The organism is Methylobacterium sp. ARG-1, assembly GCF_001262595.1.
GTDB lineage: Bacteria > Pseudomonadota > Alphaproteobacteria > Rhizobiales > Beijerinckiaceae > Methylobacterium > Methylobacterium brachiatum.
Genome location: NZ_LHCD01000004.1, coordinates 1 through 55,715 on the forward strand (window position 1 = coordinate 1; position 55,715 = coordinate 55,715).

The following is a 55,715-nucleotide window of genomic DNA, read 5'->3' on the forward strand; positions in this document are numbered from 1 at the left end:
TGTTGGCTGCACCCGCTAGTGGAGTGCCAAGCCAGGTTTGCGCGTTGCGGTGGCGGGCTGGAGGGTGAAGGGACGGCCCGCCTCGAGGTGATCGAGACGCGGGCCCTCGAGAGGGAAAAGCGGGAACGTACAGGTCACCTGGGTCCCGGCCCCGGGCGCGGTCTCCAGATGGACCCGCCCGCCATGGAGTTCGACGAAGGACCGCACGATCGAGAGGCCGAGCCCGACCCCGCGATGGCGGGTGCCAAGGGTGTGGCTCTCGAAGCGGTTGAAGACCGAATCGGCGATCTCGGGCGGCATGCCGCGGCCGTGGTCGCGCACGCTGAGGATCAGGTCGTGGGCCTCACGCCGCGCCCGAACCTCGACGCGCTGCCCGGCATCTGAGAAGCCGACGGCGTTGGACAGCAGGTTGAACAGGATCTGGCGGACGCGCTTCCCGTCCGCGTGGACGCTGCCGATGTCCTCCGGCACGTCCAGCGCCAGGGTGATGTGGGATTCGGCCAGCCGGTCCTCGATCCCCCGCACGGCGGCCTCGATCGTGGACTGGACGTCGACCTCCTCGCGCTGAAGCTCCAGGGAGCCGGCATCGATCGAGGCGAGGTCGAGGATGTCGTTGATGATCACGAGCAGCGCAGCCGAGGAGCGCATGATGTGGTCGGAATATTCGCGCTGCCGGTCGTTGAGCGCGCCCACCGTCTCGTCACCGAGCAGTTGGGTGAAGCCGATGATGTTGGTGAGCGGCGAGCGCAGCTCGTAGGAGACATGGTGCACGAAGGTGTCGCGTAGCTGCGCCGCCTTCTCCAGGGCGTCGTTCTTCTCGGTGAGCGCCCGCTCGACATTCACGCTCGCGGTGACGTCGATCAGGGTGAGCAGGGTCGCGCCCTCGGGCAGCGGCTGCGCGGCGCAATCGAGGACGGTGCCGTCCACCACCTCCAGACGGCAGGACCGGGCGGTGCGCGATTCGAGGCCGACCACCGCGTCGCGGATGTCGAGCCACGGCTCCTCGGCGGGTGCCAGGGACCGGCAGGATTCGATGACGGCATCGACGTGCGGCCGCTCCTCCACGGTCGCCGGATCGAGCCGCCAGACGGTGCAGAACGCCCGGTTGGCGAGCGTCATGCGCCCGTCCGCCCCGAACACCGCCACCGGCTCGGCGAGGGTGTCGAGCGTCTCCGCCTGGAGACGGCGCAGGGCGTTGTAGCGGGATTCCGCGTTCAGGCTGTCGGAGACGTCGTCGAACAGATAGGTCAGGCCGCCCTGCGGGTTCGGGTCGGCGACAACCCGGAGCGTCCGCCCGTCGGGCAGGTACCACCAGCTCTGGTTGGCTTCGGCGGCCCGATAGGCGGCCAGCACCCCCTGCTTCCAGCCGCGGAAATCGGCATGCTCCTCGAGCTTCCGCTCGGCCCGGAGGTGGTCGAGGATCTCGCCGTCGGAGGGGCGGCTGTCCAGGAACGCCTGATCGAGGTCCCAGAGCTGTCGGTAGGCGGCGTTGTGGAAGATCAGCCGTTGCGACACGTCGAACATCGCCACCGCGGTGGGCAATTGGTCGAGGGTGCGGACGTTGGCGTTCATCTGGCGCTGCAGATCGGCGCGGACGCTCTCCAGCTCCGAGACATCGATGGCGATGCCGACGCGGCCGCTGTCCAGGGTGGTCTCGAAGACGTCGAGCATGCGCCGGCTGCCGGCCATCACCGCCGAGAGCCGCGGGACGCTGCGGGACAGGCCGGCAGCCCGCGCCGCCTCGTCCCGGGCGATGGCCTCGCGGGCCGGACGGTCGAATAGCTCGATGCTGCGATCCAACGTGGTCTCGCGGCTCTCCGCCTCCACGGCCGCCACGTAGGCGGCGTTGACCCAGCTCAGGCCGCCCTCGCGGTTGCGGCGCCAGACCGGCTGCGGGATTGCGTCGAGCAGGCCGGCCAGCGCGGACAGGCCGCGGCGGGTCTCGTCCAGGGTGGCGCGCAGATCGGCAATCTCGCAGCGCTCCTGGCTGGTCTCACGCAGGCGCAGGAGCGCCCGGCCGGCCACGGCCTGCCCGTGCGCGTCGATGCTGCGGCCGGTCTGGGTGCGCAGGCTCAGCGTGAAGCTCGTACCCCGGGCCCGCAGGGTCTCGACCGCGGCCTCGACGGCGGTGGCATCCGAGGCGACCAGCCAGGTGCCGAAGGCGAGGACCCGGCGAGCATAGCCCGAGGTCGGACGCTCGCCGTAGATCGCCAGGCTGATATCGCCCTCGACCACGGGCTCGCTGCGGCGGTCCCAGGTGACGATGATCTGGCGCTCGGCGTTGAGCAGCATCTCGGCGCGGTCGTGCGCGCCGCGCAGCACGTCGAGGGCGCCGGCGAGCTCGCGCTCCCGGCGGGTCCATCGACTGCGCTCGTAGAGGTGGAGCAGCGAGAGAATCACCGCGAAGGCCACGAGGCCGCCGAAGATCGCTAGGGCGGCGACGCCGTGCATCTCACGCGGCGCGTGCGCGGTCGCGGTCTCGGGCAGTTCGGCGAGCGCAGCGCTCGCCGCCGTCAATGTGAGCGCACCCACGCAGATTCGAACGTGCGCGGCACGACCGACACCCATGATAGCCCTGCCCCCACCCCTGGCGATCCGAATGCGCGTGCAACCGCGCGGCGCAGAACGCACCGTCCCCGCAGGCGATTCTCCCGAACCGTTGCGGACCCACCGATCTAAGATTCGCCCGCACCTTAACGTGCTGCGGAATCCACCCGGAAGGGGAACGAAGCGTGGCTATACGCCGACGGCTCACAATCATCCGTTAACGACACTTAGAAGACACAGTGTGTCGGGCCCGGAATGGGTTGACAAACGAAAGGGCCCGACGCAGCGCGCCGGGCCCTTTTTGGTTGGTGATCGCAGCGGCAAAAGCCGTGCCGGCTACCGTCCCGTCGGTCGGGAATTCAACTCCCGGTTCGACCGGCGTCGAACCGGGAGTGTCCCCGACTTAGGCCGGCTCAGTAGCGGTAATGCTCGGGCTTGAACGGGCCGGACTCGGAGACGCCGATATAGGCGGCCTGATCGGGGCGCAGCTTCGAGAGCTTCACGCCGATCTTCTCCAGGTGCAGCGCCGCGACCTTCTCGTCGAGGGTCTTGGGCAGGGTGTAGACCTGCTTCTGATACTTGCCCGGGTTGGTCCAGAGCTCGATCTGGGCCAGCGTCTGGTTGGTGAAGGAGGCCGACATCACGAAGGACGGGTGACCCGTCGCGTTGCCGAGGTTTACCAGGCGCCCCTCCGACAGGAGGATGATGCGGTGACCGTCCGCGAAGGTGATCTCGTCCACCTGCGGCTTGATGTTGGACCACTTCAGGTTCTTCAAGCCGGCGACCTGAATCTCGTTGTCGAAGTGGCCGATGTTGCAGACGATCGCCCGGTCCTTCATCGCCCGCATGTGGTCGATGGTGATGATGTCCTTGTTGCCCGTGGCGGTGACGAAGATGTCGGCGCGCGGGGCGGCGTCCTCCATCGTCACGACCTCGTAGCCCTCCATGGCGGCCTGGAGCGCGCAGATCGGGTCGATCTCCGAGACCAGCACGCGGCAGCCGGCATTGCGCAGAGACGCAGCCGAGCCCTTGCCGACGTCGCCGAAGCCGGCGACCATGGCGACCTTGCCGGCCATCATCACGTCGGTGCCGCGGCGGATGCCGTCGACCAGCGACTCCTTGCAGCCGTAGAGGTTGTCGAACTTCGACTTGGTGACCGAGTCGTTCACGTTGATCGCCGGGAAGAGCAGCTTGCCCTCCTTGGCGAGCACGTACAGGCGGTGGACGCCCGTGGTGGTCTCCTCGGAGACGCCCTTGATGCTGTCGGCGAGGCCGGCGAACCAGCCCTTCGGCTTCTCGGCGAGCTTCTTCTTCAGCAGCGCGAAGAAGATCTCCTCCTCCTCGCTCTCCGGCTTGTCGAGGAAGGCGGTGTCGCCGTTCTCGGCGCGCAGGCCGAGATGGACGAACATGGTGGCGTCGCCGCCGTCGTCCAGGATCATGTTCGGCATGCCGCCGTCATGCCAGTCGAACAGGCGCGAGGTGTAGTCCCAGTACTCCTCCAGGGTCTCGCCCTTCACGGCGAAGACCGGGATGCCGGCGGCCGCGATGGCGGCGGCGGCGTGGTCCTGGGTCGAGTAGATGTTGCAGGAGACCCAGCGGATGTCGGCGCCGAGCGCCTTCAGGGTCTCGATTAGCACCGCGGTCTGGATCGTCATGTGGAGCGAGCCGGCGATCTTGGCGCCCTTCAGGGGCTGCGCAGCGCCGTACTCCTCGCGGACCGCCATCAGGCCCGGCATCTCCGTCTCGGCGATCGAGATCTCCTTGCGGCCGTAATCGGCCAGCCCGATGTCCTTGACGATATAATCCTTGGCCATGAGTCGGCGGCTCCGTGTGTTCGCGTTGCGGTTCGGGGCCAGCCCCTACCACTTCGCGGGATACGAAGCAATCAAGACATAAACATGTCTTTATGCGTTCCAGTCTGCGAGGCGACCGCCGGCGGCTCTCCGAAGCCTCAAATCTCGATCTCGGTGCCGACCTCGACCACCTGCCGCGTCGGCACGCCGAAGAAGGCGCCGGTGCGCTCGGCGTTGCGCTGCATGAAGGCGAACAGGTTCTCCCGCCAGGGCGCCATCCCGCGCTTGTCGCTGCGCGGGATGATGGTCTCGTGGCCGACGAACACGGTCATGTCCTCGATGACGTGCGCGGGCAGGTGGCGCGAGGCGACGGCGCAGGCCAGCCCCTCCGGGATCGAGGCCTCCTCCATGAAGCCGTAGCGGAGGATCACCCGGTAGAAGTCCGGCGCCAGAATCGTCACGTGGGCGCGCTGCTCCGCCGGGACCGTCGGGGTCTCCTCGTAGAGGGCGGTGATGATCAGGATCCGTTCCATGAGGGCGCGGTTCCGCTCGACGAAGCGCGACAGGTGGAGCGGAATCCCGTGCTCGGCCGCCGACAGGAAGGCCGCGGTGCCGGGCAGGCGCAGCAACTCGCGGTGCTGGAGCCCGGCCAGGAAGGCATCCTCCGGCAGGCGCAGGGCGACCCGGGCCTCCTCGACCAGCTCGTTGCCCTTCTTCCAGGTGAGCATCATCAGGGCGACGAGGCCGGCGAGCACCAGGGGAAACCAGCCGCCCTCGAGGATCTTCACGCTGTTGGCCGCGAAGAAGACGGCGTCGATGGCGAGGAACAGGCCGTTCACGGCGAAGACCAGGATCGGGTTGTAGCCCCAGCGGAGCGCGATCAGCGCGGCGAGCAGGGTGGTGATGCCCATCAGCATCGAGACCGCGATCCCGTAGGCGCCGGCGAGCGCGTCCGAGGAGCCGAACATCACCACGGCGATCAGGGTCGCGGCGGCGAGAAGCCAGTTCACCATCGGGACGTAGATCTGGCCGCGCTCCTCCTTGGCCGTCTGGACGATGCGCATCGCCGGCAGGAAGCCGAGCTGGACCGATTGCTGGGTCAGGGAGAAGACGCCGGAGATCATCGCCTGCGAGGCGATGATCGTGGCGAGCGTCGCCAGCGCGATCAGCGGGTAATGGCCCCAATCCGGGCAGAGCTGGAAGAACGGGTTCTCGATCGCGTCCGGCGAGGCGAGCAGCAAGGCGCCCTGGCCGAAATAGTTGAGCACCAGCGCGGGCAGGACCAGAACGAACCACGCCGCCCGGATCGGCATGGCGCCGAAATGGCCGAGATCGGCATACATCGCCTCGCCGCCGGTCACCGCCAGGAAGGCGGCGCCCAGCATGGCGAAGCTCACATGCCAGCCGGCATGCAGCATGAAGTCGACGGCGCGCAGCGGGTTCACCGCGGCGAGGATCTCCGGCTTGTGCAGGATGCCGCCGATCCCGAGGGCCGCCAGCACCACGAACCACAGCAGCATCACCGGGCCGAACACCCGGCCGATCGCCGCCACGCCCTTGTGTTGGACCGAAAACAGCGCGACCAGGATCGCGATCGTGATCGGCACGACGAAATGGCCGAGGGCCGGCGCGTCGACCTTTAACCCCTCGATGGCCGAGAGCACCGAGATCGCCGGCGTGATCGCGCCATCGCCGTAGAGCAGCGCCGCGCCGATCAGTCCGACCACCAGCAGGGCGGCCTTCCAGGTCCCGTGGCGGGCCTGCCGGGCGCCGAGCAGGGCCAGCATCGCGACGATGCCGCCCTCGCCCTTGTTGTCGGCGCGCAGAATCAGCACCGCGTATTTCAGCGACACGATCAGGATCAGCGCCCACAGGATCAGCGATACCGCACCCGTGGCGGCCGCCGGCACTGCGGCGCCGCCCGCGGTCGCCGCCTTCACGGCCTCCTTGAAGGCGTAGAGCGGGCTGGTCCCGATATCGCCGTAGACGACGCCCAGCGCCCCGAAGATCAGCGCCGGCTTGAGCCGGCCCTTCTGGGACGCGGGCTCGTCGCCGGCACCGGCCTGGGAACCCGGCGCCGCCGCGGGGGCAAGGGACTGACTCAACGCACGGCTCCCGCGGGATTAAATCGTTCGCCCTGGCCGGACAGGTAGAGCGCCGGCCGTCGAAGTGGAAGCCGGCGCGGCCGGATCCGTTTGCGGTGGAAGGGTTTGTCCTTGACCCTGAACGTCATTGCGAGCGCCGCGAAGCAACCGAGGGATCCGCAACGAACTGAGAGCGCGCGCTGCCCTAGGTTGCTTCGCTGCGCTCGCAATGACGGTGGAGGTATTGGCCCGCTCGATCACACGGTCGGCGGACGAGGCCCGGTCAGACCAGATCGGCCAACGCCTCCGGGCAGGCTTCGCCGCGCCGCAGGCCGAAGACCGGCACGCCGGCATGCCGCGTGATCGACGCGGCCACGGTGGCGAGCGGTGCCGGAGCCCCCACGCTCTCGCTCACCGCGATGGCGCGGAGCGAGATGCCGTGGAGGCGCAGGGTCTCGCAGGCGGTGAGCGCGTGGCTGATCGCCCCCAGATAGCTGCCGGAGACGAGAAGTGCCGGCACGTCGAGGGCCTTGAGCCAGTCGAGCCCGGTGGCCGATTCGGTGACCGGGCTCATGAGCCCGCCGACACCCTCGATGATCAGGGTTCCGTCACCGTGGGCGATCTGCGCCCGGCACCAGCCGACGAGGTCGGGCAGCGCCAGGGACCGGCCCTCCAGCACCGCCGCCTGATTGGGGGCGAGCGGGGCCGCGAACCGCCAGGGTGAGCAGGCCTCGACCGTCTCGTCGTCGATACCGAGGCCCTGCGCGTCCAGCAGCCGGGCCGTGTCGCTCTCCGCGAAGGCCGGGTCGCTCAGCGGCGGCACGCCGCTCGCGAGCGGCTTCAGCGTCCGCACCGGCCGACCCTGCGCCCGCAGGCGCCGGGTCAGCGCCGCGGTGACGTAGGTCTTGCCGATCTCGGTGCCGGCGCCGGCGACGAAGACCGTGCGGGCGGCCATGGGGCGGGCCGCCTCAGGCCTGGAAGGTGCCGTGGCAGTGCTTGTACTTCTTGCCCGAGCCGCAGGGGCACGGCTCGTTGCGTCCGACCCGGCCCCAGGTGGTGGAATCGTTCGGGTCGCGCTCCAGCACGGCGCCGTCGGCCGCGAGCCCCTGCGCGGCGTAGCCGTAGGCCGGACCGCCGCCGCCGTCGCTGCCCGAGCCGCGCCCGGCATAATCCATCTCGTTCTCGCCGGTGACCGGGTCGAGATGCTGGGCGAACATCGGCGGCAACTCCGGGGTGCCGCCCGGGAAGGCCTGTTGGTCGGGCTGCTGGTGCACGATCTCGACGCGGGAGAGCTGCGTCGTCACCTGCTCGCGCAGGGCCGTGATCAGGTTGTTGAAGAGGTCGAACGCCTCGGACTTGTACTCGTTGAGCGGGTCGCGCTGGGCGAAGCCGCGCCAGCCGATCACCTGCCGCAAGTGGTCGAGGGTCACGAGGTGCTCCCGCCACAGGTGATCCAGGGTCTGGAGCAGGACCTGCTTCTCGATATAGGCGGTGATCTCGGTGCCGTTCTTCTCGGCCCGCTCGGCATAGGCGGTCTCGGCGGCCTTGAGCAGGCGCTCGCGCATCTCCTCGTCGGCGATGCCCTCTTCCTTGGCCCAATCCTCCACCGGGACGTCGAGGTTGAGCACCTCGCGGACCTGCTCGTGCAGGGCGGCGACGTCCCACTGCTCGGCATAGGCGTTCTGCGGGATGTAGCGGGCGACGAGGTCGTCGATCACGCCCTCGCGCATCTCGTCCACGGTCTCGCGCACGCTCTCCTGGGCCATGAAGTCCCGGCGCTGCTCGAACACGACCTTGCGCTGGTCGTTCATGACGTTGTCGTATTTGAGCACGTTCTTGCGCATGTCGAAATTGCGCGCTTCGACCTTCTGTTGCGCCTTCTCGATCGCCTTGTTGATCCAGGGGTGGATGATCGCCTCGCCCTGCTCAAGGCCGAGCTTCTGCAGCATCCCGTCCATGCGGTCGGAGCCGAAGATCCGCATCAGGTCGTCCTGAAGCGACAGGTAGAACTTCGAGCGGCCGGGATCGCCCTGGCGGCCGGAGCGGCCGCGGAGCTGGTTGTCGATGCGCCGCGACTCGTGGCGCTCGGTGCCGATGATGTAGAGGCCACCCGGCAAGGCCTTCTTGCGGCCGGCGGCCGGGTCGGCCGGCTCGCCCGAGGCCAGGACCTTGGCGCGGTTGTCGGCGATCTCGGCCTTGATCGCCTCAATGGCGGCGTCGCGCTCCGGCCCGTCCGGCAGGTGGCCGAGCTCCTTCTCGATCCGCATCTCGAGGTTGCCGCCGAGTTTGATGTCGGTGCCGCGGCCGGCCATGTTGGTGGCGATGGTGATCGCGCCCGGCACGCCGGCCTCGGCGACGATGTAGGCTTCCTGCTCGTGGAAGCGGGCGTTCAGGACAGCGAAGCGCTTGGTCACCCGGCCCTCGCGGGCGGCCTTGTAGACGTCGGTCAACGCGTTCGGATCGGAATAGTCGAGCAGGGTGTAGCCGTGCTTCTTGAGCATCTCCGCCAGGTGCTCGGATTTCTCGATCGAGCCGGTGCCGACCAGGATCGGCTGGTGCCGGCTGTGCGCCTTGTCGATCTCCGCGATGATGCCGTCGTACTTCTCGGCGACCGTGCGGTAGACCTCATCGTCCTCGTCGACGCGCTCGACCTCCTTGTTGGTCGGGATGTCGACCACGTCGAGCTTGTAGATCTCGGCGAACTCGTCGGCTTCCGTGGAGGCCGTGCCGGTCATGCCGGCGAGCTTGTTGTAGAGGCGGAAGTAGTTCTGGAAGGTGATCGAGGCGAGCGTCTGGTTCTCGGGCTGGATCGTCACCCGCTCCTTGGCCTCGAGGGCCTGGTGCAGGCCTTCCGAGTAGCGCCGGCCCTGCATCATGCGGCCGGTGAACTCGTCGATGATCACCACCTCGTCGTTCTTGACGATGTAGTCCTTGTCCCGGGTGAACAGCGTGTGGGCGCGCAGGGCCTGGTTCACGTGGTGGACGAGGCTGACGTTGTGGGCGTCGTAGAGGTCGCCGTCCTTAAGCAGGCCGACCTCGCGCAGGGTCACCTCGACGAACTCATTGCCGGCTTCCGTCAGCGAGACCGTACGCTGCTTCTCGTCGAGGTCGTAGTGCTCGCGCACCAGCCGGGGCATGATCGCGTCGACCGAGACGTAGAGCTCGGAGCGGTCGTCCACCGGGCCCGAGATGATCAGCGGCGTGCGCGCCTCGTCGATTAGGATCGAGTCAACCTCGTCGACGATCGCGAAGTTGTGTCCGCGCTGGGCGAGCTGCGACAGCTCGTACTTCATGTTGTCGCGCAGGTAATCGAACCCGTACTCGTTGTTGGTGCCGTAGGTGATGTCGCAGGCATAGGCCGCCTTGCGCTGCTCGTCGTCGAGCCCGTGCACGATGGTACCGACGGTGAGCCCCAGGAACCGGTAGAGCTGGCCCATCCATTCCGCGTCGCGGGAGGCCAGGTAGTCGTTCACGGTGACGACGTGGACGCCCTTACCCTCGAGAGCGTTCAGGTAGACCGGCAGCGTCGCCACCAGGGTCTTGCCCTCGCCGGTCTTCATCTCGGCGATGCCGCCCTCGTGCAGCACCATGCCGCCGATCAGCTGCACGTCGAAATGGCGCTGGCCGAAGACGCGCTTGGCCGCCTCGCGCACCGTCGCGAAGGCCGGGACCAGGATGTCGTCGAGGCTCTTGCCGGCGGCGAGTTCCGCCTTCAGCATGTCGGTGCGCGCTCGGAGCGCGTCGTCCGACAGGGCCTGAATTTCCGGTTCCAGCGCGTTGATCTGCGCCACGCGCGGGCGATAGCCCTTGACGCGCCGGTCGTTGGAGGAGCCGAAAATCTTCTTGGCGATGGAGCCGAGCATCGTTGACCTGCGGACGCGCGAGCCCGCCCACGGGTGAGCGTGGCGGGCCGGCCTTGGCGGAGTTGGCCGGGCTTATAGAGGTAAACATCGGCCGGCGCACCTGAAAGAGGCAGCCTCCGATCCATCGGGCTCCGGACGGGTGAAACGGCAGCGCTTGCCTTCTCGTGCGACGCGCGCCACCTGTGCCGCGGCGCGCCGCCCGGCCTCACCGGGGCGGTGCCGAGACGTCAGCCGAGGACCACGCCAGCATGCCGAACACCGCCCTCCTCCGGCGCGCGAGCGCGCTTGCCCTGATGCTCGCGATGCCCGGTGTCGCGCTGGCCCAGACGCCCCAGGCGGCCCCGGCTCAGACCTCGACGCCCGCGGCCAACACGGCCGCCCCGAGCCCCGACACCGTGGTGGCCAGCGTCAACGGCAAGCCGATCACGCAAGGCGACTTGGCCATCGCGTCGGACGATCCGGCCCTGTCGCTGCCGGGTGTCGACGAGGCGCAAAAGAAATCCCTGCTGGTGGATTACATGGTCGACCTGCGAGTCGGCGCGCAGGCCGCCGAAGCGGCCAAGATCGGCGACACGCCGGAGTTCAAGCGCAAGCTCGCCTATTTCCGGGACAAGCTCCTGCTCGACGACTACCTGGAGCAGGAGGCCAAACGCGCCGTGACCCCCGAGGCCGAGCACGCGATCTACGACCAGACAGTCAAGCTGATGAAGCCCGAGGAGGAGGTGCACGCGCGCCATATCCTCGTGGACAACGAGGGCGACGCCAAGAAGATTGCCGCACGGATCAAGGGCGGCGAGGACTTCGCGAAGGTCGCCGCCGAGACCTCGAAGGACCCGGGCTCCAAGGCCGAGGGCGGCGATCTCGGCTGGTTCACCAAGGAGCGGATGGTCCCGGACATCGCCAACGCCGCCTTCGCGATGAAGCCCGGCCAGGTCTCCGACCCGGTCAAGAGCCAGTTTGGCTGGCACGTGATCAAGGTCGAGGAGAAGCGCACCAAGCCGCAGCCGACCTTCGACGAGCTGAAGGAGCAGATCGACCAGCACCTCGTCCGCAAGGCCCAGCAGGACCTGATCCTGAAGCTGCGCGCCGACGCCAAGATCGAGCGCACCGACGCGGCGCCTGCGGCGGCCCAGCCGGTGCCGGAAACGAAGAAGCCGTGATTGGATCGGCGTAGCGGATCGATCCGGCAGGTGGCTTGCGCACACCTGCCGGATCCTCACGACTCAAACCAGGACTGCTCAGGGTGGAAAAGGGATTACGTCGTAATCCATTGCGCCATTGAGGACGTGCAAGATCACGATCCGATCGGTCTCGACACGATAGACGAACACATAATTGGCGTAGACCCGACGACGAATTTCCTGCTTCTCGTAACGTGGGACGACAGGAAATCCGTTCGGTAAGTCGGCGAGGCCCATGCACTTTGAACGAAGCGACTGCACGAAGCTGAGCGCCCGAAACGGGTTAGTGCGAGCGATGTAGTCGCCGATTGACTCCAGGTTGCGTTCCGCTTCCTCGGTGAAACGGACGATCACGCCTTGGCGTTGCTCAGGTCACGGTACTTGCGTTCGAGGCGGTCGAAAACCTCCTCGGCGGCCTTCGTCTGTCCGGCATCCGCTTGCTCGATCCCACGTGCGACCGCGGCGTCGAGGTTCGCGGTTCGGATTTCTCGATCCTGAATGAGCCGGACCCCCTCACGCAGAACTTCGCTCTGGGACCTGTACCGGCCGGTCCGGACCAGCTGCGCCACGAAGGCTTCGAGTTGCTGCCCGAGATCGGCACGGATCATCGCGTCCTCCTGAAGGCGGCTGCCAAGCAAAGGCTATCCGGTCTTGCAAAGCGTCGCCAGCGGGCCGCGCAGACCGATAAGGCCCGCTTAACGGCGATCCCCAGGTCTCAATACGGCCGGTCGGGATGGAGGTAGGCGGACCTGGCGGCGGCCGTCGGTGCGGTGACGCCGAGCGCGGCGAGCTCGGCCGTGCGGCGGCCTTCGGCAATCCGGTCGAGCACCGCGATCAGCAGCCAGGGACACGCGATCCCGATGAAGAACGCCATGTGATCCTCCGACGCCGGATCTGAAAGCCGTCCAGCTTCGGAGGATGATAGGCTGGACGGGGCCGTCCGCAAGCGGCGTCGCGGCGCTTTCGCGTCAGAGCCAACCCTGAAGCTCTCGGCGCACCACGTTCTCGATCACCTTCATACCCAGATCGGAATCGTTCAGGCACGGGATATAGGCGAAGCGCTCGCCGCCGTTCCCCTCGAAGTAATGGCGATTCTCGCCGTCGAGCTCCTCCAGCGTCTCCAGGCAATCCGCCGTGAAGCCGGGGGCGACGATCGCCATGCGCTTGACGCCGGATTTCGCCAGCTCCGTCACGGTCTCGTCGGTGTACGGCTTGAGCCATTCCTCGTTGCCGAAGCGCGACTGGAAGGTCACCCGCATCCGCTCGGGCGACATGCCGAGGGCCTCCCGGATCAGGCGTCCGGTCTTGTGGCACTGGCAATGATAGGGGTCGCCCTTGAGCAGGTAGCTGCGCGGCACGCCGTGGAACGAGGTCAGGATCACCTCGGGCTCGAAATCGAGCTTGGCCAGGCCCTCGCGGATCGAATCGGCCATGGCGGCGATGTAGACCGGGTCGTCATGATAGGGCGGCGACACCCGCACGGTCGGCTGCCAGCGCATGTCCATGAGCGCCCGGAACGCCTGGTCGCAGGCAGTGGCCGAGGTCGCGGCCGCGTATTGCGGATAGAGCGGCACCAGCAGGATCCGGTCGCAGCCCTGGTCGAGGAGCGCCTGAAGGCGTTCGGCCACCTCCGGCTTGCCGTAGCGCATCGCCCAGTCGACCACGACGGAATCGCCCATCGCGGCTTGCAGGCGCTCGCTCTGGCCGCGGGTGATCGTCTTGAGCGGACCCTCGTTCCGCTCGTTGTTCCAGACGCTGGCGTAGTCGCGGCCCTTCGGCCCCGGGCGCTTGGTCAGGATGATCAGGTTGAGGAGCGGCCACCAGATCAGCCGGGGCACCTCGATGACCCGGCGGTCCGACAGGAACTCCTTCAAATAGCGGCGCATCGGCCAGTAGCTGGTGCCCTCGGGGGTGCCGAGATTCATCAGCAGCACGCCCACGCGGCCCCAGGCCACCTTCGGGTGGTCGGCCGGAAGGCCGCCTGCGGCGGGGACGAGGGTCGAGAGGGGCCGGCCATCCGCCAGCGCGGCGGGTTCGACGCGTTCGTTCATGGCAGCGTTCCGGCGCCGCGCGCCGAGTCCTTCTTCTGGCTTCGGATACCCGGCAGCCGGCGCACGCGCTTGGGTCTGAACCGGGGTGTTCGGTATCGCGTCCGCCCCATGTAGGGTGTCCGCCCGCTCAGCGAAGGCCGGCTGCGACATGCTGGACCGTACGCGCTGGCGCGGGGCCGACCCATTCTCCCTAATCATGGCGCCGGTGCCCCGCAACCGCGGAGCGCATCGTCCGACCCGGCGAGACCCGATGACCGACACCCCCGTGGCCGCCGCGCTGGCCGCCTTCCGCGCTTCCGGATCGCCGTGGCTGGCGCTGCCGTTCTTCGCCGGCGGTGCGGCCGACGCCGTAGCGGGCCGGGTCGATGCCCGGATCGCCGAGGGCGCGCAGGTGCTGCCGGCGCCGGCCGACATCTTCCGCGCGCTGACAGAGACGCCGCTGCCGGCGGTGCGCGCCGTCATCTTGGGGCAGGACCCCTATCCGACGCCCGGCGACGCGAACGGCCTGGCCTTCTCGTATGTCGGCTCGGGCCGGCTGCCCGCGTCGCTGCGCGTGATCCTAGCGGAGGCAGGCTCGGAACGGGCTGCCGGCGGTGACCTGACCCCCTGGGCCCGCCAGGGCGTCCTTCTCCTGAACAGCGCGCTGACGGTCGAGGCGGGAAAGGCCGGCGCGCATCTGCGCTACGGCTGGTCGGCTCTGACCGACGAGGCGGTCGCCGCGGTCTCGGCCCGTCCGGAGCCGGCGGTCTTCCTGCTCTGGGGCGCCCAGGCCCGCGCCCGGGCGGCGCTGATCGATGCGGCACGCCACGGCGTGTTCGAGAGCGGGCATCCCTCCCCGCTCAACCGCGCCCGAGATTTCCCGGGCTCGGACCCGTTCGGCCGCGCCAATGGCTGGCTGGCCGAGCGCGGGGTGTCGCCGATCGCGTGGCGCCTGGGCTGAACGATCACTGCGCGGGCTTGGCGGGCTCCGTCCGGGCTGGAGCGCCGGTCGTCTGACCGGCCGGCAGCAGGACGTTCTTGGTGATCGAACCCTCCGGCCCGTACTCGCCGGCCACCGCGATGCAGGCTTGGTCGCGGTTCTGGGCCATCTGATTCGACATCAGGGTGAACATCGTCTGCACGCGGTTGCCGAACGGCCCGCGCGGCTGGACGTCGTCCACCCGCACGTTCTGCTTCGCCAGGAGACCCTCGAACGCCTCGTTGCCGATTCGGTAACCGCAGACATTCGAGGCCGCAAAGATGTAGGCGGCAAATTCCAGAGCTCGCGGGGACGGCGCGTTGCGGATCTGCGCCTGCGCCGGCAGGGCTGCGAGCGTGAGAGCGAAGGCGGCCGCGTAGGGGGCGATCTGGCGCATGGGTGGGCGTTTCCTCAGTCGGGGCAACCTCTTCCGGGTCGCCCGCTCCAAGCGGGAGATAGGCCGGCCCGCGCCCGAGGCCAATGCGACCGAATTTGCCTCCAAATGGCTCTGCCCCGTTCATCATCGATTCGGCATAGGCGCAGTCCCGGCCGTCCGGAGCCCTGAAAAACGGCCAGTGTTCCGGAGATCTGCGAACCTGAGACAGAGTGTTAACCTGCGCGCGTCACGCCAAGGTCCACCGTTTATCCAGATCCAGGCGGTTCGCAGCGTATGTTTGGCGTGAACTCCACTGTCGCAGACATTCCGGTCCCGGCGCCGGTCCCGCGTGATCCGGATCGGCGCTTCCGATCCGGGCTCGGCCTCACCTCAGGCGACCGGCGCGCCGCCCCGGCGATCTGCCCCAACCGGGTCGCCCACTGGGCTTTCGCCGAGGGCCTGCACGCCGGCGAGACCGTCGCCCTCCTGGTTCGCGACCTCAGCCAGGCGGAGGCGATGCGCCTCGGCCTGGCGCGGATCGGGGTCCGCGTTGTCGCCCTCGATGGCAGCCGCCGCGGCGAGGCGCTCGCCGACAGCCTGGCTCGCTCCGGCGCGACGCTGGTGATCATCGATACGGCTCTGGCAGACGCCTATGCCGGCGTGATGGGCCGGCTGCCCTCCTATCCGAGCGTGTGGTGGAACGGCCCGGGCGCCGATTTCGCCAGCCTGGATCTCGCTCTCGCTGAGCAGGATTGAGGGGCGCTCTCTGCGCCACACCACGGGCGTGCTAGCCTCCCTGTCTTGAAACCAGCTCCGCACGATCAAGGGGCCGGAACCGGGAGACGTCGCCATGTCCGCAGCCCTCGCCGCCCCCAGCTCCACGGACGCGCATGTCCTGCTGCGCCACGATGCCGACGGCGTCGCGACCCTGACGCTGAACCGTCCGCAGGCGCGCAACGCCCTGTCGATGGCGCTCATGAACGCGCTTCAGGACGCGCTCGACGCGATCCGGGAGGATCCTGCGGTCCGGGTAGTGATCCTGCGCGGGGCCGGCCCGGCCTTCTGCGCCGGGCACGACCTCAAGGAGATGCGCGCCGATCCCTCCCGGGCGGCGACCGAGGCGGTGTTCCGCACCTGCGCCCGCCTGATGCTGAGCCTGACGCGCCTGCCGCAGCCGGTGATCGCCCAGGTGCACGGCATCGCCACCGCGGCGGGCTGCCAGCTTGTCGCCACCTGCGACCTCGCCCTCTGCGCCGAGGAGGCCCGCTTCGCCACGCCGGGGGTGCAGATCGGCCTGTTCTGCTCGACCCCGATGGTCGCCCTGTCGCGGGCGGTGTCGCGCAAGGCCGCCCTGGAGATGCTGCTGGTCGGCGAGCCGGTCGACGCGCAGGAGGCTTTGCGGATCGGCCTGGTCAACCGCGTGGTACCGTCGGCCGAATTGGACGGCGCGGTGAACGCCATGGCCCAGACCATCGCCGGGAAGGCGCGGCGGGTCCTGGCGATCGGCAAGGAGGCGTTCGGCCGGCAGATCGAGATGGGTCTGGAGGAGGCCTACGGCTACACGGCCGAGGTCATGACCCGGAACATGATGATGGCCGACGCCCAGGAAGGCATCGACGCGTTCCTCACCAAGCGATCGCCGCGCTGGGAGCCGTGAGCCCCGCGCGATACGACGCAGGTCTCCCGCGTCAGGATGCGTAGGCTCCGGGGGCGCCCTGCCCTAGGATGACAGCATATCCAGTCCTGCCGGGCTCGGCACCTCCATGCGGAACGGCTGATGAGCGCGATCGACCTGTTCGGACTGACCCTGGCCTTCGTCGGCACCATGCCGCCACCCCGGCCGCCGCGTCCGCGGCCGGACCGCGCGACCTGGGCCGCCGCCCTGCTGTTCGGCGGCGTCTGCCTCGGCACCGTCGGCCCGATGATCACGATCTGGAGTTTCCACAGGCCCTATGCCGAGGCCAAGGCGCGCTGCATCGCGGATGGCGGCCGGATCCTGTACGCGGCGCTCGACGGCAGCGGGCCGTATCGTTGCGCCCGGCCCCTCGGAACCGCCGATACCGGCGCACAGCCGCCCCTCCGACCGTATTAAATCCGCGCCTCGGCGTTTCCTTCAGCTATATCCGGCGCCGTCTGACGCGAACCGGATGCCGAGACCTTGGAAGACGCGCTGTATCGATGGCTGCAATCCACCGCCCTGTTGCGGGCGGATGTTGCGGCGCTCATCGGCTTCGCCCTGGCGATCGGCGTCACCCTGCACGCCCTGCTGCGCAAGCGCCGGGTCAGCGTCGCGGTTGGGTGGATCGGGCTGGCTTGGCTCTCCCCGATCTTCGGGACCGCGCTCTACCTGACCTTCGGCATCAACCGCGTCTCGCGCCGGGCGCGCAAGCTTCGCACGAAGCCCTCCGACGCGACCCAGCTGCCCGATACCGACGATGCCGTGGTGCCTGAGACGCTCTGGCCCCTGGACCGGGCGATCCGGCGCATCACCGGGCTGCCGGCCTTCACGGGCAACGACGTGCAGATGTTCCGCAACGGCGACGCCGCCTATCCGGTCATGCTGGCGGCGATCCGTAACGCCAAGGCCAGCATCGGGCTCTCGAGCTACATCTTCCGCGACGATCCCACCGGCCGCGCGTTCTGCGATGCTCTGGCCGAGGCGAAGGCCCGCGGCGTCAAGGTCCGCGTCATCATCGACGGGATCGGCGGCGGCTATTTTCGCGCGCCGGTCTATCACCGACTCACCGGCCTCGGCATCCCGGCGGCCCTGTTCATGCACTCCGCGCTGCCCTGGCGGATGCCGTTCCTGAATCTGCGCTCACACAAGAAGCTGCTGATCATCGACGGGTGCGTCGCTTTCACCGGCGGTCTCAACATCTCGCAGCCGAACCGGGTCTCCCTGAAGCCCGAGCATCCGATCCGCGACACCCATTTCCGTCTCCGCGGGCCTGTCGTCGAGCAGCTTGCGGTGGCCTTCGCGGCCGACTGGGCCTTCGTGGACGGAGAGATCCTCGATTCCGAGCCGTGGCTCGCCGACCTGCAGCCGGTGGGCAAGAGCGTCGCCCGGGTGGTCACCTCGGGGCCGGACGCGGATGTCGAGAAGATCGAGCAGGTCATCCTCCAGGCGCTCGCCTGCGCACGCCGGACGGTCCGGTTCGTCACCCCCTATTTCCTGCCCGACGAACTGGTGACCGGCGCGCTCGCTCAGGCCGCGACCCGGGGCATCATCGTCGACGTGATCATCCCGCGGGTGAGCGACCATCCGTTCATCGACTGGGCGACCCGGGCGCATCTCGATCCGCTGCTCCGCGCCGGGGTGCGGGTCTGGCTCGACGAGCCGCCCTTCGACCATTCGAAGGCCATGGTGGTCGACGACGTCTGGTGCTTCGTCGGCAGCGCGAACTGGGACATGCGCAGCTTCCGGCTCAATTTCGAGCTGAACGTCGAGATCATCGACGCGGACCTGGCGGCCCAGCTCGACGCCTTCATGCAAGGCAAGATGGAATCGCGTCTCAGCCGTGAGGATCTCGCCGCGCGCGCTTTGCCGATCCGTCTGCGCGACGCAGCCGTGCGACTGCTGCTGCCATACCTCTAAAGCGCGCGGGCGCGCGGGCCTCCGGCGCCGGCCCGAGATGGACGACAATCGGACGGTGGTCGGAGGGGCCGCGCGGCAGGACGGCATGCTCGTGGCAGATCAGGCCGCGGGCGAGGCACCGGTCGAGCCGCAGCGGCAGCACGTCGACCATCGCGTGGGTCGGCCTCCGGGGGCCGACATCGCGGAAGCCCGGGATCAGCGCCGGCCCGACGATGTTGTAGTCGCCCAGCACCGCGGCCCGCGCCGGCAGCTCACCGACGATGCGGCGCAGCTGGCGCCGGTTCAGCATCTGCCCGTGCGACAGGTGGACGTTGGCGACGCCGAACTCGCCCAGATCGAGCACCTGGCAGACCCGGTGCACCAGGGCGCCCGAGGGGAGCGTGATGACCCGCGGCGCATTCGGAAACGGTTTCGGGCTCCACATCGCCAGGCCGTGGATCCGCCCGGGCAGCGGTGCCCAGGCGTAGTGGCCGCCGATCCGGTCCTGCAGGAAGCCGATCGCCCGGGTCGCTTCCTGCATGAGCAGAAGGTCTGGCTTCTCCTGCGCGACCAGGGCGACGACGTCGTCCACCGCCGCGCCGGTACGTCGCAGCAGGTTCCAGCTCACGATCTTGAACGGCGCGTGTGCACGCTCCGCCGGCCGGATCGGAAGCGCCGTGGCGAGGCCGGAGCGGTCCGGATGGGCGAAGCTGTTCATCGGGCCGGACTCGTACCTCACCGGGTGGTTCTGGCGCCACCGCCGCGCTTCAACGCGTCGGAAGCTCGGGCGTTCGCTTGGAGGCGAGCCCGATCTGCTTTTGCGGAAGGCGGCCGCTTTGGTCCCAGCCTGGCCGTTCAAGCGTCCGTCTCGATGTCCAGGAGCGGATGTTGAACAGATGCCGGGGTGGGACGAAAGCGGGCTGGCAGAGAACGACCTGCTTTCCGGCCCGCACCCGCATGCCATTTCGAGCGCAGATTGAATGCCGGTTTCCGGCGCTTCGATAAAGTTGCGGCGCCCGATCCCCTCGCGCTTCGTTGAGCTCGCGGCCTCGGCGGTCTATGCACCCACCCCATGGACCTCCAAGCCTCCGCGAGCCGATCCCTGGCGACCCTCGCCTGCAAGGCGCTGCTTCCCAGGAAGGCGGCGCCATTTTTGCCGATGAGCCGCGCCGAGATGGACGCGCTCGGGTGGGACGCCTGCGACGTCGTCCTGATAACGGGCGACGCCTATGTCGATCATCCGAGCTTCGGCATGGCCATCATCGGCCGATTGCTTGAAGCGCAGGGATACCGGGTCGGCATCATCGCGCAGCCCGACTGGCAATCGGCGGAGCCGTTCAAGGCCTTGGGCAGGCCGACGCTGTTCTTCGGCGTCACCGGCGGCAATCTCGATTCGATGGTGAACCGCTACACGGCGGACCGTCGCCTCCGGCACGACGACGCCTACACGGCGGGCGGCGAAGGCGGCCGGCGTCCGGACCGCTCGACCATCGTCTACACGCAGCGCTGCCGCGAGGCCTACAAGGACGTGCCGATCATCCTCGGCGGGATCGAGGCGTCGCTGCGCCGCATCGCCCACTACGATTACTGGTCCGACAAGGTGCGCCGCTCGATCCTCGCGGACGCGAAGGCCGATCTGCTCATCTACGGCAATGCCGAGCGCGCCGTCGTCGAGGTGGCGAACCGCCTCGCGGCGGGCGAGGCCCCGCACGATCTCGATTCCGTCCGGGGCGTCGCCCTGTTCCGCCGCGTGCCCGCGCATTACACCGAGCTGCCCGCCGACGATCTCGATTCGACCGACGAGGCCGCTTCCCGTCGCCCCGGCGAGACCGTGATCCGGCTCCCCGCCTACGAGCAGGTCAAGGACGACAAGGAGGCCTATGCCCGCGCCTCGCGGGTGCTGCACCGGGAGGCCAATCCCGGCAACGCCCGCCCCCTCGTCCAGCGCCACGGCGACCGCGACCTGTGGCTGAACCCGCCGCCGATCCCGCTCTCCAGCGAGGAGATGGATGCGGTCTACGACCTGCCCTACGCCCGCGCCCCCCATCCGTCCTACGGCGACGCGAAGATCCCCGCCTGGGACATGATCAAGTTCTCGGTGACGATCATGCGCGGCTGTTTCGGCGGCTGCACCTTCTGCTCCATCACCGAGCACGAGGGCCGCGTCATCCAGAACCGCTCGGAGGGCTCGATCCTGCGCGAGATCGAGAAGATCCGGGACAAGACCCCGGGCTTCACGGGCGTGATCTCGGATGTCGGCGGGCCGACGGCGAACATGTACCGGATGGCCTGCAAGGACCCGAAGATCGAGGCGGCGTGCCGGCTGCCGTCCTGCGTCTTCCCGGATATCTGCCCGAACCTGAACACCTCGCACGACGACCTGATCCGGCTCTATCGCAAGGTCCGCGAGGTGAAGGGCGTCAAGAAGGTGATGGTCGCCTCCGGCGTGCGCTACGACCTCGCGGTCCGGAGCCCCGAATACGTCAAGGAACTCGTGACCCATCACGTCGGCGGCCGTCTCAAGATCGCGCCCGAGCACACCGAGCGCGGGCCCCTCGACCTGATGATGAAGCCGGGAATCGGCACATACGACCGCTTCAAGGAGATGTTCGACGCCGCCGCCAAGCAGGCCGGCAAGAAATACTACTTGATCCCGTATTTCATCGCGGCGCATCCGGGCACGACCGACGAGGACATGATGAACCTCGCCCTGTGGCTCAAGAAGAACGACTATCGCGCCGATCAGGTCCAGACGTTCCTGCCCTCGCCCATGGCGACCGCCACGACCATGTATCACACCGAGATCAACCCGTTGCAGGGCGTGCGGCGCGGCGGCAGCGAGCCGGTCGATGCGATCAAGGGGATGCGGCAGCGCCGGCTCCACAAGGCGTTCCTGCGCTACCACGATCCCGAGAACTGGCCCCTGTTGCGCGAGGCGCTGCGGACGATGGGCCGTGCGGATCTCATCGGGCCGAGGCCGGACCAGCTCGTTCCGCTCTCGCAGCCGCCGGGAACGGGTGCCGGTGCGGGCAAGGCGGGCGGCCAGTCGCGCTCCGTGCGCCATCCGGGCGCGCCGCGTTTCACCACGAAGGGCGTGCCGCTGCGCAAGTGACGGTCGGGCGCGCCTCGCGACCGGATGTTCTGAGGGCGGTTATCGGGGCTCTATGCCCCGACGCGGACCAGCAGAAAGCCACTTTCTCTGCCGCCGCCAGGGCCATGCTGATCGAGGTTCGGTCCCGAGGCCGTCGCACGCGCCCCACGCCGGTGCAGCGATGCGCCGTCGCCGCTTGAGGCTGCAGGCCCCGGCGGCCTAAGACCCCGGTTCACCGATTGCTCACCGGGGGCCGATGTCGGGCTTCAGCTTCATCCACGCGGCGGATCTGCATCTGGGCAGTCCGCTCTCCGGTCTCGCCACCCGCGACGCGGAGCTGGCCCGCCGGCTCGCCACCGCCGGGCGGCAGGCCTTCGAGGATCTCGTCACCCAGGCGATCGAGCGGCGTGTCGCTTTCGTGGTCGTCGCCGGGGACATCTACGACGGCGACTGGGCCGACAACACGATCGGGTTGTTCTTCGCCCGCCAGGTGGCCCGCCTCGACCGGGCCGGCATCCCGACGATCCTGGTGCGCGGCAACCACGACGCCGAGAGCGTGATCACCCGCTCGATCACCCTGCCGCCCTCGGTGCACGTCTTCCCTGCGGCCCGGGCCGAGACACTGCGCCTCGAATCCCTGCGGGTCGCCGTGCATGGCCGGAGCTTCCAGGCGCGGGCCGTGGAGGAGAACCTGTCGCTGACCTACCCGGCCGCCCTGCCCGGCTGGTTCAATCTCGGCGTGTTGCACACCTCCTGCACCGGCCACGCCGCCCACGAGACCTACGCCCCCTGCTCGGTCGCCGACCTCACCGCCCGGGGCTACGATTACTGGGCGCTCGGCCACATCCACGAATATGCGGAACTGTCTCAGGATCCCTGGATCGTGTTCCCCGGGAACATCCAGGGCCGGAGCGTGCGCGAATGCGGTGCGAAGGGCGCGGTCCTGGTGGAGGTCGCCGACGGGCGGGTAACCGGGGTCAGCCGCTTCCCCCTCGACCGGGCCCGCTTCGAGCAGGTCACTGTCGACCTGAGCGAGGCCGCCGACACGCGCGCGGCCCTCGAGACGGTGGAGACCACCCTGCGGCCCCTGGCGGAGGTGGCGGCCCAGCGCCTCGTGCTGGTGCGGGTGCATCTCGCGGGCACCACGCCGGCCCATGACGGGCTCTCCGCCGACCGGGAGAACGTCACCGCCGAGATCCAGGCTGCCGCCCACCGCCTGCACGAGGATATCTGGCTGGAGCGCCTGAAGATCGAGACCCGCCGGCCCCGCGCCCCGGTCGAGGCCCCCGGGGCGGCGATCGACCCGGCGGTCCTGCTCGCCGACCTCGACCGCGACCCGGACTTCCGCAGCCGGGCCAAGGCGGCGCTCGCCGAGATCGGCGCCCGCATGCCCGCCACCGCGGAGCCCGACCTGGAGGCCGAGTTCGACGCGCTCTGCGCCGAGGCCGAGGCGCTGATCCTCGGGCGTCTCGGCGGCCGGCATTGTTGAGGCGCGCAAAATGCGGCTGATCCGCCTCGCCTTGGAGCGCTACGGCGCCTTTACCGACCGCACCGTGACCTTCCGGCCCGATGCCCGCCTGCACGTGGTGCTGGGCGCCAACGAGGCCGGCAAGAGCACGGCGCTCGCGGCGGTCACTGACCTGCTGTTCGGCTTCGAGAAGACCACGCGCTACGCCTTCCTGCATGACATGCCGCTCTTGCGCCTCGGCGCCGAGGTCGAGGCCGCCGACGGGCGCCGCCTCGCGTTCCGCCGCCGCAAGGGCAACACCCGGACCCTGATCGACGCCGCCGAGACACCGCTCGCCGACGACGCCCTGGCGCCGTTCCTCGGCGGCATCTCCCGCACCGTGTTCTGCCGCGCCTTCGGCCTCGATGCCGGCAGCCTGCGGGCCGGCGGGCGCGAGATGGTCGATGTCGAGGGCGAGGTCGGCGCCAGCCTGTTCGCGGCGGGCTCGGGCTTGCGCGGCCTCACCGAGTTGCAGGCCGCCCTCGACGCGGAGGCCGAGGGCATCTTCGCCCCCCGCCAGGCCAAGCACCGGACCTTCTACCAGGCGCTGGAGCGGCACGAGACCGCCCGCAAGGCGATCCGCGAGAAGGGCTTGCGCGCCGGCGACTGGCGCGCGCTGAACGACGAGATCGCGGCCGCCGCCCAGCAGCTGGACGCGCTCCGGGCCGAGCGCGAGCGCGTGGCCACCGAGCGCGCCCGGCTGGAGCGCCTGAAGCGCGCCCGGCCGATCGTCGCCGAGATCGACGCGCTGGACCACCGGATCGCCGCGGATGCCGGCCTCGCCGAAGCGGATTCCGCCTGGATCGAGCGTCTGGGCGCCGCCCTCGAACGCTGCCGCCAAGCCGAGGCCGAGGCTACGCGCGCCGACGCCGCCCTCGCCCGGGCGCGGGGCGAGGCCGAGGCCGTCCCGGTGGAGCCGGCGCTGATCCTGCGGGCCGAGGAGATCCTGGCGGCGTTCAGCGGCACCAAAGAGTTCGAGAAGGGCGGCACCGACCTACCCCGGATCGAGGGCGACGCCCACAAGGTCGCGCTCGAATTGGAGCGCCTGCGCGCCCGGATCGGCGCCCCGGATCTGGCGGCTCTCGAAGCCAACCAGCCCACCGACGCCGCCCGCGCCCGGGTCGACCGGCTGATCCGCGACGGAAGGACGCTCGCCGCCACCGAGGACCAACTGGCGCGCGACGCTGCGGCCGCCAGGGCCGAGCGCGACCGCCTGGCCCGGGAGGTCGAGGCGGCCGGCGCCACCCACGATCCGACGCCGCTCCGCGAGGCTCTGAAGCCGCTGGCCAAGCTGCACGAGCGCCTCGCCGCCCACGAGGCGCTGGACACCGCGATCCGGCGGGAGACCGCGTTGCTGCGCAATCAGGCGGCGCGTCTGTCACCGCCGGTGGCCGACACCGCCGCGCTCGCCCGCATGCCCCTGCCCAGCGCCGACACCATCGCCCGCTATCGCAGCCTGCTCGACGGCAAGCGGCGCGAGCAGGAGCGCGCCGCCGACCGCCGGGACGCGGCCCGAGCCCAGGCCGACGCCACCCGCACCCGCCTGCGCGAGCGCGAGGCCGGCCGGCCGATCGCCACCCAGGAGCGGCTCGAGTCCGTGCGGGCCGCCCGCGACACCGCCTTCGCGCCCCTGCGCGACGCCCTCGCGGCCGGCCGGCCCACCGAGCCCGGCACGCTGGCCGCCTACGAGCGTGCCCTGTTCGAGGCGGACCGCCTCGCCGACGAGCGCGCCACAGACGCGGCCCGGGTCGCGGCCCACGCGGCCGATCTCGACCGCCTCGCCGCCGAGGATGCGGCGCTGGCGGCAGCCGAACGGGTGCTCGCCGGGATCGCGGACGAGATCGCCGAGGGCGAGGCCGCCTGGCGCGAGGCCTGGCAGCCTGCCGGCTTGGTCCCGGGCCCCCCGGCCGAGATGGCGGCCTGGCTCGCCGAGACCGAGAACCTGATCGAGGCCGAGCAGCGGCTGGCCGAGCAGCGGATCGAGCGGGACCATCTGAAGGCTCGGATCGAATTCGCCCGGGCGCCGCTCGCCGACCTGTTCACCCGGGCCGGGCTCGATCCAGACCGGGATGGCGATATCGGCGAGTCCCTCGATCGGCTCGAGGCCCGGGTCACGACGCTCGCGAGCCGCTGGGAGGCCAATCTCGAGACCGGCGGTCGGCTCCGCGCCGCCGCCGCGACGGCGGAGAAGCTGGAAGCCGCTCTGGCCGAGACCGGGTCGCGCCGCGCCGCCTGGCAGTCGGACTGGGCGGAGGCGTTGAGGCCCCTCGGCCTGCCCGCTACCGCCCAGCTCGAGGAGGCCGAGGGCGCGCTGGAAGCCTGGCGCACGGTGCCGGACCGCCTCGCGGAGCGCGCCGCCCTGCAGCGCCGGGCGGCGGGGCTGCGACGCGACATGGAAGCCTTTCAAACCAAAGCGGCGGTCTTGGTCGAAGCCCTGGCGCCGGAGCTCGCCGATACGCCGTCCATCGGCGCGATCCGCACACTGCATGCCCGCCTGGTCGCCGCCCAGGCCCGTGAGGCCCGCCGCGCCGAGCTGGACCGGCTCCTGGAGGAAGCGGAGGCGGCCCTGCGCCACGCTGTTGGGCTCCGAGACGCCGCCCGGGCGGACCTGACCCGTCAGGTCGCCGATACCATGCCGGATCTGGCCGAGGCGCCGACTCCTGCCATCGCGGAGGTGTTCGGCCGGCTCAACGCCCGGGAGATGCTCCGGGCCGAGCGCCTGCGGCTGCGCGGCGGCCTCGCCGGAGCCGCCGACGGGCTGTCCGAATCCGAGATCCGCGCCGGCCTCGACGCCCTGCCCCCGGAGGCCGTGGAGGCGGAGCTGGCCCGGCTCGCCATGGAGGCCGAGGAGCAGGCCGAGCGCGGCCAGGTCATCTTCGCCGACCGCGACCGGGCCGAAAGGCGCCGGGCGGAACTCGAAGGCGGCAGCGGCGCCGAGCTGGCCGCCGCCGAGCGCAAGGCGGCGGAAGCCGACCTCCAGGCGGCGTCCCGCTCCTGGGCAGTGCTACGGCTGGCCGGCCTGATGCTCGGCCAGGCGGTGGCTCGGCACCGGGCCGGCCAGCAGGACCCCCTGGTGGCCCGCGCCGGCGCCCTGTTCCGGGCCCTCACCGGCGGCGCCTTCTCCGGCCTCGCCCAGACCTACGACGAGGCCGACACGCCCAAGCTCGCCGGTCAGCGCGTGGGCGGGGGGCTGGTCGGGATCGAGGCGCTCAGCGAGGGCACCCGCGACCAGCTCTACCTCGCCCTGCGCCTGGCCTACCTAGAGGATTACGCCGGCCGCGCCGAGCCGGCGCCGTTCATCGGCGACGATCTCTTCTCGACCTTCGACGAAGCCCGCACCGGCTACGGCCTCGACGCGCTTGCGGAGATTGGTGCCAGCGTCCAGCCGATCCTGTTCACGCACCACCGCCACGTCGCCGAGATCGCGCGGGATCGGTTGGGGGATGCGGTGGATGTGCTGGAGCTGTAGGGGGCGGTTTGCGCGGGCGCGGCCGACCTTTGTCGTGCCGACTAACGCATTCCCTGATCGATGACCGCATGAGGCGCGGGTCCCCTCTCCCGTACGGGAGAGGGACAGGGTGAGGGATGTGCCGTATCCGGAAAGATCCGATCCCTCACCCCAACCCTCTCCCGCACGGGAGAGGGGGCACGTCGCGCCTGAGATAGGCCGAAGCAGGACGATCTTTCACGGCGGGGGAATAGGGACTGGAGCCTCGTCCGGTCTTCAGCGACCCAGATACCGCGCCTCCAGATGCGCCCGGAACGCCGCCGTCCCGAGGGGGGCCCCCGTCGCCCGCACCAGCAGATCATCCGTCCCGAGCAAGCTGCCGACTGCGTGGACGTTGGCGCGCAGCCAGGTCCGCAGCGGCGCAAAATCGCCTTCGGCGAGGCAGCCTGGCAGGGCCGGCTCGACGGTGCGTGCCGCCCGGAACAGCTGGGCCGCGGCGAGCGCGCCCAGCGTATAGGTCGGGAAGTAGCCGAAGGCGCCGCTCGGCCAGTGGATGTCCTGCAGGCAGCCGACGCGGTCCTCCGGCACGGTGAGGCCGAGGAGGTCGCGCAGGCCGTCATTGAAGGCGCCGGGCAGGTCGGCGACCGCGAGGTCGCCCGCGATCATCGCGGTCTCAAGCCGGTAGCGCAGCAGGATATGGGCCGGGTAGGTCGCCTCGTCCGCATCGACCCGGATGAAGCCCGGCCGGACCTGCGTGTTCAGGGCGTGCAGGTTCTCCGGCGACCATTCCGGCCCGGAGCGGCCGAACGCCTCCCGCAGCAGCGGCGCCAGGTAGGTGAAGAACTCCCGGCTGCGGCAGGCTTGCATCTCGACGATGAGCGACTGGCTCTCGTGCAGGCTCATGCCGCGGGCGGCGCCGACCGGCTGGTGCCGCCAGGCGGCGGGGCGGCCCTGCTCGTAGAGGGCATGGCCGGTCTCGTGCAGCACGCCCATGAGGGCGCGGCCGAAATCGGCCTCATCGTAGCGGGTGGTGATGCGCACGTCGTCGGTGGCACCGCCGCAGAACGGGTGCAGGCTGATATCGAGCCGGCCGCGGGCGAAATCGAAGCCGAGGGCGGTCATCAGCTTGAGGCCGAGCGCGCGCTGCGTGCCCGTGTCGAACGGCCCCTCCAGGGGCAGCGGCACCGGGCGCGAGGCCTGGATGTCCCGGGCGCGGGCGATCAGGTCCGGCAGCCAGCTCGTGAGGTCGGTAAACAGCGGGTCGATCACCGCCCGGCGCATACCCGGATCGTAGCTGTCGAGCAGGGCGTCGTAGGGGTCGAGCCCGAGCGCCGCGCCCTTGGCCTGCCCGATCTCCCGCTGCAGCCGCAGCACCTCAGCGAGATACGGCGCCAGCCGGGCAAAACCGGAATCCCGCCGCGCCTCGCGCCAGACCATCTCGGACCGGGACACGGCCCGGGAACTCGCCTCCACAAGGTCCCGGGGCACGGCGCTGGCATGGGCCTGGGCCCGCCGCATCTCCCGCAGGTTCGCCGCCGTCCAGGCATCCAGGCCGTCCTGCTGCTCGGCGGCGGCGAGCTCGTCCCGCGTCTCGGGCGCGGTCAGAATCTCGTGGGCCAGCCCGCGCAGGATCGCCAACTGGTCGCCCCGCGCCTCCGCAGCCCCGTCCGGCATCAGCGTCTGCGCGTCCCAACCGAGGATCCCGGCCGCGCCTTCCAGGGCCGCGAGGCGGGAGAAGCGCTGTTCGAGGGTCTGGTAGGCGGTCATGCGATCATCCGTTCCGGTCGGTTCGCGATCGTTGCGGCCCCGCGGGATCGTGCCCGCAGTGGCTCGATAAGACATTATACCTAGCTTGTGCCGCGGGTCGGTATCACCCCGCCTGCAGCATCTCCAGCTCCAGCCACCGGTCCTCCGCCTTCGACAGCTCGGTCTCGGCCTGGGCCAGCATGGCGGTGGCCTTGTCGAACCGGGCCGGATCGCGGGCGTAGAGGTCGGCATCTTCCAGGATCGTCTTGAGCTGGGCGATCGCCGCCTCCAGCTTGGCGATGCGGGCCGGGAGCGTCTTCAGCTCGTGCTGGTCCTTGAAGCCGAGCTTCGGCTTGCCGGCCGGCTGGGCTGACGGGGCGGAGGCCTGGCGCTCGCGCGGCTCCTTCTTGGTCGCGACCGTGCGCGCCTCGACCCCCTGCCCGCGCTGGACCAGCATGTCGCTGTAGCCGCCAGCGTACTCGACCCAGCGGCCCGACCCTTCAGAGACCAGCACGCTGCCGGCCACCCGGTCGAGGAAGTCGCGGTCGTGGCTCACCAGGATCAGCGTGCCCTGGTAGTCGCCGAGCATCTCCTGCAGCAGGTCGAGGGTCTCGAGATCGAGGTCGTTGGTCGGCTCGTCGAGCACCAGCAGGTTGGCTGGTTGTGCCAGTGCGCGGGCGATCAGCAGGCGGTTGCGCTCGCCGCCGGACAGCACCGAGACCGGGGTCCGGGCCTGCTCGGGGGTGAAGAGAAAGTCCTTGAGGTAGCCGATCACGTGGCGGCTCTGGCCGTTCACCGTGACGCTGTCGCCCCGGCCGCCGGTGAGCACCTCGGTGACGGTCATGCCCGGCTCCAGCGTCGCCCGTGCCTGGTCGAGCACCACCGGCATCAGGTTGGTGCCGAGCACGACCTGGCCGGAATCGGGGGCGAGCCGGCCCATCAGCAGGTTGATCAGGGTCGACTTGCCGGCGCCGTTGGCCCCGACGATGCCCAGCCGGTCACCGCGCATCACCCGCAGGGACAGGCTGTCCACGATGGTCCGGTCGCCGTAGGCCTTGGAGATGTCCCGGGCCTCGACCACCAGGCTCCCGGAGGATTCGGCCTCGGAGGCGTTCATGCTGACGCTGCCTACCGGGCGGCGGACGTCGCGGCGATTCTGCCGCAGCTCGTGCAGGTTGCCGAGGCGGCGGACGTTTCGCTTGCGGCGCGCGGTGACGCCGTAGCGCAGCCAATGCTCCTCGGCGGCGATCTTCCGGTCGAGCTTGTGCTGGTCGCGCTCCTCCTCTTCGAAGAAGGCGTCGCGCCAGGCCTCGAAGTTGGAGAATCCCTGTTCAATCCGCCGCGTTTCGCCGCGGTCCAGCCAGATCGTGGCCCGCGATAACGCGGATAGAAACCGTCGATCGTGGCTGATCAGAACCATCGCGGCGCGGGTTCCGCGCAACTCCGCCTCGAGCCACTCGATCGCCGGAAGGTCGAGATGGTTGGTCGGCTCGTCGAGGAGCAGAACGTCGGGCTCGGGGGCGAGCGCCTGGGCGAGCGCCGCGCGCCGCCCCTCGCCGCCGGAGAGTTGTTTCGGATCCTCGGCCCCGGTCATGCCGAGGCTCTCAAGCAGGTATCGGGCGCGATGGGCGGATTCGCCCGGCGGCAGCCCGGCCTCGACGAAATCGAGGGTGGTGGAGAAACCGGAAAAGTCCGGCTCCTGCGCCAGGTAGCGGATCGTGGTGCCGGGCTGGACGAACCGCCGCCCCTTGTCCGGCTCGACCAAGCCGGCGGCGATCTTCATCAGGGTCGACTTGCCAGAGCCGTTCCGCCCGACAAGGCAGGTCCGCTCGCCGGGGGAGATGGTCAGGTCGGCGCGGTTGATCAGCGGCGTGCCGCCGAAGGTGAGCGCGACGTCCTGGAGGGTCAGTAGAGGGGGAGCGGCCATGCCGGGCTTATGGCAGTGCCGGGCCTCCGGTTCAAACCGGGCCGCTCCCGGCGCTCAGGCGATCGGGTTGGCGGGCCCGGTGGGCGGGCTGATCTCCGGCGGGCCGGGATCGTTGACCGGGATTTCCGGCGGCTGGATGCCCGGCGTCTCGGCCGGGGTGTTGCCGGGGATCTCGGGACCGGGCGGCTGCGTCGGCGCCTGCGGCGGATCGTACGGGGTCTCGGGCGCCGGCGTGGGCTGGGGCGGAACTTCCGGCACTTGGCTCGGATCGGCGAGGGTGAAGTCCGGCATAGTTGTCCTCCAGAGGGCCCGAGGTGCTGTTCCGCACCGTTCGGGCGGCAACGAAGGCCTGCGGCTGGGGTTCCGGCGCGCTACTTCTTGGTGAGTAGGAGATTGCCTTCCTTGCTCGCCACCTTCTGGATCTTCTCGGCGAACAGGGCGAGCAGGAACGGAAGCTTCACCTCGAGGCGCACGCTTTCAGGGCCGACATCGATCGTGCCGCCGATCTTCTGGGTCATGGCCGAGACGCCGAAATCGAGGCGGTCGCCGGTCCAGGCGAGCTGGTCGATGGTGACGCCGCTCTTGGCCAGGAAGGCCCGCGCTTGGTCGGTGCCGTGTTCGAGGCGCCGCTTGGCCTCGTCGCGGCCGAGGTCATGCGGGATATCGACGATCAGGGGCTTGGGCATGGGGCGGCTGGATCCGGGCTGCTCCCACAGCACATGGGGCCTCCCGACGCCGCAGGCAACGTCGGGAGGCCGCTCGGCTTCAGGATCGGTCCGATCCGGGCGCCGTCAGGGTGCGCGCAGCCGGATGGAATGCCGATTTGCCATCAGCGATCGGGCGCAGGTGGCGCCGGATCCTCAGTTCAGGACTTGAAGCGAGACGTAGCTCGTGCCGCCCATGCCGAGCGCGCGGGCCGAGCCCTTCGAGAGATCGATGATGCGGCCACGCACGAAGGGGCCGCGGTCGTTGATCCGCACCACAACCGAGCGACCGGTCCGGCGGTTCTCGACGCGGACCCGGGTTCCGAACGGCAGGCTGCGATGGGCAGCGGTCAGTCCGTTGGGGTTGAAACGCTCGCCGTTCGCGGTGCGAGAGCCGCTCCCGTACCAGGAGGCCGCGCCGCTCTGGGCGGCAGCCGGGAGGGTCGTTCCGACGAAGGCTGAGAGCATTCCAACGGTGGCCACGAACTTACCGAAACCAGATGTCATTCTTCCCGCATTCCCTTGTTGTTTCCGGGGCGGCGCCAGTCGTTCGAGAAACGGGCCGGAATATGGCGGGGTTTTCGGGTCGGTTGACGTCACATTTTAGCCGGGTTCTACCTGGTCATGTGGATTACAGTGCGTTCTATTTCAGTTTATTTCTGATTTTGTTACGATTTGTAAGACCGACAGTCCCTTCAGGTAATCGTCACGTCACACAACTGTCCTATGCGCCGATCCTCTGATCTGCCTAAATTCCTAAGCCCTGCGTTGAGTGTGACCCTGCGTCCCACTGAGCTGGATGCCGGCTCCGACGAAGCCCGAAATCAGTCGTGCCGACACGGACCACAGGAATGGCGGCTCTTGCACGGCGCGCGGTCCGATCAGCCGCGCCGCGGCAGAAGACGGACGGGCTCAATGCACCGCACAATACGCGCTTGATCTGTGGAAGGACTGGGCGGGACGCGCTCGGCAAAAACTGCAGCCCCAGAACGGGACGGCGACCGGGCAATTTCGACAACGCGACCTTTACCGTATCCGACGCATGGTCTGCCGGTCAGTCGCGTAACCGGTGTTTGCCATGGCTTCCCCGCGTACCGTGGCTGCCGACGCCGTCGCCCGGAAACAGGTCTCGCGTGCCGGGCGGCCCGCGTCGGCGCCACGGATGGGTCTCGTACCCACCCAGCGTCCCCTCCCCCTCGACCAGGTGCTGGTCGGGGATTGCATCTCGGCCATGAACGCGCTGCCGGCTTCCAGCGTCGACTGCGTCTTCGCCGATCCGCCCTACAACCTGCAGCTCGGCGAAGCCGGCCTGCTGCGTCCGGACCAGAGCCGTGTCGACGCGGTCGACGACGACTGGGACAAGTTTGCGACCTTCGAGGCCTACGACGCCTTCACGCGGGACTGGCTCGCCGCCTGCCGGCGCGTCATGAAGCCGAACGCAACCCTCTGGGTGATCGGGTCGTACCACAATATCTTCCGGGTCGGGAGCGCGTTGCAGGATCTCGGTTACTGGATCCTCAACGACATCGTGTGGCGCAAGGCCAACCCGATGCCGAACTTCCGCGGCAAGCGCTTCACCAACGCCCACGAGACCCTGATCTGGGCCTCGCGCTCGGCGGAGTCGAAGGGCTACACCTTTCATTACGATGCGCTGAAGGGGGGCAACGAAGACCTCCAGATGCGGTCGGACTGGTTCATCCCGCTCTGCACCGGCGAGGAGCGGCTGAAGGATGCGGAGGGCCACAAGGTCCACCCGACCCAGAAGCCCGAGGCGCTGCTCGCCCGCACCCTGATGGCGGCGACCAATCCCGGCGACGTGGTGCTCGACCCGTTCTTCGGCACCGGCACCACCGGCGCGGTCGCCAAGCGCCTCGGCCGACGGTTCATCGGCATCGAGCGCGAGGCCACCTACGCGAAGGCCGCGATGGCGCGGATCGCCGCCGTCCAGCCGCTGTCGAAGGCCGCCCTCATGGTGGCGCCGACCAAGCGGGCCGAGCCGCGGGTGCCGTTCCTCTCGGTGATCGAGGCCGGGCATATCCGCCCCGGCGAGATCGTCACCGACGAGCGCCGCCGGTTCCGCGCCACGGTGCGTCCGGACGGCCAGCTCGACAACGGCCTGGTCATCGGCTCGATCCACAAGATCGGCGCCCTAGTCCAGGGGCTCCCGGCCTGCAACGGCTGGACCTTCTGGCACGTCGAGCGCTCCGGCAAGCCGGTTGTCATCGACAGCTACCGGGCCGGACTGCGCCAGGCGATGGCGAACGGCTGAGCCGTTCTCCGTGTTGGTCATGACACCCCAAAGGGCTGAGCCCTTTGGCGGGTGCAGGGCGGAGCCCTGCAAAGGTCTCGGGGCCTTGCCCCGAACCCCACCAAAGGGCTCGCCCTTTGGGAACCCGGTCCCTCGGAGCTAGCGACGCCGCGCGGCGCCCGGTCGGCGCGGCGTCGGCCGGGCGCGCGCCGGCGCGACGGGCGCCTCAGGCTCGGCGTCCAGGAAATCGTCCATCTCCGGCGGCGGCTCGGGTGCCGGCTTGGGCCGGGGCTTGGGCACCGCGCGCACGCTCGGTCGCGGCTCCGGATCTTCCATCGAGATCGGCGCCTCCATGGCCGCGAGCAGGGGCATCGCCGGCGGCTCCTTCTTCGGGCGACCGCGCGCCTTCTTCTCGGGCTCCGGCTTCGGGTCGAAGGCGTGGGCCAGCACCTTGCGCATCAGGCCGGGCAGCGGCTCGTCGTCCAGCGCGGCGCGCGGGGTAAAGCGCATCCCGGGCGGCGTCGGGGTCGAGAGCGCGACCCGCGCCGAGAACACGGTCAGCTCCAGCGGGAAATGCGTGAAGCCGTGGCGGACGAGGCCCGGCAGGCGCTTCCAGCGGGCGTCGATCGGCGCATCCAGCAAGGCCGCCGCGACGTCGTAATCCGGCTCCCAGGCACTGCCCGGCGGCTCCGCCATGTTCCCCAGCAGCCCCTCCGGCGGGCGAGTCCGCAGCAGGACCGCCTCGTCGCCGCTGCGGATCGCCACGAAGGCCGCCCCGCGGCGCAGCGCCCCCTTGGCGACCTTGATCTTGCGCGGGAACGTGTCCTGCGTCCCGTGCGCCCGCGCCTGGCAAGGCAGCATCCAGGGGCAGAGGGCGCAGGCGGGGCGTTTGGGCGTGCAGATCGTCGCGCCGAGATCCATGAGCGCCTGCGCGAAGTCGCCCGGCCGGTCGTGCGGCACCAGGGCCTGGGTCAGCCGGCGGATCTCCGGGCGGCTGCCGGGCAGCGGCGCCTCCACGGCGAAGACGCGGCTGAGGACCCGCTCGACATTGCCGTCGACCGCGGCTTCCGCTCGCTCGAACGCGATCGCGGCGATCGCCCCGGCCGTGTAGGCGCCGATCCCCGGAAGCTTGCGCAGGCCCTCGGCCGTGTCGGGGAATCGGCCCGCGGCGGAAACGGCCTTGGCGCAAGCATGGAGGTTGCGCGCCCGGGAATAGTAGCCGAGGCCGGCCCAGGCCGACATCACCGCTTCCTCGGGGGCGTTGGCGAGCGCATCGACATCGGGAAAGCGCGTCAGGAAGCGCTCGAAATACGGCCGCACCGCCGCGATCGTGGTCTGCTGCAGCATCACCTCCGAGAGCCAAACCCGGTACGGATCGGGCGTTTCGCCGGCCAGCGCGCGCCAGGGCAGGACCCGCCGGTGCCGGTCGTACCAGGCGAGCAGGTCGTCGGCGCGGGGTCCGGGGGCGGACCCGGGATCCGGGGCTGGGCAGGGCGGCATGGGCGAGGCTGCATACAAGGCGAGGCCGGACGATCATAGGGCCGCGAAACGCCGGGCTCGTGCTCCCTTCGTCAACGAAGCTGCGCTAACCTCCTGCGACTCACGTGAAGGATGGCGAGGCCCGAAGCACCATGGCGCGCGTCAAACCGTTGGCCGAGCTGATCGAGAGCTGCATTGGGCCGGCCTTCGCGGCGCAGGGCTTCGCGTCGACCGACATCCTGGCCGCCTGGCCGGAGATCGTGGGGGAACGGCTGGCGCGCTACTGCCGGCCCTCGAAGCTCGAATGGCCCAAGCGCCGCCGCAAGGATGCCGACGCACCGGAGTCCGGGACGCTCGTGGTCCGGGTCGAGGGCGTCTTCGCGATCGAGCTCCAGCATCTGGCGCCGGTGGTGATCCAGCGCATCAACGCGCATTATGGTTGGGCCTGTGTCTCGCGCATCGTGCTGCAGCAGGACCGGGTCGGCCGCGGCGGCCGGCCGGCGCCGCGCACCGGCATCGACCCGTCCCGGGCCGTCGAGGTCAAGCGCGCGGTGGCGGCGATCGACGATGACGGCTTGCGCGCCGCCCTGGACCGGCTCGGGATCGCGGCGCTGGCGACCCGGCCTGAGCGCTAAACATCAGGTTTCGGTGGCGATTGCGTCGCCTTGCCAGGACAGCCGCGCCCGAGTACCCGAACCGGGACGCCAAGCCTAAGACGCCAAGACCGACGAATTCGGCGGAGCCTGCTCATGACCACGCGACGCGACGCTCTTAAGTTCACCGGCCTCGCGCTCGGCGCCGGCCTTGCCCTCCCCTACCTGGCGCGCTCGGCCTGGGCCCAGAACGCCGACCTGGCGGCCTTGATGCAGCCCGGCCCTCTCGGGGACGTCTGGCTCGGTCCGGCGGACGCCAAGTGCACGATCATCGAATACGCCTCGATGACCTGCTCGCACTGTGCCGCCTTTCACCGGACCACCTGGCCGGTGCTCAAGGAGCGCTACATCGATACCGGCAAGGTGCGCTTCACCCTGCGCGAGTTCCCGCTCGACCCGCTGGCCACCGCCGCCTTCATGCTGGCGCGCTGCCAGGGCGATGCCAAGTATTACCCGATTACCGACCTGCTGTTCGACCAGCAGCCGGCCTGGGCCTTCACGCCGAAGCCGGTCGATGCCCTGGAGCAGATGCTCCGGCAGGCAGGCTACACCAAGGACACGTTCGAGGCCTGCCTGAAGGACCAGAAGGTCTACGGCGCGGTCAACGCCGTGAAGCAGCGCGGGCTGGACGTTCTCAAGGTGGATTCGACGCCGACCTTCTTCATCAACGGCGAGCGCTACACCGGCGAGATGACGATCGACGGCATGGAGAAGGTGATCAAGCCGATCCTGGGCGCCTGATGTGTCTATGGCACGTTGCGCGAAGCACCGCTGCCACGCCGGCCCGAAAACCGGAAAAGCAGATCGAAATCAACGACTTGCTGTGTATCGGCATCGCCTTGACACCCAAGATAGGCGAAACTATGGTGCGCCCGCTTGATGGGGGCGTCCAGCCGGTTTCAGATCCTCCCGCCCTGTGAGTTTCAGCCGTGAACGGCGACGATTCCAGGGACGGGAACGGGACCGAGGGAACGCCGACGGACAGCGAACTCTCGGCGAGGCTCAGACGTCTCGAGACGCAGATCGAACGGAAGCGTCCGCAAGCCGCTCCCGATCCTTCCATGCGGCCTCGGGGTACCGGGCCCTCCTCGCTTGGCCAGGCCATGACGATCTCCACGGAGTTCGTCGCGGGCGTGATCGCGGGGGGCATACTCGGCTGGATCGTCGATCATGTCTTCGGGACGAAACCCTGGGGCCTGATCGTCCTCCTGATGCTGGGGTTCGTGGCGGGGATCTACAACGTGATGCGGGTGTCAGGTTTTGCCGGCACGCGTCCCGGACGAGGCGACGGGCAAGAGCCATAAGGCACGCCGGTCGATAGAGGTTTGAGGCGATCGACGCTGTCGATGCGCCGGATCAAGAGGGGCGGAAGCGGGAATGGCGGTCACGATCGACCCGATCCATCAGTTCGAGCTGAAGCCGCTCGTATCGCTGGGCCATATCGGCCATCAGCAACTCGCCTTCACACAATCCGCTCTGTACATGTTCGCCGCCGTCGGGGTGATCGCGCTGATCACCGTGGTGGCGACGGCCTCGCGCTCGGTTGTGCCGGGGCGGATGCAGTCTCTGGCCGAGATATTCTACGAATTCATCGCGGATACGCTGCACCAGGCCACCGGCGACGGCGGCAAGCGGTTCATGCCGCTGGTCTTCTCGCTGTTCATGTTCGTGCTGATCCTGAACCTGTTCGGCATGATCCCCTACGCCTTCGCGGTGACCAGCCACCTGATCATCACCTTCGGCCTGGCCGCCCTGGTGATCTCGGTCGTGGTGATCTACGGCGTCATGAAGCACGGCGCCCACTTCTTCGGCCTGTTCGTGCCGTCGGGCGTGCCGAAGCCGCTTCTGGCCATCCTGGTGCCGATCGAGATCATCTCGTTCATCTCGCGGCCGATCAGCCTGTCGGTGCGTCTGTTCGCCAACGTGCTCGCCGGCCACATCGCGATGAAGATCTTCGCGTTCTTCGTGGTCCAGCTCCTTCTCGCAGGTGCCTGGAGCGTGCTATCGCCGCTTCCGCTGTTCCTGACGATCGCGCTCACCGCTCTCGAGTTCCTCGTTGCGGCGCTTCAGGCCTATGTCTTCGCGACGCTGACGGCGATCTACCTCAACGACGCGCTCCACCCCGGCCACTAGGCTCACGCCCCGGCCGCTCAGCTTCACCCCGGCCTCCCCGTTTGGCCGGCTCCACCCGCCGCGAACGTCACCGCACGTTTCGATCTGAAGAGACCTCAGGAGTTATCATGGATCCCGTCGCTGCGAAGTACATCGGCGCCGGCCTCGCCTGCCTCGGCATGGCGGGTGCGGGCATCGGCCTCGGCAACCTGTTCGGTCAGTTCCTCGCCGGCGCCCTTCGCAACCCCTCCGCGGCCGACGGCCAGCGCGCCACCCTGCTCCTGGGCTTCGCCCTGACCGAGGCGCTGGGCATCTTCTCGCTGCTCATCGCGCTGCTGCTGCTCTTCGCCGTCTGATCGACGCGCTTCGGGGGCCGCGGGCGACGCGGCCTCCACCGGGCTCTCACCGCCCGACCACCAGGTGGGCGCTTCGCGAACGAGGCGTCCACCTTCTTCCGTCACCGCGTCGGCGGTGACCCAAGCGAACGGTGTCAGTGTAGCGGTCTCATGGCGCAGCCGAATCCCCTCACCACGCCGCCCCCGGGCGCCGACACGCAGCTCGTGCCCGGCCATGTCGAGCATGCCGAAGCGCATAGCGGCGCCTTCCCGCCCTTCGAGACCTCCGGGTTCCTGTCGCAGCTGATCTGGCTCGCGCTGGCCTTTGGTCTCCTCTACTACCTGATGGACAAGGTCGCGCTGCCGCGGATCCAGGCGATCCTGCATGCCCGCGCCGAGCGCCTGCGCGCCGATCTCGACCAGGCCCAGGCGATGAAGGCCGAGGCCGACGCCGCCGGCATCGCCTACGAGACCGCCCTGCGCGATGCCCAGGGCAAGGCCCGCGACATCGCCCAGACCACCCGGAACGAGTTGGCCGCCGAGGCCGACGCCAAGCGCAAGGCGCTCGAGACGGAGCTGAACGCGAAGCTCGCCACCGCCGAAGCGACGATCCGCACCCGGACCGAGGCCGCGATGGGCAACGTCCGCAGCATCGCCGGCGAGGCCGCGTCGGCCATCGTCGAGCGCCTGACGGGCCAGGCGCCCGATTCGGCGACGCTCGACCGCGCCCTCGACGCCACCGCACATTAACGGGAACCCACGATGCTGCTCGAAGCCGAATTCTGGGTCGCCGTCGCGTTCTTCATCTTCATGGGTATCGCCTGGAAGGCGGGTGCCTTCTCCGCGATGACCAAAGGCCTCGACGGCCGCGCCAACCGTGTCCGTCACGAACTCGACGAGGCCAAGCGCCTGCGCGAGGAGGCCGCCACCGTGCTGGCCGACTACAAGCGCCGCCGCGCCGAGGCCGAGAAGGAAGCGGAGGCGATCATCGCCAGCGCCCGCGAGGAGGCCAAGCGCGCTGCCGAGGAAGGCCACCGCAAGCTCGACGACTTCCTGGCTCGCCGTACCAAGGCCGCCGAGACCAAGATCGCCCAGGCCGAGGTCCAGGCCGAGGCCCAGGTTCGCGCGGCTGCTGCCGACGCCGCCGTGAAGGTGTCCGAAACGATCCTGCGCGAGCGGCTGCAGGGCGATGCCGCGCAGGGCCTGATCCGCGCCAGCCTCGGCGAGGTCCGGACCCGCCTCCGGTCCTGATCGTCCGGGAGCGGAAACACAGACCAGAAGCCGCCTCCGGGCGGCTTTTTTCATGGGTGCTCCCAGCCGACGAGTGGGACGTCGACGCGGGCTAGGGCGCGGGGACGATTCGGAACGTCGCTGCCAGCACGAAGGGCGATCCGGGCACATGCGCCCCGTCGCCCTCCCGCCGCACGCTGATCGCGTAATCCTGGCGGGGCGACAGCAGGCCGGGCGGAAGGTCCAACGCGAAGCCGCACCGTCCCGTCCCGATGCCCTCGATCGCGAGATCCTCGCGGAACAGGTCGGCCCGGCACCGTCCGAGGACGCGCCGCTCGATCGTGACCAGGACGGTCACCGGAACGTCCGGCGCGTCCATCTCCCAGGCCCAGCCGACGATGCGGCGGTGGCTGAGCACGTCGATACTGCCCCGCAGCGTCACGATGGACCTTTCCGGGATCAGGCGACCTGTGCCGGGCGCCACCCACCCGCGGCATCGAACACCATCGCGCCGATCATCGCGCCGTCCATCGAGCGACGCACCAACACCCTGTGGGGTACCGCCGGTATCAGGTCCCTCTCCAGACCGAGGTCGAATCCGTGCCGCCCCTCCCCGATCGCGGCCGCGCCGAGATCGGGCCGGTCGATCTCGGCAAGCGTCATCGCGACCACGATCCCGTCCACGACGATGTCGAGGCAGACCGGCCCGGTCGGATGTGCTGTATCCTGCGCCCAACCGGCGACGCGCAGGTCGCCGTCCCGGACTTCACACAGGTCGAGGTTGCCGCGAAGCGCCCCGAATCCCGGCGCGTCCACCGACAAGCCGGCACGCAGGTTCAGGCGGCGGTTAAGGGCTTTCAGCGCGGGGCCATGCGCGACACGCTCGGCATAAGGTTTCGGCGCCGAACCCATGTCCGGCCGCGCGTCCGCGCCGTCGAACTGCGCGCGCAGGCCGGCGGCGGCGAGAAAGCTCTCTGCGGGAATGGCCTCGGCCAGCAGCATGTCGTGGGTGTCGAGCTCGACATGCCAATAGGTCAGGTCGATCACCGCCTCGCCGCGGGTGATGGTTCGGCCGTTGACCAGATGGCCCGCGGCGACGAGAAGGCCATCCAGCAGGAGCGCGTGGTCCGGCGACACCCAGAGATCGCGGGCGGGCGCGCCGTCGGCCAGGGCGCCGGCCCTGATCCGAACCGGCCTGTCCGCCGGAGGCGCGGTCAGCCCCGGGTAGCGGCGCGTCCCGATCCACCGGATGGGGCGCCGCTGTCCCGAAGCGGTCACGACCCCCTGGCCGGCCCGAAGATCTTCGACGGCGATCTCGCCGTGTTCGGTGAGGATCCGGGTGCCGGTGCAGTAGCACGGGGCCGGGTTGGCGGAGGGCGACGATCCGGGTGCGGCCGCCGTTCCCGACGGTGCCGCGGTGGCACCCGTTGCGGGCGACGCTGTCGCCGAACCTGTCGCTGGCGATGACGCGGCGGTTCCAGCGGCCGGCGACGAGGCAGCGGCACCCGACACGGATGAAGGCGCGGCCGCACCTCCCCGGACGGGCGATGAAACCGCCCCGGCGGTCAAGGTCGACCGCGCGGCCGCGGCCCCGTAGAGGCCCGGATCGTACCCATCCGGCGAGGAAACTCGGCCCTGTGGCACGGCAACCGCGTTCGCGCTGTTGGAATAGACCCGGATGTAGTCGATGTTCGACGTGATCGGGCTTCCCGTTGCGGTCCCCTCGCTGCGAACGGCGAGGTTGGCCAGCAGATACATCGGGCTGTGCAGGTCCGACGGTGTGGTCTGCGAGCCGGTGAGCTGGCCATCGACGTAGAAGCTGATCTTGTCCGGCTGCCAGTTCATTCCGTAGGTGTGATACCCGGACGGATCGTTCAGCTCGGTGACGACCTGGCGATTGTCCTGCCAGCGGATGCCGTTCTGCGGGTCAGTCGTGTGGATCGTGCTGTACACGCTCCTGTCGCCGTTGCCGTAATGCTCGACGACATCCAGCTCCTGGTGGCCGTTCGTGCTGCTCGATTGCGTGCTCTGCTGGTTCGGCAGCAGCCAGAACGCGTCCCAGGCATTCGGATCGTTCGAGAAGTCCGCGCGGATCTCGAAGTAACCGTATGTCTGCGAGAAATTCCCCTGCGTGGTGATCAGGCCGGATTCCCAACTGCCGGGAACACCCGACGGGGTCCGGTCCGGCACGGCGGTGATCGACAATATGCCGTTCCGGACGCTGAACGGATCGTAGCCCGAGGCGGGATCCACGAAGGAGGACCGCCCGAAGCCGATATCGGCCGTCCCGTCGGCGGTCCGCCACTCGGCACGGGTATCGGCGTAAGTGGTTCCGGCACCGGTCGACGAGATGCTGCGCGTATTGAACTCGTCGTCGAAGGTCAGGCGATAACCGGTGAGATCGACCATTCGAGCCGCCCCTTCTAGGCAGATATTCCGCTAATTACGGCTGAAAGCCGCGTTTAACATCAGTTATCATCAACGATCAAATTGTTAATGGATCGTTACGAAGGGCGGCGGTCGAAGCGCGCAACGCAGGGCGGCGGTCACGGAGGAAGCCCTCGGCGGGCGCGACGACGGTTTGGGCCGGCCTTGGAACGGGGTCGCAGCGCGATGTCCCCGCGATCGGAAAACGATCAATCCAGGGGCGTGTGCGCGCTTCCGCGAATTCAAGACCTTTCACCCGCCCAGTCGCCACGGACCGCCTAACGGACTGGGCGCCACGTCCGAACATCGACGCCTGCGCCGCGTTCACCGGAAACGAATTTCCAGGAGACGGCATGGCGGACAAAGCACGGATCGTGATCATCGGCGGCGGCGTCGCGGGCATCGAGGTCGCCACCAGCCTCGGGCGAGGCGGCAAGGCCGAGGTGGTCCTGGCCGATCGCAGCCTGTCCCATGTCTGGAAGCCGATGCTGCACACCTTCGCGGCGGGAACCGCCCGGCCCGACCGGCAGAAGGTCGACTTCTTCGCGCAGGCGCGGCGCAACGGCTTCCGGTTTCAGCCGGGGACCCTGATCGGGATCGACCGCCCGGCCCGTCATGTCCGCCTCGCGGTCGAGGCGGCGCAGGGGCGGCCGGAGGTCGATCTCGCCTACGATCTCCTGGTCCTCGCCATCGGCAGCCGGGCCAACGATTTCGGGGCCCCCGGGGTGGCCGAGCATTGCCTGACCATCGACGACCTCACCGAGGCTGAGTCGTTCCACCGGCAGCTGCGGCGTCATCTGCTGGCCCGGCTCGATAGCCCCGAGATGCTCGAGATCGCCATCGTCGGCGGGGGCGCGACCGGCGTCGAGCTGGCGGCGGAACTGAAGCACGCCATCAACCTGGCTTCGGATTACGGCTCACCGGACCTGCCGCACAGGCTGCGCCTGACCCTGATCGAGAGCGGGCCGCGCCTGCTGCCGGCCTTCCCGGAGCGGGTATCCCAGGCGGCCGCTCGGACCTTGTCGGATCTCGCCGTCGAGGTCCGGACCGGCGCCATGGTCACCGGCGCGGATGCGTCCGGCTTCACGTTGCAGGACGGCAGCCGCATCGCCGCCGGACTCAAGGTCTGGGCGGCCGGCGTGAAAGCGCCGGACGTGCTCGGCGCGGTCGAGGGCCTGGAGCGCTCGCGGACCGGGCAACTCGTGGTCGGTCCCGACCTGCGCACGACCCGGGATCCCGCGATCGTCGCCCTCGGGGATTGTGCCAGCCAGACCGATCCCAAGACGGGCAAGCCGGTCCCGGCCACGGCCCAGGCGGCCCGGCAGCAGGCGCAGCACCTCGCGTCTCATCTCGGGCGGACGCTGGCCCGGGGGGACACGGTGGCGTCGGAACTGCCGCCGTTCCACTACGTCGAGAAGGGCGCCATCGTCTCCCTGGCCGATTTCAACGGCTGGGGCACGCTGGGGCGCTACACGTTCGGGGGCGGCCGCTTGACCGGCCTCTCGGCGCGGCTCACGCACGATCTGCTGTACCGGCAGCACCAGATCGGCCTGTACGGTCCTTTGCGCGGGACGATGACCTGGATCCTCGACGACCTCGATCACCTGATCAGCCCGCCGGTGAGCCTCGACTAGCGCGCCCGGTCAGTCGGTGCGCTCACCCTCGACCTCTTTGGTCTCCTCGACCTGGGGCGCGACCTGGCCGTAATTCAGGACCGCCACGAGGGTGACGCCGCCGATCGTGTTGCCGAGCAGCGTCGGCAGGAAGAACTTCATCCCGTAATCCTCGAGCGAGGCGGCGCCGGTGATCAGCAGGAAGAAGGCCTCCACCGACCCGGCGACGATATGGGCCAGGCCGCAGAGCGAGACCAGCCAGGTCATCAGCAGGATCACGAAGGGGGCGGCGTTGCCGGTCGCGGGCAGGAACCAGACCATCAGGGCGATCATCCAGCCGGCGAACACCCCTTTTACGAAGGTGGACCAGAACCCGTGCGCGATGGCGTCGTGGCTGATCTCCGCAAAGGCCTTGAGCACCGGCGGCTCGAACGCGCTGGCATGGGCCAGCACCGTGGCGATGGCGAGCGTTCCAAGGATGTTGCCGCACAGGACGATCAGCCAGAGTCGCACGACGCGGAACGCCGTCTTGATCGAGCGGTCATGCAGCAGCGGCAGGATTGGCGTGATCGTGTTCTCGGTAAACAGCTGCTGGCGTCCCAGAACGACCACCAGGAAGCCGATCGAGTAGCCCATCGTGGTGACGACCTTCACCCAATCGGCCTCGGGCAGGTGGCTCTTCAGCACCCCGGGGACGATCAGCGATAGGGCGATGCTGAGGCCCGCCGCGAAGGCCGACAGGAACAGCGCCAGCCCGTGGCGCCGCAACTCCTCGTCGCCTTCGAGCCGGATCACCTCGTGCAGGACGTAGGCGTCCGGCCGTCCGATCTCGGAGACTTCCTTGAGCAGCTCGTCGCGGCGGGCCTCCTTGTCGGCCCGTTCGTTCTGGTCCCGAATCATTCTTTCAGCTCCGCGACGCAACCCAACCGGAGGCCGGGATTTCAGGCCGACAGCTTTGCCAACAACGCCTCGACGGCCTGGCGCGCCTCCGCGAGGGCCTGTGCATCCCGGCTGCGCACGACGATCCGGTTGCGAAACCCGTCCGGCGTCATCGCCGGATAGGAGCCGATCGACACGGCCGGCCGGGCCTTGGCAATCTCGCCGAGATCGCCGGCGTAGTCCCCCTCGGGTAGCCCGCCCGCCTCGATGGTCTCGGACATCATCGCGGCGCCGCCCTTCAGGGTCGGCGCGATGGCATCCAGCATGGCCTGCATCACGCTCGGCACCCCGGCCATGACATGAACGTTGCCGATGCGGAAGCCCGGCGCCTTCGAGACCGCGTTGGGGATCAGGTCGGCTCCGAACGGGATCCGCGCCATGCGCAAGCGGGCCGCGTTCAGGTCTTCGGGCTTGTGGCGCTCCAGCAGCATCGCCCGCGCCCGCTCGTCGATGTCGATGCCGACCCCGAAGGCCTCGGCCACGCAATCGGCGGTGATGTCGTCATGAGTCGGGCCGATCCCGCCTGTGGTGAACAGGTAGGTGTAGCGCGCCCGCAGAGCGTTCACCGCCTCGATGATCATGGCGGCCTCGTCCGGCACGACCCGCACCTCGCGCAGGTCGATCCCGGCGGCGGTGAGGAAGTCGGCGATGGTGCCGATATTCTTGTCCTTGGTGCGCCCCGACAGGATCTCGTCGCCGATGACGAGGATCGCGGCGGTTATCGAATCGGAAGACTGGTCCATGGGACTCTATGGTCGGAGGGAAGGTCGGGGCCGGATCGCGATCCGGCCGATCAATCCTGCGCGCATCGGTCTCGCCGCTCCAGCGGTGACACCTGCGACGGCGGATGGTCAGCAGATAGCGCGGCCGCCGGCCCGGACCACACGAACCCGGAGATATTAGATGCTCTTCGCCGCGCCGCTCATGCCGGGACGGCTCGTGCAGCGCTACAAGCGCTTCCTGGCCGATATCGAGACCGGCGACGGCCTCGTCACGGCCCATTGCCCCAATCCCGGCGCCATGCTCGGCCTCAACCTGCCGGGCCGGCCGGTGCTGCTGTCGCGCTCGACGAACCCGACCCGGAAGCTGCCTCTGACCTGGGAGCTGGTGGAAGCCGACCTGCCGGGCGGTCCGCAATGGGTCGGCATCAACACCCTGCGCCCGAACGCGCTCGTGGCCGAGGCGTTTCGCGCCGGCGTGATCGGTGCGCTCGCCGGCCACGACGTCTTCCGGCCGGAGGTCCGCTACGCGCAGGCCAGCCGGGTCGATTTCCTCGCGAGCGGCGCAGCGGCCGGGCCGTGCCATGTCGAGGTGAAGAACTGCCACATGATGCGTCGCCCCGGCCTCGCGGAATTCCCGGACTGCGTCGCCGCCCGCAGCGCCCGGCACATGCGGGACCTCGCCCAGGTGGTCGCAGATGGCGGCCGGGCGCTGGTGATCATCGTGGTGCAGATGCACGCGGAGGCGTTCGACGTCGCCCGGGACATCGACCCGGCCTTCGACCGGGCGTTCCGGGAGGCACGCGCGGCAGGCGTGGCGGTGCGCGCCTATCGCTGCGCCGTCAGCCCGGCGGGCGTCGCCCTGACCGACGAGATCCCGGTGATCACGCCGCCCTGACCGGGGCCCGGCGCTCGAACATCAGGTTCAGCCGCGAGCGTGAGATCTCGCGGTAGCCGAACCCTTCCAGGTGTCTGGGCAGGTCGAGTTGCCACTGGCCGGTGCCGTTCTCGATCAACAGGATGCGCGGGAGCAGCGCTTCCGGCGCCTCGCGCAGGAACGGCTCGAGGATCAGGTCCTCGGCGCCTTCCACGTCGAGCTTGATGGCATCGACGCGGGTCAGGCCCTCGGCCCGCAGCAATCCGATGAGCGTCACGGCTGGCACGGTGATCCGTGCGCCCTCGTTGGTGCCCACGATCCGCAGGCTCGATTCCCCGCGGTTGCGGGGGTCGATGAACAGGGTCAGCTCGCCGGATTTGTCGGCCACCGCGCAGGCCACCGCCTTGACGGTGTGGAACGGGTTCTGGGCGATGTTGTAGGTCAGGCGGGCGAACACGTCGGGCTGCGGCTCGACCGCGACGATCCGGGCGGCCGGTCCCGAAAACGCCGCCACGCACAGGGCATAGGCGCCGATATTGGCGCCGATATCGAGGAACACGCAATCCTGCGGCAGGCGCTCCTGCAGCATGGCCCGCTCCTGCGGGTCGAAGAATTGCGGCGTGAACAGCACCTTCTTCTCGCAGTTGTTGTTGTAGGGGTGCAGCCGCATCCGCGCCCCGTATCGGGTCACGTCGAGGGGCTTTCCGCCCAGCCGGGAGATCGCGATCCGGCGCAGGAACAGCGCCAGGCGCCGCCCATACCAGGATTCGGCCGGGATCCGGTTCGTCCGCCGGGTGATCGCCGCGACGAGGCCGGCCGGTTCGTAGGTGCCGTAGGGTTTGGTATCGGTCATAACCGGGGCGGTGTGCCAGCCGGCGCCCTGCCCCGCAAGCGGATCGATCCGCGTTGCCCCCGCGCGGCCGGGTGGTCTAAGCGTCGGGTCTCGTCAAAGCACCGACACGGCACGGGTTGCGCGGCATGGACTTCTTCGATTCGGACGGCGTGCGGATCGCCTATATCGACGTCCCTCCGGCGGAAGGGGCCGGTACGCCGGTCCTGCTGATCCACGGTTTCGCCTCGAACCACGCGGTCAACTGGGTCAACACCCAGTGGGTTCGCGCCCTGACCCAGGCCGGCTACCGGGCGATCGCGCTGGACAATCGCGGCCATGGGGAGAGCGAGAAGCTGTACGATCCGGCGGCCTACAGCTCCGAGGCCATGGCCGGGGACGCGGTGCGGCTGCTCGACCATCTCGGGATCCAGCGCGCCCACGTGATGGGCTACTCGATGGGGGGCCGGATCACCGCGCATGTCGCTTTGGACCATGCCGACCGGGTCCGTTCCGCCCTGATCGGCGGCCTCGGCATGCATCTCGTGGAGGGCAAGGGTCTGCCGTCCGGGATCGCCGAGGCCCTCGAAGCGCCCGTGGGCACGCCCGCTCCGAACCCGACCGCCGCGGCGTTCCGGACCTTCGCCGAGCAGACGCGCAGCGACCTGCGGGCGCTGGCCGCCTGCATGCGCGGCTCGCGCCAGACCCTAAGCCGGGCGGAGCTCGCCCAGATCGAGGTGCCGGTGCTGGTCTCGGTGGGCACCCTCGACACGGTCGCGGGCTCCGGCCCAGCGCTGGCCGCCCTGATCCCGGACGCGCGCGCCCTGGACATCGACGGCAAGGACCATTCCACCGCGGTCGGCGCCAAGCCGCACCGGGACGGCGTCTTGGCGTTCCTCGCCGCGCAGCCCTGACGTCAGCTCTTCAGGCGGTAGCCGGTCCGGAAGATGTATGTGACGAGGCCAAGGCAGATCACCAGGAACAGCGCGGTCATCCCGAGGCTGATCGCGATGCTGACATCGGCCTTGCCGAAGAACGCCCAGCGGAACGCGCTGATCAGATAGACGACCGGGTTGACCAGGCTCACCGCGTGCCAGAACGGCGGCAGCATGCTGATCGCGTAGAAGCTGCCGCCCAGGAAGGTCAGCGGCGTCACGACGAGGAGCGGCACCAGCTGGAGCTTCTCGAACCCATCCGCCCAGAGCCCGATCACGAAGCCGAACAGGCTGAACGTGACCGCGGTCAAGAGCAGGATGCCGATCATCCAGATCGGGTGATCGATCCGCAACGGCACGAACAGCGCCGAGGTCGCCAGGATGATCAGGCCGATCAGGATCGACTTGGAGGCCGCCGCGCCGACGAATCCCAGCACCACCTCCAGGGGCGAGATCGGGGCCGACAGGATCTCGTAGATCGTGCCGGCGAAGCGCGGAAAGTAGATGCCGAACGAGGCGTTCGAGATGCTCTGTGTCAGCAACGAGAGCATGATCAGCCCGGGCACGATGAACAGCCCGTAGGGTACGTCGTCCACCGCCGAGACCCGCGAGCCGATCGCGGCCCCGAACACCACGAAATACAGGGTCGTCGAGATCACCGGGGCAAGGATGCTTTGCCCGGCGGTGCGCCAGAAGCGGCCCATCTCGAACCGGTAGATTGCCCGGACGGCCGGCCAGTTCATATTCATCGTCGCGCTCGTGCCGGTTGTCATGCCCGCGCCTCGCCCTCGCGTACGAGGCCGACGAAGATGTCCTCGAGGGAGGACTGTTCCGTATGGAGATCGTTGAACCGGATGCCGGCGGCCGCCAGGCCGGTGAGCAACCCGGTGATGCCGGTCCGCTCGGCGCGCGTGTCGTAGGTGTAGACCAGCTCACGGCCGTCGCCGGCCAGCACCAGCCCGTAATCCGAGAGCTCCGGCGGAACCTCGGTGATCGGCGCCTGGAGCTGAAGCGTCAGCTGCTTGCGCCCGAGCTTGCGCATCAGCGCCGCCTTCTCCTCGACCAGAATGATTTGGCCCCGCCGGATGACGCCGATGCGGTCGGCCATCTCCTCGGCTTCCTCGATGTAATGGGTCGTCAGGATCACCGTGACGCCCTGCTGGCGCAGATCGCGCACCAGCCCCCACATGTCCTGGCGCAGCTCCACGTCGACGCCGGCCGTGGGCTCGTCGAGGAACAGCACTCGAGGCTCGTGCGACAGCGCCTTGGCGATCAGAACCCGGCGCTTCATCCCTCCGGACAGGGTCATGAGGCGGCTGTCACGCTTGTCCCAGAGGGACAGGGCCCGCAGGATCTTCTCGATATGGCCCGGATCCGGCTGCAGCCCGAACAGGCCGCGTGAGAAGCTCACCGTGTTCAACACCGTCTCGAAGGCGTCGGTGGTCAGCTCCTGGGGCACCAGGCCGATGGCTCGGCGCGCGGCGCGGTAATCCGCGGCGATGTCGTGGCCATCGACCATCACCGTCCCGGAGCTCGGTGTGACGATACCGCAGACGATGTTGATCAGCGTCGACTTGCCGGCCCCGTTCGGGCCCAGCAACGCGAAGATCTCGCCGCGCTCAATCGCGAGGTCGATGTTGCTCAGCGCAGTGAAGCCCGACTTGTAGGTCTTCGACAGCTTCGAAACGGAGATTATCGGCATCAGGGCCTGAATCGAACGCGGGGCATCGTGCGCCGGCGACGATCGTCCCGGCTTCGGGGATGCCGAGGACATCGCGACGTTCCACACAACCCGCCGATCGGCGGGCCGCTCTCGGAAGCGGCCGCCCCTATAGCACGCGACGGGCGCGGCTCTCAGCGGGCCGATGTGTGCCGGCGCACAGCGGGAGGGCCCGCACGGCTACGCGTCCGCGCGGTCCTCGACCATCGCCAGGCATTCCCGACGGGCATCCGGGTCGCGGATGCGTGTGAAGGCCGCCAGCATCGTCGCGCATTCGGACGCAGTCGGACCCTTGTCCGGCGAAGAGGCGGCATGGCCGCGCCGAAAGACCGCGACGGGCAGATTGAGCATGCCGGCAATCCGGCCGAGAAGCCGCTCTTCCTCGTCGAAACGAGGCGCGGCATCGGCCGATCCGAAGCGTACTGCGTCGCTCATCCTGCCTTCCAGCCCCCATAGAAGCCGAGCATGGGAGCATGCACCCCACTGGGCCGGCACGACTCAGGTCGACATCCGGCGCGACCATTCATGACTTCTGGCGGCGCTGCAATCCACCGTTACGTTTCTCGGTAGTTTACTGAGGACGAAACGAATTCTGAATTTCAAATCTTATCGTGCGTCGCCATGCGAAATCTGATGTTTTCGATCGAGAGACTGGTCTCTGGCGCATGGTCGATCGACGCAGCTATAATCGCCCGTCGCGTCAATTGGTCCAACGCCCCCTGAGAAGCGGTCAGGAAGAAAACGCTCGGGCGGCTGGAATGGTCGGGACGATCCAAAACCGCCTCAGCCGCCGCTCCGCAGGGCGATCAGGGTCGCGAGACCGATCAGCGCGGCGAGACCGAGCAGTCGCCGCCACGGATTGACGCCACGGACAAGCTCATCGATCGCCCACCAGCCGAGCGCGACGTCGGCGGCAAGGCTCAGCCACGTGGCGGCGGGTTCGGCGCCGCGGGCGAGCCAGGCGGCGAGCATGAGGCCGAAAAACAGCCAGAGCGGCAGGTTGGGCCACTGCGCCACGGTGATGGCGCCCGTCCGCCGATCCCGGAAAAGCCAGTCGCGCGCCCGCAGGACGGGGCTGGCCGATGGCTGCGTCATAGGCCTGCGCCCTTCCTGTTGCTGCATGACCGTGCGGCCCCACACCGCGACCCCGCTGAGCCGAAGTTAAGACGGATCCAGCACGACGCGCCGATCTTAACCGGTCATCAACGTTACCGAATGGAAGGCGCGGACCAATGCCTAACAGTTCCTGAAACGACTCGCGAAAAAGCGCTTCATCGGACGATAATTCAACACCCGGACAGCAACCCACGCCCTTAGAGGTCAGGATCAATCGTGAGCGCCCGATTCGAAGACCTGAAGTTCATGCTGCTGCTCAGCGCCGTCACGCTGCTCGGCAGCGGCCCCGACGTCATCCTGCGTTGATCGAGGCGGCCATGCCGCGAGCGGGCAGCGGGGCGGCCTGCATGAAGGCGCGACCCAGGGCCGAGCGGGCCGCGGATTCCCTAGGCCGCGTGGCGCCGCGGGGCTGCACGACGACCGGCACGCTGACGACACGCGACGCGCCCCTGCGCCAACGCCGTTGCACGGCAGGTTTCACGACAGCATCCGACGACTGACCGGTACGCAGCACCGTGCGCAACTCGGCCACGCGTGCCATCCGCTCCGTACGCATCACGAACGCGGCGACCACCAGACCGCTGAGTCCGGCCCCTTCGAGGAATGCCGCGACCACGTAACCCGGACCCATCCGTCCCCACCATTCGCACGAAGCGACGCCGCGCATACCGGCTGCCGGACTGCTGCTGTGGGCAATCGTGGTTAGCGAACGCTTAAAAACCCACCTGGATTGATGCACGAAGGCGGCGCGGTGGCGCTGAATCCACGATTTGAAGCAAGCTGAGATGCAATGGATTTGTCTATCGTTTCACCGCGAGCGCTGGATGCTGCGTCTTGGAGGCGCGCTCGACCGAAGTCTCTGCAGGTCCGATCGCGGGAATAGCAATCCCGTCTGTCCGGACCGGTCGCGTTTTGCCGGTATCGGCCCGAAATCCCCGACGCTTTAGCCGTCGCATGGGCCACCGCGCCTTGGCAGGCCCTTGCGACGGGTGTCTGCGGTCTGCGATCGACTGCTTCGAGCCCGTAGCATGAAGCAGTCTGATGCGCCCTACCACATGTCAAGGGCGACGCGGGCCTCGTCCGACATCCGGCTCTGATCCCACGGCGGATCGAACACCATGGTCACGGCGCAGGATTGTACACCCGGCACGGCGCTGACCGCGTTCTCGACCCAGCCCGGCATCTCGCCGGCGACGGGGCAGCCCGGGGCCGTCAGCGTCATGTCGATCGCGACCTTCCGGTCGTCGCCGATATCGACCTTGTAGATCAGGCCGAGCTCGTAGATGTCGGCCGGGATCTCAGGGTCGTAGACCGATTTCAGCGCGGCGACGATGTCGTCGGTCAGCCGGTCCAGCTCGGCCGGCGGGATCGCCGCGGCGGCTTCGACCGCGGGGGCGTTGGCGCCGCCGGTGATTGTGGCGTCGGTGCTCATGGTTTCCTTCTCCCCCAGGCCCGCGCAGACGGAACCGGTTTCATCGCATCTTGCGCATCGCCCGCACGATCAGGGTCGGGACATTGCGCCGATCAGGCGAACATCATCTCGGCTTTGCCGAGCGCCTCGGCAAGGGCGTCGATCTCGGCGGTGGTCGTGTAGAGGCCGAAAGAGGCCCGACAGGTGGATGTCACGCCGAAGCGCGTGAGCAGCGGCATGGCGCAGTGGGTCCCGGCGCGCACCGCGACGCCCTGGCGGTCGATCACCGTGGCGATGTCGTGGGCGTGCGCCCCCTTCATCTCGAAGCTGACGACGCCGCCCTTGCCCTTCGCGGTGCCGATGATTCGCAGGGCGTTCATCGCACCGAGCCGCTCGTGGGCGTAGTGGGTCAGCATCGCCTCGTGCGCGGCGATGTTCTCCCGGCCCAATCCCAGCATATATTCGAGCGCCGCCCCGAGCCCCACCGCCTCGACGATCGCCGGGGTCCCGGCCTCGAAACGGTGCGGCGGGTCGTTGTAGGTCACCGTATCCTGGCTGACGGTCCGGATCATCTCGCCGCCGCCCTGGTAGGGCGGCAACCGCTCCAGCCATTCCTTCTTGCCGTAGAGGACGCCGATGCCGGTCGGGCCGTAGACCTTGTGGCCTGTGAAGATGAAGAAGTCGCAGTCCAGCGCGCGCACATCGATCGGCTGGTGGACGGCGCTCTGTGCGCCGTCGAGCAGAACCGGCACGCCGTGGGCGTGGGCGATACGGACGATCTCCTCGGCCGGCGTCACCGTGCCCAGCACGTTCGACATGTGGGTGATCGCCACCATCTTGGTGCGCGGCGTGAACAGCTTCTCGTACTCGTCGACCAGGAAGTTGCCGTCCTCGTCGACCGGCGCCCACTTGATCACAGCCCCGCGGCGCTCGCGCAGGAAATGCCAGGGCACGATGTTGGAGTGATGCTCCATGATCGACAGGATGATCTCGTCACCCTCGCCGATCAGCCCGGCCCAGCCCATGCTGGAGGCCACGAGGTTGTAGGCCTCGGTGGCGTTGCGGGTGAAGATGATCTCGTCCGTGGAGGCTGCGTTGAGGAACTGGCGCGTGGTCTCGCGGGCGCCCTCGAACCCCTCCGTGGCGGCGTTCGCCATGAAGTGCAGGCCGCGATGGACGTTGGCGTAGCCGGTCTCCATGCAGGAAACCATGGCGTCGATCACCTGCCGGGGCTTCTGCGCCGAGGCGGCGTTGTCGAGATAGACCAGCGGCTTGCCGTAGACCGTCTGCGACAGGATCGGGAAGTCCTTGCGGACCGCCGCGACGTCGTAGCCTTTGGTGAGGACGGGTGCGTTCATTGTCGCGACCTTCTGAGACCTAAGTCCGTCCCATAGGCCACCTCGATCCGAGGGGCCGGAGAAAAGCGGAGGCCTCGGGAGAGTCCTCCGAAGAGCTTGGCGACCCACGAACCGCCCTTCGCAACGGCCTTGCCGGCTTCAGAAGGTTCGGGTTCGCATTTTCGGCCGACCTCGGGACGAGATCGGCCGATGGGTCAGGCGCGCGCGGCGAGCCAAGCCTCGATCTCGCCGATCAGCGCCGCGCGGGCGCCCTCGTGTGAGACCGATTCGACCGCCTCGCCGATGAAGGCCTGGACCAGCAGGCTCTCGGCCACCGCACGGGGCAGGCCGCGGGCCATCAGGTAGAACAGCAGGTCCTCGTCCGGCGCGCCGCAGGTGGCGCCGTGGCCGCAGGCAACGTCGTCGGCGAAGATCTCCAGCTCCGGCTTGTTCATCATCTGCCCCTCGTCGCTGAGGAGCAGGCAATCCGACTTCATCTTGCCGTCGGTCTGCTGGGCCGCCTGACGCACGATGATCTTGCCCTGGAACACCCCGGTGGCGTCCCCGTCGATCACCGTCTTGAACATCTCCCGGCCGACGCCGCCAACGGCGGCATGGTCGGCCAGCAGGGTCGAGTCCGCCAGCTGGCCGTCGCCCAGCATCGCGGCGCCGTTGACGACGGCGTTCACGTTCTCGCCCGCGACATGCATGAAGATCTGGTGGCGCGAGAGGACGGCACCCGTGACCAGGTTGACCGTCTCCAGGCGGGCCTCGTCGTCGAGACGCACGCTGATTGTCGAGAGCGCGATGGCGGCCTTGCCCTCGCGGTTGAGCCGGGCGTGGCGGAACACCGCCTGCTTGCCGACGCGCACGTCGAGCGCATCGTTCGGCTGGTAAGTGATGTCGTCCGGCCCCTCGTGGCTTTCCAGCAGGGTCAGCTCGGCACCCGCGCCGAGATCGACCAGCACGCGGGTGGCGGTCGAGAAGCCCTCCGACCCGGTGCCCACGAAGCGCAGATGCAGCGCCCGCTCGATCTTCGTGCCAGGGGCGACCGAGATCAGGGCACCGTCAGCCAGGAAGGCGGTGTTGAGCTGGAAGACCGGGTTCTCCCGCGCCTGCTCGACCGGGGCCAGCAGACGGAGGCGCGCATCGCCCTTGCCCATCGCGTCGTTGAGCGGCGTGACGGTGAGGCCCGCGGGCAACCCGTCGAGGTCCGACAGCGGACGGATGAGATGACCGTTCACGAAGGTCAGGCGCGCGGCATCGAGGCCGGCAAACCCCTTGGCCGACGCGACGGCGGCCTGAGCGACCTCGGGCGACGGTGCCTCGGCCGGCGGGACCGCCTCCTTCATGGCGGCGCGCAGGTCGGTGTACTTGAACGCCTCGACACGCCGGTTCGGCAGGCCGGCAGCCTCGAAGAAGCGGAACGCCTCCTCGCGGGCGATCGCCTCTTCCGAAGCGAAGCCCTTGCGGGCAGCTTCGAACAGGTTCGACAGCCCGGTCTCGGCGCTTGTGCGCAGGTTCTGGATGTCGGCCATGGGCTTACGCGGCCTCGTTGGTGCGGTACTCGGCATAGCCCGACGCTTCGAGCTCGAGCGCTAGGTCCTTGCCGCCAGTCTTCACGATCTGGCCCTTCGACATGACGTGCACGGTGTCGGGCACGATGTGGTTGAGCAGACGCTGGTAGTGGGTGATCACCAGGAACGAGCGGCCCTGCGCGCGCAGCGCGTTCACGCCCTCGGAGACGATGCGCAGGGCATCGATATCGAGGCCGGAATCGGTCTCGTCGAGCACGCAGAACTTCGGCTCGAGCAGCGCCATCTGGAGGATCTCCATGCGCTTCTTCTCGCCGCCGGAGAAGCCGACGTTGAGGGCGCGCTTGAGCATCTCCTTGTTGATCTCAAGCTTGTCGGCCGCGGCGTTGACCTTGCGGATGAAGTCCGGGGTCGAGATCTCCGGCTCGCCGCGCGCCTTGCGCTGCGCGTTCAGGCACGCCTTCAGGAAGGTCATGGTGCCGACGCCGGGGATCTCCAGCGGGTACTGGAAGGCCAGGAAGATGCCGGCGGCGGCGCGCTCGTCGGCGGCCATCTCCAGCACGTTCTGCCCGTCAAGCAGGATCTCGCCGTCGAGGACCTCGTAGTCCTCCTTGCCGGCGATGACGTAGGACAGGGTCGACTTGCCCGACCCGTTCGGCCCCATGATCGCCGCGACCTCACCGTCGTTCACGGTCAAGTTCAGGCCGTTCAGAATACGGTTGTCCTCGATCTGCACGACGAGGTTCTTGATTTCCAACATGTTAGTTCAAGTCCTATCGAACGGCGAGCCGGGTTCATGCGCCGACCGCGTGCCGTCAGTTCCTTATCGCCGTCACCGAGACGGCCATTTCGAAGGCCTTCAGCTCCGGATGCCGTGCGTGAGCGCCGTCACGCGATCCGGATGGCGACCGCAGGGATGCCGCGATCGCCTGGGGTATCCGATCCGCGGTGGACTTAGCCGACCGAGCCTTCGAGGCTGATCGAGATCAGCTTCTGGGCCTCCACGGCGAACTCCATCGGCAGCTGCTGCAGCACGTCGCGGACGAAGCCGTTGACGATGAGGGCTGTCGCCTCCTCCTCGGAGAGGCCACGCTGCAGACAGTAGAACTTCTGGTCCTCGGAGATCTTCGAGGTGGTCGCCTCGTGCTCGAACACCGCTGAGGCGTTCTTCGACTCGATGTAGGGCACGGTGTGCGCCCCGCATTGATCGCCGATCAGCAGCGAGTCGCAATTGGTGAAGTTGCGGGCGTTCTTGGCCTTCTTGTGAGCCGAGACGAGGCCCCGATAGGTGTTCTGCGAACGCCCGGCGGAGATGCCCTTCGAGATGATCCGGCTGGTGGTGTTCTTGCC

At 69.0% G+C, this 55,715-nt stretch carries 52 protein-coding genes (1 of these 52 running past the window's edge); 20 read left to right on the forward strand and 32 right to left on the reverse strand.

Annotated features, from left to right (window positions below):
• Nucleotides 1-15: 15 nt before the first annotated feature.
• The 5 genes from AKJ13_RS05855 to secA form a co-directional block, all read right to left on the reverse strand.
• Complete coding sequence (locus tag AKJ13_RS05855) at nt 16-2,568, reverse strand: PAS domain-containing sensor histidine kinase (protein ID WP_050732520.1); 2,553 nt, start codon at nt 2,566-2,568, stop codon at nt 16-18.
• A gap of 392 nt (nt 2,569-2,960) precedes the next feature.
• Nucleotides 2,961-4,361, reverse strand: coding sequence for an adenosylhomocysteinase (gene ahcY / locus AKJ13_RS05860; RefSeq protein WP_007566841.1), 1,401 nt, complete (start codon nt 4,359-4,361; stop codon nt 2,961-2,963).
• A gap of 137 nt (nt 4,362-4,498) precedes the next feature.
• Nucleotides 4,499-6,445 (reverse strand): KUP/HAK/KT family potassium transporter, encoded by a 1,947-nt coding sequence (locus tag AKJ13_RS05865; RefSeq protein ID WP_050732521.1) that lies wholly within the window; start codon nt 6,443-6,445, stop codon nt 4,499-4,501.
• Between the two features lie 262 nt (nt 6,446-6,707).
• Nucleotides 6,708-7,379 (reverse strand): dethiobiotin synthase, encoded by a 672-nt coding sequence (gene bioD / locus AKJ13_RS05870; RefSeq protein WP_050732522.1) that lies wholly within the window; start codon nt 7,377-7,379, stop codon nt 6,708-6,710.
• A 13-nt stretch (nt 7,380-7,392) separates the two neighbouring features.
• Nucleotides 7,393-10,287, reverse strand: coding sequence for a preprotein translocase subunit SecA (secA, locus tag AKJ13_RS05875; RefSeq protein ID WP_050732523.1), 2,895 nt, complete (start codon nt 10,285-10,287; stop codon nt 7,393-7,395).
• A gap of 248 nt (nt 10,288-10,535) precedes the next feature.
• Here secA and AKJ13_RS05880 point away from each other — a divergent pair, with 248 nt between their 5' ends.
• Entirely contained in the window at nt 10,536-11,447 is a 912-nt protein-coding gene (locus AKJ13_RS05880) for a peptidylprolyl isomerase (RefSeq protein ID WP_050732524.1), read from the forward strand.
• A gap of 78 nt (nt 11,448-11,525) precedes the next feature.
• On the opposite strand, the gene AKJ13_RS05885 is transcribed toward AKJ13_RS05880, so the two are convergent.
• The 4 genes from AKJ13_RS05885 to hemH all read right to left on the reverse strand — a co-directional run bounded on the left by AKJ13_RS05885 (nt 11,526) and on the right by hemH (nt 13,519).
• The gene (locus AKJ13_RS05885; protein ID WP_050732525.1) at nt 11,526-11,822 is read right to left on the reverse strand and encodes a type II toxin-antitoxin system RelE/ParE family toxin; all 297 of its coding nucleotides are present in this window, start codon (nt 11,820-11,822) and stop codon (nt 11,526-11,528) included.
• On the reverse strand, nt 11,819-12,076 hold the full coding sequence (locus tag AKJ13_RS05890; RefSeq protein ID WP_050732756.1) for a type II toxin-antitoxin system ParD family antitoxin: 258 nt from the start codon (nt 12,074-12,076) through the stop codon (nt 11,819-11,821). The genes AKJ13_RS05885 and AKJ13_RS05890 overlap by 4 nt, the downstream gene beginning before the upstream one ends.
• Before the next feature lie 107 nt (nt 12,077-12,183).
• Entirely contained in the window at nt 12,184-12,342 is a 159-nt protein-coding gene (locus AKJ13_RS32200; RefSeq protein ID WP_163006024.1) for a hypothetical protein, read from the reverse strand.
• A 94-nt stretch (nt 12,343-12,436) separates the two neighbouring features.
• The gene (gene hemH, locus AKJ13_RS05895; RefSeq protein ID WP_007566825.1) at nt 12,437-13,519 is read right to left on the reverse strand and encodes a ferrochelatase; all 1,083 of its coding nucleotides are present in this window, start codon (nt 13,517-13,519) and stop codon (nt 12,437-12,439) included.
• A gap of 250 nt (nt 13,520-13,769) precedes the next feature.
• On the opposite strand from hemH, the gene AKJ13_RS05900 reads away from it, so the two are divergent.
• On the forward strand, nt 13,770-14,459 hold the full coding sequence (locus AKJ13_RS05900) for a uracil-DNA glycosylase (RefSeq protein ID WP_050732526.1): 690 nt from the start codon (nt 13,770-13,772) through the stop codon (nt 14,457-14,459).
• Nucleotides 14,460-14,463: 4 nt separating this feature from the next.
• Here the strand turns inward: AKJ13_RS05900 and AKJ13_RS05905 are convergent, their stop codons facing one another.
• Entirely contained in the window at nt 14,464-14,874 is a 411-nt protein-coding gene (locus AKJ13_RS05905; RefSeq protein WP_050732527.1) for a hypothetical protein, read from the reverse strand.
• A 273-nt stretch (nt 14,875-15,147) separates the two neighbouring features.
• Here AKJ13_RS05905 and AKJ13_RS05910 point away from each other — a divergent pair, with 273 nt between their 5' ends.
• The 4 genes from AKJ13_RS05910 (at nt 15,148) to AKJ13_RS05925 (ending at nt 18,448) form a co-directional block, all read left to right on the forward strand.
• Nucleotides 15,148-15,609 carry an AMP-dependent synthetase gene (locus tag AKJ13_RS05910; protein ID WP_050732528.1) on the forward strand — a complete coding sequence of 154 codons (462 nt, stop codon included), beginning with the start codon at nt 15,148-15,150 and terminating at the stop codon, nt 15,607-15,609.
• A 94-nt stretch (nt 15,610-15,703) separates the two neighbouring features.
• Nucleotides 15,704-16,510: an enoyl-CoA hydratase gene (locus tag AKJ13_RS05915; RefSeq protein ID WP_050732529.1), complete on the forward strand. Its 807-nt coding sequence runs from the start codon at nt 15,704-15,706 to the stop codon at nt 16,508-16,510.
• Between the two features lie 120 nt (nt 16,511-16,630).
• Nucleotides 16,631-16,945: a hypothetical protein gene (locus AKJ13_RS05920; protein WP_007566810.1), complete on the forward strand. Its 315-nt coding sequence runs from the start codon at nt 16,631-16,633 to the stop codon at nt 16,943-16,945.
• A gap of 66 nt (nt 16,946-17,011) precedes the next feature.
• Nucleotides 17,012-18,448, forward strand: coding sequence for a phospholipase D-like domain-containing protein (locus tag AKJ13_RS05925; protein WP_050732530.1), 1,437 nt, complete (start codon nt 17,012-17,014; stop codon nt 18,446-18,448).
• Here AKJ13_RS05925 and AKJ13_RS05930 read toward each other — a convergent pair.
• Nucleotides 18,366-19,145 carry an endonuclease/exonuclease/phosphatase family protein gene (locus AKJ13_RS05930; RefSeq protein WP_244471525.1) on the reverse strand — a complete coding sequence of 260 codons (780 nt, stop codon included), beginning with the start codon at nt 19,143-19,145 and terminating at the stop codon, nt 18,366-18,368. The genes AKJ13_RS05925 and AKJ13_RS05930 overlap by 83 nt on opposite strands.
• Before the next feature lie 354 nt (nt 19,146-19,499).
• On the opposite strand from AKJ13_RS05930, the gene AKJ13_RS05935 reads away from it, so the two are divergent.
• The 3 genes from AKJ13_RS05935 to AKJ13_RS05945 all read left to right on the forward strand — a co-directional run bounded on the left by AKJ13_RS05935 (nt 19,500) and on the right by AKJ13_RS05945 (nt 26,494).
• On the forward strand, nt 19,500-21,539 hold the full coding sequence (locus tag AKJ13_RS05935) for a YgiQ family radical SAM protein (protein WP_050732531.1): 2,040 nt from the start codon (nt 19,500-19,502) through the stop codon (nt 21,537-21,539).
• A gap of 235 nt (nt 21,540-21,774) precedes the next feature.
• Nucleotides 21,775-23,007, forward strand: a complete 1,233-nt coding sequence (locus AKJ13_RS05940; RefSeq protein WP_050732532.1) for a DNA repair exonuclease — start codon at nt 21,775-21,777, stop codon at nt 23,005-23,007.
• Nucleotides 23,008-23,017: 10 nt separating this feature from the next.
• Nucleotides 23,018-26,494: a YhaN family protein gene (locus AKJ13_RS05945; RefSeq protein WP_050732533.1), complete on the forward strand. Its 3,477-nt coding sequence runs from the start codon at nt 23,018-23,020 to the stop codon at nt 26,492-26,494.
• Between the two features lie 255 nt (nt 26,495-26,749).
• Here the strand turns inward: AKJ13_RS05945 and AKJ13_RS05950 are convergent, their stop codons facing one another.
• From AKJ13_RS05950 to AKJ13_RS05970, 5 genes are all read right to left on the reverse strand, one after another.
• The gene (locus AKJ13_RS05950) at nt 26,750-28,240 is read right to left on the reverse strand and encodes a carboxypeptidase M32 (RefSeq protein ID WP_050732534.1); all 1,491 of its coding nucleotides are present in this window, start codon (nt 28,238-28,240) and stop codon (nt 26,750-26,752) included.
• 103 nt (nt 28,241-28,343) lie between these two features.
• A complete protein-coding gene (locus AKJ13_RS05955; protein ID WP_050732535.1) occupies nt 28,344-30,146 on the reverse strand; it encodes an ATP-binding cassette domain-containing protein in 1,803 nt (600 codons plus the stop codon).
• Nucleotides 30,147-30,200: 54 nt separating this feature from the next.
• Nucleotides 30,201-30,437: a hypothetical protein gene (locus tag AKJ13_RS05960; RefSeq protein WP_007566795.1), complete on the reverse strand. Its 237-nt coding sequence runs from the start codon at nt 30,435-30,437 to the stop codon at nt 30,201-30,203.
• 80 nt (nt 30,438-30,517) lie between these two features.
• The gene (locus tag AKJ13_RS05965) at nt 30,518-30,832 is read right to left on the reverse strand and encodes a polyhydroxyalkanoic acid system family protein (RefSeq protein WP_039903737.1); all 315 of its coding nucleotides are present in this window, start codon (nt 30,830-30,832) and stop codon (nt 30,518-30,520) included.
• 174 nt (nt 30,833-31,006) lie between these two features.
• Entirely contained in the window at nt 31,007-31,318 is a 312-nt protein-coding gene (locus AKJ13_RS05970) for a septal ring lytic transglycosylase RlpA family protein (RefSeq protein ID WP_244471530.1), read from the reverse strand.
• 610 nt (nt 31,319-31,928) lie between these two features.
• On the opposite strand from AKJ13_RS05970, the gene AKJ13_RS05975 reads away from it, so the two are divergent.
• A complete protein-coding gene (locus AKJ13_RS05975) occupies nt 31,929-33,119 on the forward strand; it encodes a site-specific DNA-methyltransferase (protein ID WP_280137102.1) in 1,191 nt (396 codons plus the stop codon).
• 138 nt (nt 33,120-33,257) lie between these two features.
• Here the strand turns inward: AKJ13_RS05975 and mutY are convergent, their stop codons facing one another.
• Nucleotides 33,258-34,598 carry an A/G-specific adenine glycosylase gene (mutY, locus tag AKJ13_RS05980; RefSeq protein WP_050732538.1) on the reverse strand — a complete coding sequence of 447 codons (1,341 nt, stop codon included), beginning with the start codon at nt 34,596-34,598 and terminating at the stop codon, nt 33,258-33,260.
• Nucleotides 34,599-34,729: 131 nt separating this feature from the next.
• Here mutY and AKJ13_RS05985 point away from each other — a divergent pair, with 131 nt between their 5' ends.
• The 7 genes from AKJ13_RS05985 (at nt 34,730) to AKJ13_RS06015 (ending at nt 38,928) form a co-directional block, all read left to right on the forward strand.
• Entirely contained in the window at nt 34,730-35,212 is a 483-nt protein-coding gene (locus AKJ13_RS05985; protein WP_050732758.1) for a DciA family protein, read from the forward strand.
• A gap of 114 nt (nt 35,213-35,326) precedes the next feature.
• Nucleotides 35,327-35,971 (forward strand): DsbA family protein, encoded by a 645-nt coding sequence (locus tag AKJ13_RS05990; protein WP_007566782.1) that lies wholly within the window; start codon nt 35,327-35,329, stop codon nt 35,969-35,971.
• 188 nt (nt 35,972-36,159) lie between these two features.
• Nucleotides 36,160-36,534: an AtpZ/AtpI family protein gene (locus AKJ13_RS05995; protein WP_050732539.1), complete on the forward strand. Its 375-nt coding sequence runs from the start codon at nt 36,160-36,162 to the stop codon at nt 36,532-36,534.
• Between the two features lie 73 nt (nt 36,535-36,607).
• A complete protein-coding gene (locus AKJ13_RS06000) occupies nt 36,608-37,363 on the forward strand; it encodes a F0F1 ATP synthase subunit A (RefSeq protein ID WP_050732540.1) in 756 nt (251 codons plus the stop codon).
• 107 nt (nt 37,364-37,470) lie between these two features.
• Entirely contained in the window at nt 37,471-37,698 is a 228-nt protein-coding gene (locus AKJ13_RS06005) for a F0F1 ATP synthase subunit C (protein ID WP_007566773.1), read from the forward strand.
• A 150-nt stretch (nt 37,699-37,848) separates the two neighbouring features.
• Nucleotides 37,849-38,427, forward strand: coding sequence for an ATP synthase subunit B (locus AKJ13_RS06010; RefSeq protein ID WP_050732541.1), 579 nt, complete (start codon nt 37,849-37,851; stop codon nt 38,425-38,427).
• Nucleotides 38,428-38,442: 15 nt separating this feature from the next.
• The gene (locus AKJ13_RS06015; RefSeq protein WP_193375362.1) at nt 38,443-38,928 is read left to right on the forward strand and encodes an ATP F0F1 synthase subunit B; all 486 of its coding nucleotides are present in this window, start codon (nt 38,443-38,445) and stop codon (nt 38,926-38,928) included.
• Between the two features lie 91 nt (nt 38,929-39,019).
• Here AKJ13_RS06015 and AKJ13_RS06020 read toward each other — a convergent pair whose 3' ends face one another.
• Together AKJ13_RS06020 and AKJ13_RS06025 are read right to left on the reverse strand one after the other, a co-directional pair.
• A complete protein-coding gene (locus tag AKJ13_RS06020; protein WP_144426194.1) occupies nt 39,020-39,349 on the reverse strand; it encodes a hypothetical protein in 330 nt (109 codons plus the stop codon).
• A 17-nt stretch (nt 39,350-39,366) separates the two neighbouring features.
• A complete protein-coding gene (locus AKJ13_RS06025) occupies nt 39,367-41,316 on the reverse strand; it encodes a Hint domain-containing protein (RefSeq protein ID WP_050732543.1) in 1,950 nt (649 codons plus the stop codon).
• A gap of 371 nt (nt 41,317-41,687) precedes the next feature.
• On the opposite strand from AKJ13_RS06025, the gene AKJ13_RS06030 reads away from it, so the two are divergent.
• Nucleotides 41,688-42,968: an NAD(P)/FAD-dependent oxidoreductase gene (locus AKJ13_RS06030; RefSeq protein WP_050732544.1), complete on the forward strand. Its 1,281-nt coding sequence runs from the start codon at nt 41,688-41,690 to the stop codon at nt 42,966-42,968.
• Between the two features lie 9 nt (nt 42,969-42,977).
• Here AKJ13_RS06030 and AKJ13_RS06035 read toward each other — a convergent pair whose 3' ends face one another.
• Together AKJ13_RS06035 and AKJ13_RS06040 are read right to left on the reverse strand one after the other, a co-directional pair.
• The gene (locus AKJ13_RS06035) at nt 42,978-43,847 is read right to left on the reverse strand and encodes a formate/nitrite transporter family protein (RefSeq protein ID WP_050732545.1); all 870 of its coding nucleotides are present in this window, start codon (nt 43,845-43,847) and stop codon (nt 42,978-42,980) included.
• A 41-nt stretch (nt 43,848-43,888) separates the two neighbouring features.
• Nucleotides 43,889-44,629 (reverse strand): molybdopterin-binding protein, encoded by a 741-nt coding sequence (locus AKJ13_RS06040; protein ID WP_050732546.1) that lies wholly within the window; start codon nt 44,627-44,629, stop codon nt 43,889-43,891.
• 160 nt (nt 44,630-44,789) lie between these two features.
• Between AKJ13_RS06040 and sfsA the strand changes: the two genes are divergently transcribed.
• Nucleotides 44,790-45,503 (forward strand): DNA/RNA nuclease SfsA, encoded by a 714-nt coding sequence (gene sfsA / locus AKJ13_RS06045; RefSeq protein ID WP_050732547.1) that lies wholly within the window; start codon nt 44,790-44,792, stop codon nt 45,501-45,503.
• Here the strand turns inward: sfsA and AKJ13_RS06050 are convergent.
• Complete coding sequence (locus AKJ13_RS06050; protein ID WP_050732548.1) at nt 45,490-46,335, reverse strand: FkbM family methyltransferase; 846 nt, start codon at nt 46,333-46,335, stop codon at nt 45,490-45,492. The two genes, sfsA and AKJ13_RS06050, sit on opposite strands and share 14 nt — an antisense overlap.
• Nucleotides 46,336-46,460: 125 nt before the next feature.
• Between AKJ13_RS06050 and AKJ13_RS06055 the strand changes: the two genes are divergently transcribed.
• Complete coding sequence (locus AKJ13_RS06055; protein ID WP_050732549.1) at nt 46,461-47,225, forward strand: alpha/beta fold hydrolase; 765 nt, start codon at nt 46,461-46,463, stop codon at nt 47,223-47,225.
• Nucleotides 47,226-47,227: 2 nt separating this feature from the next.
• On the opposite strand, the gene AKJ13_RS06060 is transcribed toward AKJ13_RS06055, so the two are convergent.
• The 10 genes from AKJ13_RS06060 to sufB all read right to left on the reverse strand — a co-directional run.
• The gene (locus AKJ13_RS06060; protein WP_050732759.1) at nt 47,228-47,989 is read right to left on the reverse strand and encodes an ABC transporter permease; all 762 of its coding nucleotides are present in this window, start codon (nt 47,987-47,989) and stop codon (nt 47,228-47,230) included.
• 26 nt (nt 47,990-48,015) lie between these two features.
• A complete protein-coding gene (locus tag AKJ13_RS06065; protein WP_050732760.1) occupies nt 48,016-48,951 on the reverse strand; it encodes an ABC transporter ATP-binding protein in 936 nt (311 codons plus the stop codon).
• 195 nt (nt 48,952-49,146) lie between these two features.
• The gene (locus AKJ13_RS06070; protein ID WP_050732550.1) at nt 49,147-49,401 is read right to left on the reverse strand and encodes a hypothetical protein; all 255 of its coding nucleotides are present in this window, start codon (nt 49,399-49,401) and stop codon (nt 49,147-49,149) included.
• Between the two features lie 348 nt (nt 49,402-49,749).
• Complete coding sequence (locus AKJ13_RS06075) at nt 49,750-50,088, reverse strand: hypothetical protein (RefSeq protein ID WP_244471526.1); 339 nt, start codon at nt 50,086-50,088, stop codon at nt 49,750-49,752.
• Between the two features lie 286 nt (nt 50,089-50,374).
• Nucleotides 50,375-50,713 carry a hypothetical protein gene (locus AKJ13_RS06080; RefSeq protein ID WP_050732552.1) on the reverse strand — a complete coding sequence of 113 codons (339 nt, stop codon included), beginning with the start codon at nt 50,711-50,713 and terminating at the stop codon, nt 50,375-50,377.
• Between the two features lie 417 nt (nt 50,714-51,130).
• Nucleotides 51,131-51,514: an SUF system Fe-S cluster assembly protein gene (locus AKJ13_RS06085; protein ID WP_050732553.1), complete on the reverse strand. Its 384-nt coding sequence runs from the start codon at nt 51,512-51,514 to the stop codon at nt 51,131-51,133.
• 92 nt (nt 51,515-51,606) lie between these two features.
• A complete protein-coding gene (locus tag AKJ13_RS06090) occupies nt 51,607-52,851 on the reverse strand; it encodes a cysteine desulfurase (RefSeq protein WP_050732554.1) in 1,245 nt (414 codons plus the stop codon).
• Nucleotides 52,852-53,045: 194 nt separating this feature from the next.
• Complete coding sequence (locus AKJ13_RS06095; RefSeq protein WP_050732555.1) at nt 53,046-54,368, reverse strand: SufD family Fe-S cluster assembly protein; 1,323 nt, start codon at nt 54,366-54,368, stop codon at nt 53,046-53,048.
• Between the two features lie 4 nt (nt 54,369-54,372).
• A complete protein-coding gene (gene sufC, locus AKJ13_RS06100; protein ID WP_050732556.1) occupies nt 54,373-55,125 on the reverse strand; it encodes a Fe-S cluster assembly ATPase SufC in 753 nt (250 codons plus the stop codon).
• 194 nt (nt 55,126-55,319) lie between these two features.
• Nucleotides 55,320-55,715 carry the end of a Fe-S cluster assembly protein SufB gene (gene sufB, locus AKJ13_RS06105; protein ID WP_050732557.1) on the reverse strand. It continues 1,074 nt past the right edge of the window, so the window shows 396 of its 1,470 coding nt (coding positions 1,075-1,470); the start codon falls outside the window, past its right edge; its stop codon occupies nt 55,320-55,322.

What these genes read in the sequence shown, in the direction of transcription:
- ahcY (WP_007566841.1), bottom strand. Translation starts at nt 4,361, where the DNA reads ATGGCCAAGGATTATATCGTCAAGGACATCGGGCTGGCCGATTACGGC.
- AKJ13_RS05915 (WP_050732529.1), top strand. Translation starts at nt 15,704, where the DNA reads ATGTCCGCAGCCCTCGCCGCCCCCAGCTCCACGGACGCGCATGTCCTG.
- AKJ13_RS06010 (WP_050732541.1), top strand. Translation starts at nt 37,849, where the DNA reads ATGGCGCAGCCGAATCCCCTCACCACGCCGCCCCCGGGCGCCGACACG.
- mutY (WP_050732538.1), bottom strand. Translation starts at nt 34,598, where the DNA reads ATGCCGCCCTGCCCAGCCCCGGATCCCGGGTCCGCCCCCGGACCCCGC.
- AKJ13_RS06005 (WP_007566773.1), top strand. Translation starts at nt 37,471, where the DNA reads ATGGATCCCGTCGCTGCGAAGTACATCGGCGCCGGCCTCGCCTGCCTC.
- AKJ13_RS05935 (WP_050732531.1), top strand. Translation starts at nt 19,500, where the DNA reads ATGGACCTCCAAGCCTCCGCGAGCCGATCCCTGGCGACCCTCGCCTGC.
- AKJ13_RS05960 (WP_007566795.1), bottom strand. Translation starts at nt 30,437, where the DNA reads ATGCCGGACTTCACCCTCGCCGATCCGAGCCAAGTGCCGGAAGTTCCG.
- AKJ13_RS05920 (WP_007566810.1), top strand. Translation starts at nt 16,631, where the DNA reads ATGAGCGCGATCGACCTGTTCGGACTGACCCTGGCCTTCGTCGGCACC.
- AKJ13_RS05970 (WP_244471530.1), bottom strand. Translation starts at nt 31,318, where the DNA reads ATGCTCTCAGCCTTCGTCGGAACGACCCTCCCGGCTGCCGCCCAGAGC.
- AKJ13_RS05900 (WP_050732526.1), top strand. Translation starts at nt 13,770, where the DNA reads ATGACCGACACCCCCGTGGCCGCCGCGCTGGCCGCCTTCCGCGCTTCC.
- AKJ13_RS06075 (WP_244471526.1), bottom strand. Translation starts at nt 50,088, where the DNA reads ATGCAGCAACAGGAAGGGCGCAGGCCTATGACGCAGCCATCGGCCAGC.
- AKJ13_RS06035 (WP_050732545.1), bottom strand. Translation starts at nt 43,847, where the DNA reads ATGATTCGGGACCAGAACGAACGGGCCGACAAGGAGGCCCGCCGCGAC.
- AKJ13_RS06000 (WP_050732540.1), top strand. Translation starts at nt 36,608, where the DNA reads ATGGCGGTCACGATCGACCCGATCCATCAGTTCGAGCTGAAGCCGCTC.
- AKJ13_RS06025 (WP_050732543.1), bottom strand. Translation starts at nt 41,316, where the DNA reads ATGGTCGATCTCACCGGTTATCGCCTGACCTTCGACGACGAGTTCAAT.
- AKJ13_RS05930 (WP_244471525.1), bottom strand. Translation starts at nt 19,145, where the DNA reads ATGAACAGCTTCGCCCATCCGGACCGCTCCGGCCTCGCCACGGCGCTT.
- AKJ13_RS05880 (WP_050732524.1), top strand. Translation starts at nt 10,536, where the DNA reads ATGCCGAACACCGCCCTCCTCCGGCGCGCGAGCGCGCTTGCCCTGATG.
- AKJ13_RS05940 (WP_050732532.1), top strand. Translation starts at nt 21,775, where the DNA reads ATGTCGGGCTTCAGCTTCATCCACGCGGCGGATCTGCATCTGGGCAGT.
- AKJ13_RS32200 (WP_163006024.1), bottom strand. Translation starts at nt 12,342, where the DNA reads ATGGCGTTCTTCATCGGGATCGCGTGTCCCTGGCTGCTGATCGCGGTG.
- AKJ13_RS06070 (WP_050732550.1), bottom strand. Translation starts at nt 49,401, where the DNA reads ATGAGCGACGCAGTACGCTTCGGATCGGCCGATGCCGCGCCTCGTTTC.
- AKJ13_RS05950 (WP_050732534.1), bottom strand. Translation starts at nt 28,240, where the DNA reads ATGACCGCCTACCAGACCCTCGAACAGCGCTTCTCCCGCCTCGCGGCC.
- AKJ13_RS06090 (WP_050732554.1), bottom strand. Translation starts at nt 52,851, where the DNA reads ATGAACGCACCCGTCCTCACCAAAGGCTACGACGTCGCGGCGGTCCGC.
- sufC (WP_050732556.1), bottom strand. Translation starts at nt 55,125, where the DNA reads ATGTTGGAAATCAAGAACCTCGTCGTGCAGATCGAGGACAACCGTATT.
- AKJ13_RS06080 (WP_050732552.1), bottom strand. Translation starts at nt 50,713, where the DNA reads ATGGGTCCGGGTTACGTGGTCGCGGCATTCCTCGAAGGGGCCGGACTC.
- AKJ13_RS05945 (WP_050732533.1), top strand. Translation starts at nt 23,018, where the DNA reads ATGCGGCTGATCCGCCTCGCCTTGGAGCGCTACGGCGCCTTTACCGAC.
- sfsA (WP_050732547.1), top strand. Translation starts at nt 44,790, where the DNA reads ATGCTCTTCGCCGCGCCGCTCATGCCGGGACGGCTCGTGCAGCGCTAC.
- AKJ13_RS06055 (WP_050732549.1), top strand. Translation starts at nt 46,461, where the DNA reads ATGGACTTCTTCGATTCGGACGGCGTGCGGATCGCCTATATCGACGTC.
- AKJ13_RS05910 (WP_050732528.1), top strand. Translation starts at nt 15,148, where the DNA reads ATGTTTGGCGTGAACTCCACTGTCGCAGACATTCCGGTCCCGGCGCCG.
- AKJ13_RS06040 (WP_050732546.1), bottom strand. Translation starts at nt 44,629, where the DNA reads ATGGACCAGTCTTCCGATTCGATAACCGCCGCGATCCTCGTCATCGGC.
- AKJ13_RS05975 (WP_280137102.1), top strand. Translation starts at nt 31,929, where the DNA reads ATGGCTTCCCCGCGTACCGTGGCTGCCGACGCCGTCGCCCGGAAACAG.
- AKJ13_RS06050 (WP_050732548.1), bottom strand. Translation starts at nt 46,335, where the DNA reads ATGACCGATACCAAACCCTACGGCACCTACGAACCGGCCGGCCTCGTC.
- AKJ13_RS05965 (WP_039903737.1), bottom strand. Translation starts at nt 30,832, where the DNA reads ATGCCCAAGCCCCTGATCGTCGATATCCCGCATGACCTCGGCCGCGAC.
- AKJ13_RS05855 (WP_050732520.1), bottom strand. Translation starts at nt 2,568, where the DNA reads ATGGGTGTCGGTCGTGCCGCGCACGTTCGAATCTGCGTGGGTGCGCTC.
- AKJ13_RS06060 (WP_050732759.1), bottom strand. Translation starts at nt 47,989, where the DNA reads ATGAACTGGCCGGCCGTCCGGGCAATCTACCGGTTCGAGATGGGCCGC.
- hemH (WP_007566825.1), bottom strand. Translation starts at nt 13,519, where the DNA reads ATGAACGAACGCGTCGAACCCGCCGCGCTGGCGGATGGCCGGCCCCTC.
- AKJ13_RS06085 (WP_050732553.1), bottom strand. Translation starts at nt 51,514, where the DNA reads ATGAGCACCGACGCCACAATCACCGGCGGCGCCAACGCCCCCGCGGTC.
- AKJ13_RS05890 (WP_050732756.1), bottom strand. Translation starts at nt 12,076, where the DNA reads ATGATCCGTGCCGATCTCGGGCAGCAACTCGAAGCCTTCGTGGCGCAG.
- AKJ13_RS05985 (WP_050732758.1), top strand. Translation starts at nt 34,730, where the DNA reads ATGGCGCGCGTCAAACCGTTGGCCGAGCTGATCGAGAGCTGCATTGGG.
- AKJ13_RS05955 (WP_050732535.1), bottom strand. Translation starts at nt 30,146, where the DNA reads ATGGCCGCTCCCCCTCTACTGACCCTCCAGGACGTCGCGCTCACCTTC.
- AKJ13_RS06095 (WP_050732555.1), bottom strand. Translation starts at nt 54,368, where the DNA reads ATGGCCGACATCCAGAACCTGCGCACAAGCGCCGAGACCGGGCTGTCG.
- AKJ13_RS06030 (WP_050732544.1), top strand. Translation starts at nt 41,688, where the DNA reads ATGGCGGACAAAGCACGGATCGTGATCATCGGCGGCGGCGTCGCGGGC.
- AKJ13_RS05905 (WP_050732527.1), bottom strand. Translation starts at nt 14,874, where the DNA reads ATGCGCCAGATCGCCCCCTACGCGGCCGCCTTCGCTCTCACGCTCGCA.
- bioD (WP_050732522.1), bottom strand. Translation starts at nt 7,379, where the DNA reads ATGGCCGCCCGCACGGTCTTCGTCGCCGGCGCCGGCACCGAGATCGGC.
- AKJ13_RS05990 (WP_007566782.1), top strand. Translation starts at nt 35,327, where the DNA reads ATGACCACGCGACGCGACGCTCTTAAGTTCACCGGCCTCGCGCTCGGC.
- secA (WP_050732523.1), bottom strand. Translation starts at nt 10,287, where the DNA reads ATGCTCGGCTCCATCGCCAAGAAGATTTTCGGCTCCTCCAACGACCGG.